Origin of the sequence: Bacteroides sp. ET489 (assembly GCF_030518095.1) — a bacterium.
GTDB lineage: Bacteria > Bacteroidota > Bacteroidia > Bacteroidales > Bacteroidaceae > Bacteroides > Bacteroides ndongoniae.
On sequence record NZ_JAULLJ010000005.1, the window covers coordinates 1 to 57671 of the forward strand.

Genomic DNA, 57671 nt, shown 5'->3' on the forward strand with positions numbered 1-57671 from the left:
GCTGTTTTTTATGTATAAAGAAGGAGAATTTGGCTTTTTCAGAGCGCAGAACGAATAGCTTCGGCCACAGCCCGGAACTCTTCGTCTGTCAGTTTCAATTTAGGATTGGAAAAAAGCATATCTTTCTCGCTTTGCATAGGAATCAGATGAATGTGCGCATGAGGTACTTCCAGTCCCAGCACAACCATTCCCACCTTCTTGCAAGGGAAAGCCTTACCGATAGCAAGTGCCACTTTCTTGGCAAAAACCTGCATACCAGCCAGATCTTCATCGTTCAAGTCGAAAATGTAGTCCACTTCCTGTTTAGGAACTACCAGCGTATGACCTTTCACCAGCGGATTGATATCGAGAAAAGCAAAATACTTGTCATCTTCCGCTACTTTGTAACAGGGTATCTCACCTGCAATGATTCTACTGAATATTGTTGCCATAACTATAAAGATAAAATAAGGCAAGCCCCATACAGAGACCTGCCTTCCGTTTAAAATGAGATGTTTACTACTTCCAGATTGATGATACCTTGGGGTACTTTGATTTCGGCAACATCGCCCACTTTCTTGCCAAGCAATCCTTGGGCAATCGGTGTATTGACCGAGATCTTTCCTTCCTTCAGGTTGGCTTCGCTTTCCGAAACGATGGTATAAGTCATCTTCATACCATTCTTCACATTCTTCAGTTCTACCTTATTCAATATCTGCACCGTATCGGTTTTCAGTTTGGACTCATCAATGATTTTTGCATCGGCAATCACCATTTTCAGTTTGTTGATTTTGCTTTCGAGCAAACCCTGTGCCTCTTTTGCAGCATCATATTCGGCATTTTCCGACAAGTCACCCTTATCACGGGCTTCCGCAATAGCGGCTACAATCTTAGGACGCTCCACCGATTCCAGTTGTTTCAATTCGGCTAACAATTTGTTGTAGCCTTCTTCTGACATGTAAGCCATACTTTTTTCCTCCTTATTATTTTAATTTATTAATGTTCTTATAAACAAAAAAGAATTCCAACATGGTCATCATGCTGGAACCCTCTTTCCGTATTGTTGGGCAAAGATAATCTTTTAAATCATGCGTGTCAAGTAAAAAGGAGTGCTTTGTAACATATTTAAATGAAATATTCTAATTTATAACAAGTTACAGCAATGCTTTTACTGCCGCTTCCAAGTCTTTTATTGTTTCGCCACGCGCGCTCAACTCATTATTTTTGTTGATCAGGAACAGTGTCGGCACCGTTTTTACATTGTACGAAGCTGCTACTGAAGAGTAAATGCCATTGGCATCGCGTACGCAAATCCACGGCAAATTATCGGCTGTCGTCTTCCAGTAATGTTCGTCGGCATCCAAAGAAACCTGATAGATTTCCAACCCCTGGTCAGCATACTTCTTATACAAGTCAAGCAGCAGATAGTTGTGCGTAGCCGATACGGCAGTCTGATAAATCGTAAAATCCAGAATCACAGCCTTTCCTTTCAGATCGGTCAGTTTGCGCATGTCGCCCTTCATGTCGCGCAGGCTGATATCAATTACACCCGTTTCTTGAATCACCTCCTGAGGAATATCCAAAGCCTTCGGTTGTGATGCATGGGTATTCTTCATACCCTTTATAACGATGTTATACAGATTCTTCGAACGGTCGGCATGAGGATAGAAGTTGTTCAGACTTGTGGCTACAGCAGCAAAACACTTCACATCGTCCTTGTTGTTCAACGGGTCGAAAATCAGGTAATTGTTCAACTTCTGAAATAAAGCAAAATAAGCCGCTGCCGTATTGGGAGCTGCAAAGATATAATTGATCTTCACATCATCCTTATAGTTCTTCAGCAACATGCCCAGACTGTCTTCAAACACATCGACTCCAATCTGATGAGAGCGCATAGCCTGTGCCAAAGCATCTACATCACTCTGCAATTTTGCCTGCTTCAACGTCAGTTCCTTTATTTTCTGGCTGTTGGCCGATCCTTTCACTTCGTAAGTAGTGGCAAAATCGGTAAAAGGTGCATCAATCTGAACCGTCTCGGTCGAATCGATTGAGAAGTTGATCACCTTGTCTTCTACCCGCAGACGATAGAATTCGGGAGACTCGGGACGGGGTTGCTTGAAAGAATAAGTTCCGCTTTCGCCCAACTTTACCGAATCCAGCGGTGTGATACCCTCCAAGGCCGATGCTTCCAGATACAGCATTTTGCCTGCCGCATCAGCAATCTTTCCTTCCACCTCAAATTTCGGTTCCGAATTACATGCCCCCAAACCAGCCGCCACGAGTACGGCTAAAAAGATTTTCTTCATATGCTTCATTCTAATTTTTATTTTTTAAATCCTTGTTTCTGCTGCCGGATAACAGGCGCCGCAACACCAGAACGGTCGTAGAAACCGTGCAAATATACTTCTTTTCGAGTTTAGTCAAAGCATTTTCAACACTTCTTCCGCTTCGAAAAGCAAAAAAACGGCAAAACCCAAACTTTTTATCTCATTCACACCATATTAGAAGAATAAAATATGTATCTTTGCGCGAATTTTGAAAGAAAATTAGATATAAAACATTTTTTATGATTAACCCAATTGTTAAGACGATCGAGATGCCCGATGGAAGAACCATCACTCTCGAAACGGGAAAGCTGGCAAAACAGGCAGACGGTTCTGTAATGCTCCGCATGGGAAACACCATGCTGCTGGCTACTGTTTGTGCCGCAAAAGACGCAGTTCCCGGAACAGATTTTATGCCTTTACAGGTAGAGTACAAAGAGAAATACTCCGCTTTCGGACGTTTCCCCGGAGGTTTCACAAAGCGTGAAGGACGTGCTTCCGACTACGAAATTCTGACTTGCCGCCTTGTAGACCGTGCTCTCCGCCCCTTATTCCCCGACAATTTCCACGCAGAGGTATATGTCAATATCATCCTCTTTTCGGCAGACGGTGTAGACATGCCGGATTCTCTGGCCGGATTAGCCGCTTCAGCCGCTCTTGCCGTTTCAGATATCCCCTTCAACGGTCCTATTTCTGAAGTACGTGTTGCACGTATCGACGGACAGTTCGTTATCAACCCGACTTTCGAACAACTTGAAAAGGCCGATATGGACCTCATGGTAGGTGCCACTTACGAAAACATCATGATGGTGGAAGGCGAAATGAAAGAAGTTTCCGAGCAAGAACTGCTCGCCGCCCTCAAGGCAGCCCACGAAGCTATCAAGATTCAGTGTAAGGCACAGATGGAACTGGCCGAAGAAGTAGGTTCGACTGTAAAACGCGAATATTGCCACGAAGTGAACGACGAAGAACTTCGTCAGGCCGTTCACGACGCTTGCTACGCCAAGGCATACGCCATCGCCAGCGAAGGCAACCGTGACAAGCACGCACGTCAGGACGCTTTCGATGCCATCCGCGAAGAATTCAAAGCACAGTTCACTGAAGAGGAACTCGAAGAAAAAGCTCCGCTCATCGACCGCTACTATCACGATGTCGAGAAAGAGGCTATGCGCCGCTGCATCCTCGACGAAGGCAAGCGTCTGGACGGACGTAAGACAACCGAGATACGCCCCATCTGGTGCGAGGTTGGCTACCTGCCTGGCCCTCACGGATCAGCTATCTTCACCCGTGGTGAAACACAGTCATTGTCTACCGTCACACTGGGTACCAAGCTGGACGAAAAGATTGTAGACGATGTTCTCAACCAAGATAAAGAACGCTTCCTGTTGCACTACAACTTCCCCCCGTTCTCTACCGGTGAAGCTAAAGCACAGCGCGGTGTAGGTCGCCGCGAAATCGGTCACGGTCACTTGGCATGGCGTGCGCTGAAAGGACAAATTCCTGAAGACTATCCGTACGTAGTGCGCGTTGTTTCCGATATCCTCGAATCCAACGGTTCTTCTTCCATGGCTACCGTATGTGCCGGTACATTGGCACTGATGGATGCTGGTGTGAAGATCAAGAAACCTGTTTCAGGTATCGCCATGGGTCTTATCAAGAATCCGGGTGAAGAGAAATATGCCGTTCTGTCCGACATCTTGGGCGACGAAGACCACTTGGGCGATATGGACTTCAAGGTAACCGGAACCAAAGACGGTATCACCGCCACTCAGATGGATATCAAGGTAGACGGTCTGTCGTACGATATTCTGGAAAAAGCCTTGTTGCAGGCTAAAGAAGGTCGCGAATACATTCTGGGCAAACTGACCGAGTGCATCGCCGAACCGCGTGCCGACCTGAAACCGCACGCTCCGCGCATCGAAACAATGACCATTCCGAAAGAATTTATCGGTGCTGTCATTGGCCCGGGCGGAAAGATCATTCAGGGTATGCAGGAAGAAACCGGTGCTACCATCACCATCGAAGAAGTGGACAACGTGGGCCGTATCGAGATTGCCGGCAACAACAAGCAGAGCATCGACGATGCTATCCGCCTGATCAAGGCCATTGTAGCTATCCCCGAAGTAGGCGAAGTATACAAAGGCAAGGTTCGCTCCATCATGCCTTACGGTGCGTTCGTTGAGTTCCTGCCGGGCAAGGACGGTCTGCTCCACATCTCCGAAATCGATTGGAAGCGTCTGGAAACCGTAGAAGAAGCCGGAATCAAGGAAGGCGACGACATCGACGTGAAACTGCTCGAAATCGATCCGAAGACAGGTAAGTTCAAACTGTCTCACAAGGTACTGATTCCGAAGCCCGAAGGCTATACGGAACGTCCCGAAAGACCGAGAAGAGAAAAGAAGTCCAACAACAAAGACTAACGGACGTAATCAATTCTATATATAGCGTAAGAGGGTGCATTGCTACGGCGACGCACCCTCTTCTTTTTTTCAATATGCCCAGTTAGAAACAGGTTAATTAGTTGGCGGCTTATTCGTTAAGATGTTTACAAAATACGTATATTTGCCAGAAAATACACAGAAACCATGATCAAGTTACTCCTGGTAGAAGACGATCCGAACCTGCGCTACGTGGTGCAGTGCGGACTGGAAGACATCATCGGCGGCTATGAAGTACAGACGGCTGCCAACGGCGAAGAAGGACTGAAAGTATGGGAAACGTTCAGACCCGACATCATCATCAGCGACATCGACATGCCCGTGATGGACGGCTTCGAGATGGTACGGCGCATCCGCGAAACCGATGCCGACACGCCTATCCTCTTCGCCTCGGCCCTCACCTCGCCCAAGGACGTGAAGCATGGCTACGAACTGGGCGTGAACAACTACGTGAAAAAGCCCTTCATTGCCGACGAACTGGACGCGCACATGAAGGCTGTGCTGAAGATGACGCAGGGCACACATACCCGCACAGAGACCGGTTTCTGCAAATTCGGATCCTATACCCTGGACACCGAACACGGCACCTTGCGCAACGACCGTACCGGTCAGCGTCAGACACTGACCGCCACCGAAACCAAACTACTACAGATTCTGGCCCAGAACAAGAACGAGACCGTCCGCCGCGAAGCCATCCTAAGCCGCTGCTGGAACACGGAAGACGACTACTTCGCCTCGCGCAGCCTCGACGTCTTCGTCTCCAAGCTCCGCAAGCTTTTCGAAGCCGATGACGATATCGAAATCAAAACTGTCCGTGGTGTGGGGCTGATGCTGGTGACGAAATAAAGAATTACGAAATCATACCTTCATAAATCTCATATTCACTAAAAATATGCTGTTCAATATAAGGAATTATACCGAAATGATACAAAAAGCAATTGCTTGTTTCTGGGACACCCGTAACAGGCAATTGAACAGCCAACTTGATCGAAATAATCGCGACACAGGGAATAGAGGAGCTGTTACTGGAGGAAAACAAATGGACGGATTCGTTGAACTGCTCGCCAAAGTAGCCACAGACATGGGTATCCCGCAAAACTGCATCTATACCAAGCGCAATCAATTACCCGGTTACTTCCGACCGACAAAAGACTGGGATTTCTTGATTGTATCGCCTACTAACAAATTGATTGCAGCTATCGAGTTCAAGTCCCAAGTCGGATCATTCGGAAACAATTTCAATAATCGGACAGAAGAAGCGCTGGGGTCGGCAGTAGATCTATGGACTGCGTTTCGTGAAAATGTTTTTCCCAATCAAAACGCGCCTTGGGTTGGATACCTAATGGCTGTAGAACGTTGCAAGAAATCAACTTCCATTATCAGAGTAACCGAACCGCATTTCAAGGTACTGGAAGAATTCAAGGAAACATCGTATATCGACAGATATGCTATTTTGTGCCGCAAACTGATTCTTGAGCGACATTATACCGCCACGGCCCTACTTTGGACATCAGACTCTTCTACATACGGCGATGTAGCATCAGACATTTCAATAAACAATTTCCTGACTGCCTTCGCCGGGCACCTGCAAGGCGTAGCAAACGAATTTATTGCATAAGATGAGCAAGACCAGACCTACCGGAAAGATACGCGATAATGTATTCACTTCGCCGGACGTCGTGAAATACATGTTGGATTTGTCGGGATATACTCCCGACCGCGATTTGTCATCGGTGAACGTTATAGAGCCTTCCTGCGGAGAAGGCGAGTTCGTCATCGAAATAATCGCACGCCTGATCCGGTCGGCCCATGTATTCGGATTCAATCCTTCCGAAGCAATAAACCGCTGTCTGATATGCTATGACATCGATCAGAAAAACATAGATATCAGCATAAACAGAATACATTCGCATTTTCCCGAAATAAACATAAATGATAATATATTCAGAAACGAAGATTTCCTCATAGCCGATGTAGCGAATACTGACCTGATAATCGGGAACCCGCCCTATGTACGTCACGAACAAATAGCCGTACCTCAAAAAGAATTGTACCGGAAATTATTTCCGACATTCAGATATAGAGCAGACTTATATGTGGCTTTCTTCGAAAAATCACTGCGGAGTTTGCGTCTTGGCGGCAAACACTGTTTTATCTGCTCGAACCGATGGATGAAAAACCAGTATGGACACAATCTGCGTAACCTGATTTCTTCATCTTTCCGCTTGCTGGCAATCGTCAACTTGGAAAAAGTGAATCCTTTTCAGGAGGAAGTTATCGCATATCCTGCCATCAGCCTTATCGAGAACAGCCCCACAAAAGAATCGTTCCAATATATAGAGGTGAACGACTTGAACAATATGCCGCTGCCCGAAGCTACAGCCCTCCACTACCGAATGCCCCGCAATGGCAACTGGAACGAAACCTTCCACACAGCATCCGGCATAAACAAGCTTACCTCCATCGAAGATATGGGATTCAAAATCGGCATAGGAGTAGCCACCGGTGCCGATAAGATATTCATCGGAAAAGACTTGCCTGAATTGATAGAAGAAGAGTTGTTACTCCCCATCCTCACATCCAAAGATATCAGAAACAATCGGCTGTGCTGGAGTGGCAATTATATATTCAATCCGTTCGATGAAAACGGCAAAATAATCGACCTTTATCTGTTTCCTAAAGCCAAAGCCTATTTGGAAGCTCATCAAAAAACGCTGCAAAGCAGGTATGTATCACAAAAAAAGCCATCACACTGGTATCGCACAATCGACCGGATATACAAAGAACTCGTATCGCAACCCAAAATATTGTTACCGGACATTTCGGCAAACAGCCTAATATTGATAGACAACGGACATTACTATCCGCACCACAACCTGTACTACATCACAGGAGGTGATGTCGACAGTCTCAAAATGCTAAGTGCAGTCCTGATGTCCGATTTCATTACATCCCAGTTATCCCAACTGGCCAACCACATGAACGGAGGATATCCGCGCTGGCAGAGCCAATACATCAGAAAACTAAGGGTACCTGACATTCATGCTATAGCACCTTCCGATTCGAAAGCGTTGATATCATCATACGATGCACGAAATTTATCAGAAATAAACACCGTAGTAAACAACATTATCGCATAAAGTAACCAGGAAACATCAAGATCGTTAATGTTAGCACCACCACTCATAGAGAATTAATCATACAAGCTGTTTCTAATTCAAATCTTGCAACGGCAGAGATATAACAAATTCGGTAAATTCGCCTTCAATGCTGTTTACGAATATATTCCCACCGTGTGCCTCCACTACTTGTTGCACGAAGTTCAGCCCCAGACCGAAACCGGAAGCCCCCTGTTTCCGTTTCCGACGTCCGGCGGCACCACGTTCGTATTTGTTGAATATCACTTTCTGATCTTTATCCGAAATGCCTATTCCGTTGTCGTGCACCCTGAGGAAGGTGTGCCTGCCGTTGCACGACGAACTGAGGGTGATCTCTACATTCTCTTTCGAATACTTGACGGCATTGTCTATCAGATTATCCAACACTTCTTCCAAGTATTCCGCATCGGCATATACCTCTGTTGCCTGCAAGTCTTTAATAAAACATATCGGTTTATCCGCTTTGGCAGTAAACTTATCGACTAATTTGTCTATCATAGGAAGCAACTCGATTTTTTCTTTTTGCATGTCCAGTTTATGCTGCTCCAGTTTCGATACTGTCAGAACTTTATTTGTCAGCGTCAACAAATGGTCAACCTCGCCCTCTGCTATCCGAAAGTATTTCTCTCTTTTTTCGGGTTTGTCGTCCAAACGACCGGTATGCAAGAAGTTCAGCGTAGTAAATATGGTACTGAGCGGATTCTTCATGTCGTGGATAAGAGCATAAGAGAAGTCTTCACGGATTTGGGAGATCCTGTTTAATTTCAATATGATCCTAATTTGATAAAAAAGACATCCTATTACAAAAAACATCAAAATTGCAGTTGCAACAATTAGAAGCCCCATACGCTTAAAAACAGATGCTACAGGGTTTGCCAATACAGCTTGTAAAACAACAGATCTATCTAACCGTATAGGAATCCGTTTCGTCTTAATATCCCCCCAGGAAGATTTTGTAGTCCCAATGAACTCTAATATAGAATCATTATCTATTATTTTATCAATACGAATAATCTCTGGCATTTCATTTTCAAGTAATAAATTATTAAAGATAGTTTGTAATCTATATAATGAAACATCCGAACCATATTTTAATGCAGCTTCTTGTAAAAACTCTGTTTGTACTTTAACTTCTCCTTCTAAAGTGGACTCTTGGCTCACAACAATATCTTCTGTTGGATTAAGACTATCTATTCGAATAAAGACTTCTCTATCAATAGCTTCCTTTAAAAGCATATTACTTTCTCGGGCAATATTTTGTTTTATAGCTTGAAAAGACGAATATAACCACGTGAACTGTATAATCAAGATAGACATCAGTCCTAATATTGTAAATATTTTAATATATTTTTTCATAATATCTTTATGCAAAAAGCTAATACAATGTCAACAAATAATCTACGAAGATAAACAAATTTGCACTCATTCGCGCCATTTCGAAAAAAAATATCACTAATCAGGGACAAAAAGAAAAACTTGGCTAATTTTGTATCAGATTCAATAACATAATATTAACGTAATAATAACATTATCAACTATTCGAAAACTTTATTTTCGCAATAAACAATGAAAACAAATCTATAATTGATACCAACCATGAAACATCAAGAAAACATTTTCCGTCCGCTGGCCCTTGCCTTGATAGCATCGGCATTCTTTATCCCTTACGGCTTCATTGGCAGAGCCTTCTTAATTGCCGGTGCGGCTTTCCTACTTGTTTTCTTCAAGAAGAAACTGGTAGCGGAGCTGAACCAGAAAAGTTTCCTCAGCAATCTGCTCGTTTTTGCAGGTATCGTACTGCTTGTCACGGCCGTCTCGTACCTTATTTCGGTGATAAAGTCTTCCTGACTCAGGAGGCAATATGCCCCATGCAGAACAGTTATCTGCATTCCACTGTCCAACCGCCTTTAAACAACTCCTTCAAATAAAGGCGGTACAGACAAGGAGAAATTGCTCAAATATATTGTGATTCGATAATTCGGATTAGATTTATTTGATATTCTCAACCTTTCTCTTTCTTCCCCCCAACTCTCGCCTTCCTACCATGGATTATCGTTCCGCCTTATCCTCCCCTTTCCATAACTCTGGCATTATTTATCAAACATCACATTTTCATTCTCTGTTTTTTCTACCGAATAGTATCAATTTACGACTGCATAATCCATCAAAAAAAACATTTAGTGCAAACCAACACATCAGGTAATTTTTTTTTAAAAAATAATTTCAATATTTTTGTGGTAATAATATAATTAGTTAATTTATAATATTATGTCACAAAACAAAACTGTAGTCCCCGGGATGGAATCCGGAGGAAACTTTGGAAATGAACAGCCCACAGATTTTTATTCAAGGGGCAATAATGGAGGATATTCTACAAAAGGCACTATAGTTCCTGGAATGGAAAGTGTTAATAAACCTAAGGCACACGCTTCCACGTCTTTTGAAGAAAGCATGCACACGCATACTAAGCCTGGCAAACCAGTTTTCGGTTTTCTATATTCTATTTCACGCCAAGGCATAGGTGAATATTGGCCTCTATATTTAGGACAAAACACTATCGGCAGTTCTCCCAAATGTGACATATGTTTGCAAGAAGGTACTGTATCAGGGGAGCATGCCGTGTTAGTCGTTCGTAAAATGAAAAATCCAGAAAAGACGATAGCCTCAATCAGCGATACCCGTTCTACAAATGGAACAATGATAAATGGAGAAAGTCTTGGATTTTCAGCAATGGAATGTTTCAACGGAGATATAATAACAATTGGAGAAAACTACGAATTGGTCATTTTACTGATTGACGTAAAAGCTTTGGGTTTGAAAGTAGCCCCCAACTTCATACCGATCAATAATCCTGGAGAATTCCCAAACAATGAGCCGGATCCCTATTCACCGGGAGGGAACACGCAACCGGGGTATGATGATACAGATTTTCCGCCAAAATTTACAGGAACGACCGGGAACTACAATCCTTATAATTCGGACGGAACTGTAGGAATGGACGGAAGCGGTTCGATTAAGCCCGGTGGTACGGTAGGAATGTAAATACTAAACGGAAACTTTAGTAAATATAACAAGGATGGCAATTATAAGATTACAAAGCGAATACGAAAAACAAAACCACCTTTACTATGAGTTTGACTCTGCAGACAAGCCATTAGGTGAAGGAGGCATGGGAAAGGTATATAAAGGAAAATGTGTAGATGAACGAACCGGCACGTTCAAATTGGTCGCAATCAAATTCATGTTCAGCGATTTGCCGGATCATGTGATTGAAAGAGCACGGCGCGAAGCATCTATCCAACTACGCAATGACAACCTGATAGAAATGCTGGGGTTCATTGAAACGTCAGAAAGGAATGTAATAGGCGAAGTTGTAAAAAGATACCATGTAGTCAGTGAACTATTAGAGGGGGTAATGCTGGACGATCTATTACAAGGGAAAGTTACGGACCAAAACGGAGTTGTCATTCCTTTTGCGGAGAAGTTGTATCGGGATTATCAAAACAATCCTTACCAATTTGCAATAACCATTATAAGAAGTATCTTGTCGGGAGTCATGGCCTTACACGATGCGGGATATATTCATCGCGATATAGACCCTACTAATATCATGATAACCAAAAAAGGACATATCAAACTGATTGATTTTGGTATAGCCAAATACATCAACTCATTGAATACGCACGACAAGGCACTGACCACTGCAGGCGTATTCATGGGAAAACCTTGGTATGCTGCGCCTGAATTAGTATTGGGAGATGTCAAACATCAAAACGTCACTACCGATATTTATGCCATTGGCATCCTCTTCTATCAGCTTTATATGGGAACACGTCCTTTCGAGGGTGCCAACCACGAAGTACTTGACATGCAACTGCACAAACGGATGCCATTGAACACGATACCGAGTAAGAATATACGAGCAATTATAGCAAAGGCCACCAACAAAAAACAAGAGCTCCGTTTCCAAAGCGCAGCTGAATTCAGGGTAGAAATAGACAAACTACCTCCAACTTCGCCTAAAATTATTGGCATAAGTAAATATAATCAAACAAGAAAATGGCTATCAATTGGAGTAGGCTCACTCATTATCATTGCTGCCATAATATGGATAGTAAAAGGGACAAGAGAGGAAGGTACAACAACAGATTTCTCTACCCCAGCAATTGCAACCACTCCCCAAACAGAATATAGCAAAGCTGTCGAAAAATTGAAATCTGCGGAAACGGCTCACGAAGGATTGAAGGAGTTGAATACGCTTATGGAAGAAGGGAATTATGACGCAACCTATTTATTAAGCCGATTAAAATTCGACGGAAAAACAAGAAAAGAATACGACAACGTTCCCGATTCCATTTGGACTTTACAACTAGCTTCGAAAATCAAGGCCAATAGCCAAGAAGCTCATTTGTTACTCCAAAAATCGGTAGAAATCAATCCCAACGACTGCAATTCGCTTTATGCCTTAGGGTTAGATTTCTTAGTAGGCGACAGAATATCCTTAGACCCCAATACACGAGATCTACAAAAATCAAAAAAATACTTAGACCGTGCATTGGAAATCGCGACCAAAGATCAAAATGAGCAGATAATACAGTCTGTAAAGAAGATATACAAAGATTATGCAAAGGAATTCAAGAATTTAGAATAACAGTTTAATAATGCAGACACCAAAACAAAATGTAGTACAACGTCCAGGTGATCCATACATTTATCTATTTGTTATGGGCGAATGGTATTGTTATAATCCATCTGATGAACCGTTGGGAAGTGGAGCAATGGGAACTGTCTATTTAGGATTTCGTTGTAAAAATGGAGAAAAAATAGCGGTTAAACGCGTAAAAGATTGCTTTGCAAACAATAAAATGATTCGTGACCGTGCCAAGCAAGAGGCATCATTAGCATTTCGCCATCAGAATTTGGTAGAAATGATAGGCTATTGCGAATACGGGCCGAATAGTGGACCGGTATTTATCCTTAGCAAATTCGTTGCCGGAATGCAAATAGACACCTATGTAAAACAATATCTAACAGACGCTACGGACAAAGTTGATAAAATTTGCCATGTCATATACCCTATCTTGGACGCATTAGACTACGTACATTCACGTGGAGTTGTTCATCGTGACATCAAGCCTTCAAACATTATGATAGAAAACGAATCAAATATCCGTCTGATGGATTTGGGAATTGCGAGAATGAATGGAGGCAATCAATTTTCAGCCTTTGGATTCATTGGTACGCCCCAATATTCGGCACCTGAACAAATCACCCGCGACAAAAACAGCAGCACAATGATTAACGCAGCAACAGATATTTATGAATTGGGAGTAACATTTTATGAATTGCTGACAGGAGTCAACCCATTCGATGCGCCAACTGAAGCTGAAACCCTTTCCAAGCAAATGAAAGAGGCATTGCCTTACAATGACAAAATCCCCAAGAGACTGATGCAGGTCATCTGGAAAGCGACCGAAAAGGACCAATCCAAACGCTATCAAAATGCTACTGAATTCAAAACAGCCATCAAACAAGCGATGATGCCTCCCGCATCCACTACGACACAATTGCAAGATTGGCTCGAACGCAACCAAAATATCTGTATTGGAGGTATTGCCGGCTTGGCTGTTATCATCATATTATTATTAATATTCATTCTATAAACAATGGAATTAGTACAATTGAAAACCGAATCTCCACTTATCACTGGATTTGCCGAGTCAAGGATAGGAGGAAGAGCTGAAAACCAGGATTCGTTTTCTTGGGCAGACACCCCAAGAGGATTCCTTGTGACAGTATGCGACGGCATGGGAGGGGGTCCCGGAGGAAAAACCGCATCCAGTATTGCCGTAAAGGAGATCATAGCAGGAGTGCAAGAAGCCGACCAGCAAGAAAAAGTCTCCAACATCTTAATTAAAGCTATCCGACGAGCAAATATGGCCATTATCGCAGCAGGCAACGAACAACCCATGCTGCAAGGGATGGGATCTACTTGTACCGTTCTGTTGATAAACTCACAATCGGCCACCATTGCGCATGTAGGTGACAGCCGTGTTTATCAGCTAAGAGGACACAAGAAAATATTCCGCACATTCGACCACTCGATGGTTTTTGATTTAGTAAAGCAGAAAGTCATCACAGAAGAACAAGCACGGCTGTCTGCTCAATCCAACGTCATAACGCGCGCATTAGGAATCAAACTGGATGTGGAGGTAGAAGTAGTAGAAAGGCCTTACGAAGTTGGCGACCGTTTCCTGCTATGTACCGACGGGATACATGGAGCCATGGAGGAAAAGCAGATTATCAAACTGGCAACCAACCGCAAATTAGTGTTGGCCAATGTAGTCGATAACATGGCAACGGAAATAGACAACATTGGACACTCTAGTGGTGGAGGACATGATAATCTGACATTAGCAATCGTAGAAACAAAGTTAAACTCTATACAGAAAGAAAAAATGAGTAAAAGAATCAAGCAAATATTAGCACTGATTGGCATGGTATGTGTCATAAGTCTCATAGCAAATATATACTTGTCTGTCAGCATGTCAGGCTATAACGAAAAAGAACTTGTTAGAAGCAACAAAGCATTAGAGAATCGGGTTGATTCTATTACAAAAGTAGCTAATAAGTTAACAAAAGATACAACAAAGTTCAGAAACGTCCTTCGGGAAATCGAATTGCAACTAAAAGACGAGAACGCTTCCAATCTCAAGGAAAATATCGAAGTGATATTGAAAAAGAAATTAAAAGACTAAAGTAGCAGGAGGAGATTATCATGAAAGCATTATCTATAGGAAGAGACCAGAACTGCGACATTGTGATTAACGACAGTACGGATGTAATAAGCAGAAGACATGCAGTGCTCACCATTTCCTCTTCAGGGAAAATCACTATCATGGATCAAAGCCGGAACGGCACCTATGTGAACGGCATCCGAATTTCGCCTAACGTACCAGTTCCTGTCAGCAAGAAGGACATCATCTCTTTCGCCCATATAGCTAAACTTGACTGGAATGCCGTACCTGCCACAACCAATCAGCCTATGCGATACATCCTAATAGGGATTATTACGGTAGTGGTTGCGGTATGCGCATGGCTGGGTTATACCTATTACACCCCGGATTCTACCCCCACCAATAAAGGAAGTCAACCTACCATAGAAGTCCAAAAGGATTCCACAGATATGAAGAAAGAAGAAACTGCTAAAAAAGACTCAACTGATAAAGCCAAAGAAAAAGAACAGGGAAAGAAAAAAACTGAATTAATCAATCCTGACAAACCCAACAAAAAAAAGGGAGAAAAGGATAAAAAAAAGAATGAAGACAAGAATGAAAACAAATCGAAATCAGATTCCACAAAGAATGACAGACCGATTGGATAATTAAAAAACGATACGATTATGAGATTATTAAAGATAGGAAGAGACGCAGCTTGCGATATAACTTTGCATAGCGACAAAGTAAGTTCCCTCCATGCAGAAATCACCATTCTAAACAACGGTGACATCTTGCTGGAAGACAAAAACAGCCGAAACGGTACATTCCTCATGAACAAACCGATTAAACCCGGTGTGGCTATTTCTGTCCGTCGGGGAGACGCTATCCGATTTGGCGACGTGGAGTTGATGTGGAACCAGATACCTATGCCCGAGAATAACAGCAACTTTAAAGCGATGTACGGCATCGGTACCAATTTCCGGAACGAAATTCAGATTTCCGGTAACACAGTCAGCCGCTACCATGCGACATTAAAGATAGGCAAGGATGGAAAGCCCTACCTCCAAGACCATAGCAAGAACGGAACAACGGTAAATGGAAACAAAATAACCCCCGGGCAGAATATCCGCATCAAACGTAAGGATGTAGTAGTATGCGGTGGCGTTCCAGTAGATATAAAGTCTTATATTCCACCATCCCCGTTTAAATCCATTGCCGGCTTTCTGGCCGTGGCGGTAATTCTTGTCGGCATAGTATTTGGAGTTATGCAGTTTATCAAGCCCAATCTCAAACCTAAAGATTACATCCCGGCTGTTGCCTATGTACATGGTTACTATCATTACAATGTAAAGATTGTAAATGATCCTTTCATTCAGATAATGAAAGAATATAAAGTATCTGATTATCCGGAAATATTTAGCGTAGGAACAGATTCAGAAGGGAATTATGGCATAATCGGAAATGATTATTCACCAATGGGATATTCAGGTACCGCTTTCTTTATTTCGGAAGATGGCAAAATGATAACCAACAGACATGTGGCATGCCCGTGGGAATACATTTCCCAAGATGAAAAGACGCAAATTGAACTGCAAATTAAACTTCTTAGAGATATGTGGTTACCCATCAATTCATTAAGAACAGATAGCGAAATTGATCGTTTTAACAGATCTTCTTTCTTACTGAAGCCATGGCTAATTGATTTGTACCAGAAAGGAGTTTCGTTAAAAGTGTTGAGTTCATTGATATCGACATACAAAGAATCACCAATCGAAATTACCGGAGCACATGACTACATTGCTGTAGGATATTCCAACCATTTTTACAATTCAATGGATGAATTTGATCGGTGCACAGTAATTAATGAAACTGAGGATGAGAAAATAGATTTAGCTGTCATGCAGCTCAACAGCAAACAGACACCAGCTACGATCAAAAATATCATTGACATATCAAAAGCCATAACAGACAGCAAAAAGGTCGAACCGTTGGAAGAAGTTTATTATTATATTGGCTATCCCGCCGGTACAGGACTAAATCTCAACAACAAAGATGGCGGATTGAAACCTCTGCTGAATGAGGTAAAAGCCAGCAAAACACCAGGAAAGTATGAAGTTGATTTACAAGGCGAAGTCATTGGCGGAGCTAGCGGTTCACCTATATTGGATAAAAAAGGCCGTTTGGTAGGAGTTATAAACAAATCTATTAACAATACAACAATGTCAAAAGGCGTATTAGCCAAATATGTGAAAGAACTATTGGAAAAGACAGATAAGTTAGAACAATAATGAGAAAGACCTTATTTATATGTTGGGCATTTTCCTGGATGTGCTGTTTGACACAAGCTCAAACAGCACTCTGGTCCACTACTCCTCAATACGAATCGCTGGAGGAGTATGGTAATCTGTATAAAATCAGAAAGCAGGGCAAAGTCGGTCTGGCCGATATCACAGGAAAAGAACTGATACCTGCCGAGTATGACTCGATAACGCCCTTCTACGGATATTTTGCATTGGCATTACAATACGAAAAAGAAAAATATGTAGTAAAGGGTATTATCAGCCAAAAAACGTATGAAAAAATCGATGTTACAGGCCAATATTATATCACCGAAAAATATCCATTCTTTTTAGAAAACAAACTGGTCATCTTTGATGCCAACAATAAATATGGCTATCTGCAAACAGACGGAACTTTGTTCAAAGAATGCCAGTACTACAGAACCTATCCTTTCTATGAAGGATTGGCATGTGTTTATAAAAAGAAAGGAGAAATTGCATATTTACGCGAAAACGGGACGGAACTGTCTACGCAATTGGAGACAGAAGGATATATCCTGGTCAGTGGGACTTCATTCAACGAAAAAGGGGAAGCTTTCGTACAAGGCAAGTCTGTAGGGGTGAAACGGTGTATCATAAATACATCCGGCAGAATCCTTCGAGAAGCCAAACAGGCTGGAAACGGAAAACTAAAGAACTATGAGTTCCGCACTTCCACAAGTGCTAATGAAACAATGCAATCGACACCCGTTTCCAACGATGCCATTCAAGTATTTTCAGACAAGAATGGGAAAGGTTATAGAACCCAAGATGGAGTAATGGTCTTACCGGCTCAATTTTCAGAAGCAGCCCCGTTCAGAGAGGGATATGCCAAAGTAAAACTAAACGGGAAATACGGAGTACTGAAACTCGTCAACAATTCTATCATAGCCAATATAGATAAATCGGTTGTCAATATAAAGGACGGAAAAAGCGAAAAGGTCAGCTACACCCTTTCAATTCCAAACGAATACGCAAGTAAAGAATTTGCATTATCAGTATATAAAGGGCAGGGAACCGGAGATAAAATGGATATTTCCACAGCTGTTTCAGAAAACGGCCGAAGAGGTTACACATTCATCCCGTCACCTAAAAACAAAGAAGAGAAGGAGGATTCATATCTATTTGAATTACGCGCTGATGGGCTACTTCTGTGTGAAGACGTACGAAACGTAAAGTTCAACTATATCGTTTCTGCACCCCTTGTTTTGACTGAACCACAGACAACAGAAGATATTGTAATAGACGAATTCGGTTATGCACGGGCGAACAGCAATAACGAAATCACTATATATGCGGTTCTTACAAACAGATCGTTCGAAACTTTGAATACAACTGTTACCTTCGAAGGAAACGGCATAGAAATAGTAACTAAACAAGTATCTGTTCCTCCTGAGAGTAGTATCAGAGTCTCCACTGCTATTCGCAATATTACAGAGCGTAAATCAGTTGAGATATTTGTCAAAACATCCGATGGAATAAGTAAGAATAAACAAATCAAAGTCAAACCATTTATTTAATTTTAACAAGCATAAGTATGAGAAAGATTTTCTTATTTTTATTCATGGCCGTATTTACGCTTACCGTATCGGCACAGGAAGAGGAGGAATTTGCCACAACAATAGTAGATTCCCCATATCGCATCTATTTAGGACCTAAGGCAGGAGTAAACTTTGCTTCTATGACAGGACTGTCAGACGAGTTTGGATTAAATCCGAAAAGCGGAATAGGATTTCAAGGCGGATTGGCTGCCGGTATTCATTTTGGACGCCGTACGCCCAAGGCAGAAGGCGGTACAGGACGATTCGGTATACAACTGGAAGCAATGTACTCTCAACGAACCATTAAAACTGATTATGAAAATCTGAAATTGTCCTATTTTGAAGTGCCTATTTTGGCTCAGTATTTTGTCATGCCGGAACTGAGCATCGAACTTGGCCCTACCATCTGCGGCACATTGAACAGTTCTCCTGAGAAGATTCAAAGTGGAAACATTGTAATACAAACAGAGGAAATAAAAGGTTATGACGTAATGCTCACTGCCGGAATAGGATATAAGAGTAAAAATGGATTTACAGCAAGTGCACGGTATAATTTAGGCATGAGCGAACTTGCCGGGAATTTTAATGGAAAAGTCAGCACGGTTACCGTATCAGTAGGCTGGCTGTTCAATCTTATAAAATAACGATAATAGCAAATTGTATGAAAAAAAATCTATTTGGGGCATTTGCCCTCATCATGGCGTTTATTACTTCATGTACGAATGACGATATTACTATCAGTCACACAACTAATTTCAAAATCAATCCATCCACAGTTATCGCTCCATTCACGTGGGAATGGCAAGCTGGAGATTTGGAATCGTTCGATACAGACTATCAGTTAAGAATTCGCTTGCTAATTTATGGAACTGATGGCATTCTTGTAAAAGAAGATACACAATATTTCACTAACTATTCTGTCATTATGAATTCTGGTATCGCATTGCCTCAAGGTTCATATACCGCTATTGCCATTACCGACATTATAGGAAAAGCATCAGGCACTGTTTCTGAATATTGGACATTAAGCGACCACCAGAGATTGGCCGACACTTATATTAATGATGCCGGATATATTGGAGGAAAGAACAAAATTCTTGGCATCTCCAAACAAGATTTTTCTGTCGACGGAACATCACAGCCAGACATTACAATAAACGTACAGCCTACCGGTGCCATTTATTTTATCTGGTATCAAAATATACATACATTTCCGGATGTAGTTACTATAGGCTTGGAAACCTCAAAAATAGCTGAACAATGTGTATTCAACATGGATGGCAGCTATTCAATCACGGCTCAAAACAACAACGGAAGTTTTGACTGGTGGATTGATTTTATTGATGTAACAGACTATCCCTCCTCAAGTGGCGTATATGGATATTACTATATTCTGCCTGTTTCCAACCAAAATCTAAGATTTACCTGTTTAACAGAAAATGAGCAGATCGACCTTTCGAGTATTATGACCATTACTCCACAAGCAGGAGATGAATGGGCTTTCATTCTTAACCTGAAAGATGAAGAAAGTGGCAAAATCACTGCTGAATACGGAAAGGTAAACGGCAGTGATACCAGAAGTTTAAGCATACCCCATATAAATACCTTAGAAGAAGTTTATACTCCAGCTAAAGGAAATAAGTTGTATCTGAAAGATATCAAATAATCCTTTCTAATAATAAGGTATGATAAAAAGACTTTTCTTTGGACTATGCCTGATATTTTTATGCAGTTGTTCATCCGACAATGATAATCCATTGTCGGATGAACTTGTGGACAATCCAGTGATTGGAGTTTACGATGAAGAAAACAGGTGGATTTACGGCCAAATGAATCACTATTACTTATGGAGAGAACAACTACCAGATTCTTTGGCATGTGATTATACCACAGACCCTGTAACATTCTACAAAACTCTGTTATCTCCCGAAGATCGTTTTTCATATTGCAAGCGAAACACAGATTACACCGGAAATATAGAAAAAACGGATTATGGTTTTGCTTACCAGGAGTATCAGACTGGAGACAATAAGCGATTTCTTCAAGTTTTGTATGTCACTTCCAAAGAACTTAAGCAGACACTTTCCAGAGGAGAATGGTTACGTGAAATTCAAACGCAAGAAGAAGTTCTAACATTTGAAAAAGGAACGTGGATCGAAGGTAAGTTTCATCCTGAAGGATGCATTTCGATAAATACTAAAAAATGGGATAGCTATCAGAATACTGTCTATATAGATTCAATTTATACCATAAATAACCGTAAAGTGGGGTATTTATGTTATTTAGAATTCAATGCTGTTGCTGACTTAGAAAACAGCATGCGAAAATTCTACGAAAACTCTATTGAAGAATTAGTTTTAGACCTGCGCTATAACCCCGGAGGATATGTCCGCACTTGTTGTTACTTATGCAACTCTATCATACCAGAAAATGGTTATGGACAAATATTCCAACAATGCAGCTATAACGACCGTGTTACAGCAGAATATAAAGAGACAACTGGAAAAGGATTAACCATAGAATATTATGAAACACCCAATAATGGACAAAGTTCATATATAGGGAGCTCTATGTATGGGCTGAAACTTAAAAGGATTTATATTCTAACTTCCTCATACACAGCATCTGCCAGCGAAGCCACTATCATCTGTCTCAAGCCATATATGGATGTCGTATTGATTGGCGAACAAACTTATGGAAAAGGAGTAGGCTCATGGACTATCAGCGATAAGAAATATAAATATGAACTGCAACCTATTATATTCAGATACCATAATGCTATGATGGAAACAACTCCTGATAAAGGAATTCCTGTCGATAAGATAATCCCTGGCGGATATGAAACAACCAAAATGGAATTGGGTGACATAAACGAGCCATTGCTTTCTGCTGCGTTTAGCCACATCAGAACAGGAGATTTTTCAGACAACACTTTGAACAAAGAACAAATCCAGACAAAAAATGTAGGATTATCACCGATAGGTTTCCCCTCATTTTTTAAAAATAAATAATAGTAAAAATATATCATCATGAAATTAAAACATTTACTTCTTATTACTTTTTGCTTGCTGAGCTATAGCTCAATACACGCAACTATCGTGCAGACAATGGTGTTAAAAAACGGATCTGAGTTGGAAGGCTATATCTCCACGCAAAGACCCGGAAAGGATTTCACTTTCATTGCTCAAAAAGCAGTAGTCTATGTAACAGGTGTCAGTTCATGCAGAGATAATGAAATAAACATCAAAAAACTGTCACCTGAATGGGTAGAATGGGCACAAAAAAACGATGCGTTCGAAGGAGTAGGCGATAATCGCATTTTGGTTTTAAGTGATATCTACATGGACGGAAAAGTCATAAATCAGGTACGTGTGTTGGAAAAAGGAGCCAAAGTCAAATACCTTGCTTTGGGAAATAATTCATTCTCCCTCAACTGGGATACGATTGCCGTAGTAAAAGCAGAGAAACGTCCCAAAACAGCTTTGAGCGGCATCAATAGGGTATACAAACTGGACAATGGACAGGAAATTGAAGGGCAATACGTAGAAGAAGTACCAGGAAAAACGCTCAGCCTATACAGAGATAATGGAGTGGTTGAGGTATTCGAGACCAATAAAGTCGTAAAATATTCCATGAAAAAAATCAACCCGAACCAAGATTTGTTTGAACAAAGTAAGTTGATTGACGTTGTTCGGTTGAAAAACAATGAAACCTATCGGGGAATCATCATTGAGCAGAATTTCAACTCCAAAGACGCTATAGGGGACTATCTACTGATACAAACAGAGAATGGAGAAACAAAAAGCGTACAGTTGGCCGAAGTAACAGAATATGGAAAAGAAGTCAACCCTAAATATAAACCTCTCTTCGATATCCTTTTAAGACCAGGCGAATTAGTTATCAACCGACAGGCAACTCATGAAGTCAAAGTAAGTGAAGAGGGAAGTTATATCATTATCCAGCCCTGTGATTCTTGCATGAATTTGATTAAATCAAAAGAATCTGTCACCAAAATAAGCATAGAAACACGTTTTGAAAACGACACACAGGACGAAGCGATAGAAATAGTAAAAATCAAAGAAATACCAATTGACAAAAAAAAGAAAAATATTATATGGGGATTCACATATAAGGACATAGTAAAATCAAATATCCGACCGGTGAAAGTACAAACCAGTATAAACAGTACCTACAAATCCGATTACGAGTTTAGCGATAAAGGCATCTACGCAATATACAATGCTAAAAAAAAATCCGTCATACTATTTAAAATAATGTAACATATGATACCACGGGAAGTAACAGTCGGCAGGGCTTCCGACTGCGACATACTTTATAGCCCTAATCAAGTTTATGTCAGCAACAAACATGCCTTGATTTACAGCAATGGAGAGGGATTGTTCTATAAAGACATGAGCAGCAATGGCACCGTAATCAACGGTAACATGGTTCATCACCGGACGGTACCGATAAAAATAGGCGATTCAATCTTGATAGCAAACAAGTACCCCTTAACTTGGGACAAGATTCTGATGTATTTTCCACAAGTAAAACAACCTACCAAAATCTACCCGTCATCGCCAGGAAGTACAGGTACTATCATAAATCCTCAGACTAATGTTATCAAACAGGATGAAAAGAATACCATGAAAATTGAATTAGAAATCAACAAATTCAATTGGGGAGCTTTTTTCCTTTATCCGTTATGGGGATTTGCTAACGGCATGTGGTGGACTTTCCTTATCGCCATGTTCTGTTGGTGGACATTCTTAATACCTAACATAATCTTCGGCATTAAAGGTTCAAAATGGGCATGGGAAAACAAAAAATGGCGTGATATAAACCATTTCATAACAGTACAAGACAGTTGGAAGAAATGGGGAATAGGAGTATTTCTTGCTAACATTTTTTTGACCTTGATATATTTCATCATTCTATCTGCTTTATTCATGTAAAAAATGTATAGAACACAGCCAGATTCCTCTTTACTATGCCAAAGAGAAATCTGGCACTTCCAATCTTTATCTTTCTTCCTCTTAACACCAACTTTCTTCTTCCTGTCATGGGTTTCTCCGACTAATCACTCTCCCCGTGTCCCCGACATTGTTCATCAAACATCACAACAAACCACACCACATCCAAAGCTTGTGAAAGACGTTTCACGCTCCCCACACCCCATTCGGAACAAAGTTTCGAGAATCTTCCGTCACGCCTTCACCTGGAATATAAACTTCTAATCAAAAGCCTCTTACGGTGAAACATAACGTTTCACCACATCTTTCACGTCTGTTGAAAGCTGGAAAGAAGTTTCGCAGCAACTCACTGACACACAACCGATTGCGTTGAAACTTCACCTTGAGAAACCTGAAACACGCTGTTCTCGGAGCATTCGGCATGGAAATGGCAGGCGGCTTCACCAAAGAATGAAAAATATTTCCAAATCGGAAGAGAAAAAGAACGGTCAGGAGAGGAAACAAACGTCGGCAAGAATATCCTTTGAACGACACTTGCACGGCTCGCGAGCCGTACAAGTGTTGCTCGCGAGCCGTGCAAGTGATTGATAAATGGAATGCAAGTGTCTCTCAGCCGGTCCAATCGTCAGCGATATTCCTGCACCGGCAATTCTCCCCGCAACGCGCCCAGCGCATTCAAGGCCAGCGCCTCCATTTCGTCCTCGCCCGGATAGATGTGCACAGGTGCCAGGAAAGACACCCGCTCGCACAGGCGCGAGGTGATGTACTCCGAATGCGCCATGCCGCCCGTCAGCAGAATGGCATCGACTTTGCCGTAGAGCACTACTGCCGCACCGCCTATCTCCTTGGCTATCTGATAGATCATGGCGTTCAGTATCAACTCGGCATGACGGTCGCCTTCGGCAATGCGCTTCTCAATGGCCGGGATGTCCGTAGTGCCCAGGTGGGCGGCCAGTCCGGCTTTTCCCGAAATGCGCTTCTTCAGTTCCTCGGTGGTGTAACGTCCCGAGTGGCAGAGGTCTATCAGTTGGCCGGCAGGAAGCGTGCCTGCACGTTCGGGCGAGAAAGGTCCCGAGCCGTCGAGCGCGTTGGGCACGTCGATGGCACGCCCGTGACGGTGTACTCCGACGGAAATGCCGCCTCCCAGGTGGCAGACAATCAGATTGAGGTCTTCGTAACGAACGGGATGTTCGGGGTGGAGCGCCGTACACTCGGCAGCATAGCGCCTGGCAATGGCCCGCTGGTTCAGTGCATGCCATATCACCACACGAGGCATCTGGGGCGAACCGGTGATGCGGGCTATTTCTTCAAGCTCGTCCACCACGCCGGGGTCGGCAATGAACGCGCGGCAGCCGGGGAGCATCACGGCCAGTTCGTGCGCTATCAGGCAGCCCAGGTTGCAGGCATGGCTGCGCATGGCATGGGCAATGTCGTCGAGCATGGCATCGTTCACCTCGTACACGCCGCCGGGAATGGGCTTCAGCAATCCGCCCCGACCCACGATGGCATCGAACTCGAAGGGGATGCCGTCGGCCTTCAGCTCTTCGAGCACCAGATTCTTGCGGAACTCGAACTGATCGATGATGCGGGGAAATGCGGACAAATCGTCCACCGAATGCCGGATGCTGCGCACTAAACGGGGGACGTTATCTTCGTAAACGGCAATCTTCGTCGAAGTAGAGCCGGGGTTGATGACTAATATCTTCATGGAAATGGTGAATGATGAATGATAAATAGTGAATGGTTAAACGACTTGCTTCCTGCTTTATTCGTTCATGTCCTGCCCGTTGCTCGTCAGGCAGGCCATGGCGATGCTGTAATACTTCGACAGTCCGCTGTCGCTGCGCGAGGGCAGCACCACCGGACAGATGGGGCCTTGCAGCAATCCGGCCATGTCGGCGTGCGAGAACAGGGAGACGGCTTTGTAGAAAGCGTTGCCCGACTCGATGTTGGGGAAGATGAGTACGTCGGCCTCGCCGTTGATGGGCGAAACGATGCCTTTGATGTCGCCGCTGGTCTTCTCGCAAGCAGTCTTCACGTCCAGCGGACCGTCGATGATGACGTTGCCGAATTCGCCGGCTTCGGCCAGTTCGACGATGTTCACATAGTCCAGCGAATGGGGGAACTTGGCGCTCACCTTCTCCGTACAGTGTATCAGGGCGATGCGCGGCTGCTCGATGCCGAAATGGCGGCAGGTACGGATGGCATACCAGATCATCTCAATGCGCTGCTGCAACGTAGGCCGCGGGATGACGGCGGCATCGGAGAAGAACAGCAACTTGTCGTACGTAGGAATCTGCATCACGGCCAGGTGGGTCAGTATCTTGCCCTTGGGCAACAGGCCTTTTTCCTTATCCAGAATGGCATGCAGCAGGTTGTCGGTGTTGATGATACCTTTCATCAGAATGTCCGCCCCGCCTTCGCGCACAATGCGCACCGCCTCGCGGGCAGCCTCGTCGGGGTCTTCAACGTGCAGCGTGTGCACATGGTCGGGATAGTTCTTCAGAGTAGGATATTTCTCCAGAATGGCCGAATCGCCAATCATCAGAAATTCGGCTATGCCTTCTTCCAAAGCGCGGCTGATGGCATATTCCGTATTGGGGTCATTGGCACAAACAACGGCTATGCGTTTCCTTTTATTCAAAGTTCTCAAGTGGGCGGTCAACTGATCAAAATTCCGAATAGGTTCCATAACGTTAGATTTTTAGCAAATATCTGAAAAAATGTCGAAAATCAAAGCATACGACAGGGTAAAATTTCGTTCTGATAATATCATTTTGACAGAATAGCGACAAAACAAACATTTTTTATGAAAAACAGGCAAGCCAGCCCAAAGGTTTGCCGCCCGCAACACTCCAGTATGCCCGGTTTATTCTCACAAGTATGAGAAGGATGTTCTCATAGGCATGAGAATAGTTTTCTCACAGTTATGAGAATAGTCTTCTCATAGGCGTGAGAACACTTTTCTCTCAGCGTGAGAACTGTTTTCTCCGCTGGAGAAAAGATTCTTCTCGTTGCGGGAAAAGAAAACCGACTGATACACAGCCGCCACAAAAAAACTAACCCCACCTTGTTTGCCCTGTGGCGAAATTGTGTACTTTTGCGGAAAAGTAGACGAAAAAGATATGAACAGCCTTATTTTCCCACCCTATCTGCACGAGGGCGACCGCGTAATCATCCTCTCCCCCTCGGGCAAAATAGACAAGGCCTTCCTGAAAGGAGCCCGGAAACGGCTCGAATCCTGGGGGCTGGAAGTGGTCATGGCCCGACATGCAGGCGGCTCGAACGGCACCTATGCCGGCACCATACAGCAACGGCTCGACGACCTGCAGGAAGCGATGGACGACGAGACGGCCAAAGTCATCTTCTGCAGCCGCGGCGGATACGGAGCTGTGCACTTGGTGGACAAGCTCGACTTCGCCCGCTTCCGCCAGCACCCGAAGTGGCTCGTCGGTTTCAGCGACATCACCGCCCTGCACAACGTGTTTCAGGCCAACGGATTCGCCTCGCTTCATGCTCCCATGGCACGCCATCTGACCGTGGAGCCCGAAGACGACTTCTGCACACAAGCCCTGCGCGATATCCTCTTCGGACGAAATGCCGCCCTCCGGACCGAGGACAACGACGGCACCGCTTTCGACTACGTATGTCCTGCCCATAAGCTGAACCATACGGGTACCTGCCAAGGCACGCTGCGCGGCGGCAATCTGGCCGTCTTCTACGGACTGCGCGGCACGCCCTACGACATTCCGCCCGAAGGCACCGTCCTCTTTATAGAAGATGTGGGCGAACGGCCGCACGCCGTGGAGCGGATGATGTACAACCTGAAACTAGGAGGCGTGCTCGAACGGCTTTCGGGCCTCATCATCGGACAGTTCACCGAATACGAGGAAAACAAGTCGCTCGGCAAAGACCTGTACGGCGCACTGGCCGACGTGGTGAAGGAGTACGACTATCCCATCTGCTTCAACTTCCCCGTAGGCCACGTCACCATGAACCTGCCGCTGATAAACGGCGCCGGTGTCAGGCTGGAAGTGGGCCGGAAAGAAGTCAGGCTGAACTTTTAACCCTTAACTATTAACTCAAGTTTCGCACTTGCGAAACTTTCAGGAGTTAAAGAAGTTAAAAGGAGTTATCGCCCGTCTTGGACGGGCTTAGGAGTTAAAAGCCAATAGAGAAGCAAACAGCTCACAATGTATCGGCTTAACTCCTTAACTTCTTAACTCCTTAACTACAACCGATTAATAAACTTGAGAAACTTAAATTGTTCATTTTTAATTGCCAATTACCAATTTATCAACAATGAAACGTCACTACACCTTACTTTCATGCTGCCTGTTGCTGGTGTTCGCAACCGTAGCATGCAGCAGCAATAAGAAATCGGCCGCCGACCAGACAGAAGACGTCGCTAAAGAAAAGGTCAACGTGCCGACCTTCAATGCCGACAGTGCTTACCAGTACGTGAAGACACAGGCCGACTTCGGTCCCCGCGTGCCCAACACCACTGCCCACAAAGCCTGCGGCGAATACCTGGCTTCCAAGCTGGAGCAGTTCGGAGCCAAAGTCTACAACCAATACGCCGACCTCGTGGCCTACGACGGCACCCTGCTGAAGTCGCGCAACATCATCGGTGCCTACAACCCCGACAGCCGCCGGCGCGTACTGCTCTGTGCCCACTGGGACAGTCGCCCCTATGCCGACGAAGACGATGACGCCAAGAAGCATCAGACGCCCATCATAGGAGCCAACGACGGAGCCAGCGGTGTAGGCGTACTGCTGGAAGTTGCGCGCCAGCTGCAACGGCAAGCACCTACCATCGGTATCGACATCATCTTCTTCGATGCCGAAGACTACGGCATTCCTACCTTCTACAAAGGTCAGTACAAAGCCGACACTTGGTGTCTGGGCTCGCAATACTGGGGACGCATGCCTCACGTAGAGAACTACAACGCCCGCTACGGCATCCTGCTGGACATGGTAGGCGGCAAGAACGCTACCTTCTATCAGGAACTCTTCTCCAAGCGCACAGCCAGCAAGCAGGTAAAGAAGATCTGGGACGCTGCCCACCGTCTGGGCTTCGAAAGCTTCTTCCCCAAGCAGGACGGCACCGAAGTGACCGACGACCACATGTACGTCTACAACCTACGTAAGATTCCCTGCGTGGACATCATCAACTACGACCCCAACTGCGACACCGGCTTCGGCGACTTCTGGCACACCACCGACGACAATATGGACGTGATAGACAAAGGTACGCTCAACGCCGTTGGCCAGACAGTGCTGGAGGTGATTTATAACGAGAAGTAAACTTAAGGGACGAGGGGACAAGTTGACAAGGGACAAGTTGACGAGTGAACAAAGGGAGTGGTTAACGAGGGAACAAGGAGACAAGGGAACAAGCCCACCCCTCGTAGTCTGAAGCCTCGTCCCCTCGTCAACAAAACTCTCCCTTCCTCGTAGCCTCGTTAACTCGTCAACTTGTCAACTAAACTAAAAACTAAAGAACTTAAAAACTAAAAACCTCACAATATGACCATCAACGAAATGCAAGACGAAGTAATCGCCGAATTCAGCGATTTCGACGATTGGATGGACCGCTACCAGTTGCTCATCGACTTGGGCAACGAACAGCCCCCACTTGACGAAAAGTACAAGACCGACCAAAACCTGATTGAAGGTTGCCAAAGCCGCGTATGGCTGCAAGCCGACGAACAGGACGGCAAAATCATCTTTCAGGCCGAAAGCGACGCCCTGATCGTGAAAGGCATCATTGCCCTGCTCATCAAAGTGCTTTCCGGCCACACCCCCGACGAGATACTGGAAGCCGACCTCTACTTCATTCCTCAGATCGGCCTGCAAGAACATCTTTCCCCCACCCGCAGCAACGGCCTGCTGGCTATGGTAAAGCAGATGCGGATGTATGCGCTGGCGTTTAAGGCGAAGGAAGGATAAAGCCTTGCGGATTTCAAATGAAGTACATGTCTTTTTAGGCACGGATTACACGGCAAAACACGGAGGGAGAAAAAGAATAAAAACAATCCGCGAATTTCCGTGTAATCCGTGCCTAAAGAAATAATATACCCTTAGTCACCCCCCTTCCGCCCACCGGCGCGCCTCCTCTACTACTTCCGCAGGATAACCGTACAGCTCGATGATGCGGATGGCATTACGTTCGGTCGCCGAACGATGACGGAAGTAAAGCATCTTTTCTACATCGGCTGTTTCCATCATCTATTCCTCCTCTCTGTATTCCAGAATATCTCCCGGTTGGCAGTCGAGCACCTTGCAGATGGCTTCGAGGGTAGAGAAACGGATGGCTTTTGCCTTACCAGTCTTCAGGATGGAAAGGTTGGCAGGAGTGATGTCTATCTTCTCGGCCAGCTCGCCCAAAGAAATCTTCCGGCGGGCCATCATTATATCCAAATTCACTACTATCGGCATAGGCAAAGTTTAAATGGTTAAGTCCTGTTCCTCTTTCAGTTTCACAGCACGGCGGACAATCTTACCGACAAACTGCAACAGGAAACCGAACAGCAGGATGGTTACCCAGTCCAACGAATAGTTCCAGCTGTCGCTCAAACTATCACTCTCGCGTACAATCCCATTGCGTATCAGCATCAGCAGAATGATGAAATAACCGCTTGTCTCCAACAAATTGGCCGTCTTATGGCTCAACAGGTTCCGGCAATCCAGCCGCAAGATGTTTACACAAAGCACTACCAAGGCCAGCAGGTTGCAGACATACGCCCAACCCAGCAAACGTTCATCGCCGCCTGCCTGTATCAGGCCGATTACCGGAACAGTATAATAGGCTATCACTGACAGCAATACGATACATACAATCCAAGGCAAACTGCCCATATCCTTGTAGCGCTGATACAACTTCTTAAATATTTTCATATCTATAATCCTCCCTTTATCATATCAACCATGTAGTGCAATGCTTCACCCAACGGTAATACAGATACGACCAACCATAAATCCAAACTATTCCTCCGTAAATACGGATAAACTTAGCGTCTTTATCTACCCACAGGTTCATCACCAGAAAAAACACAAACGCTGCTACCATCAACGTCAACACAAGAAAACCGATGTAGCAGACACCTGCTACCCATTTGCGGTCGGTATGAAAAATAGTACTCATAGTTCTTCAATTTAAATTTAGTTGACGAGTTGAAAAGACTTCAGACCACGAGGCCTTGTGGTCTTGTCAACTTGTCTCCTTGTCAACTCATCCTCCGTCTCCTCGTCAACTCATCCCTCGTCTCCTCATCAACTCATCAGATTGTCAAGTCCTGCTCCTCCTGCATCCGTATGCCAATTTTGAACAGGCAGGCAATGAACAGGAAGAAGACACCCAGTAACAGATAAACCATCGGAATGGTGTTTCCACCCACAGCATCAGACAAAAAAGCATTGAAGACCATTTGCAAGATACCATTACACTCCAGCACTACCCCAATAGCCATAATAAAATCTGAATTTAGCTTGGTAAAGACCTGCCCTTTCTTCACGTTACGCAGCATCAGATAAATAAGTACACTGCATACGGCCATTGCTATCAGCGTCACATTCTCGGGTAGCAGCTTCACAATCAAGTTGTCGGTATCGTCCTTCCCCAAATCGTAGCATAAATTCAGATTACGAAAAAAGACGAAAAGCAGACAGCTGACACATACTATCATCAGACAAAACATCACAAACTCCAGTTCTTCCTTCGAATTTTTCTTTATTCCGAAAATCCCTTTCATATCTTTATTCCTCCTTTATATAGTCAAATCCTGCTCCTCCTTCATCTTCAGCCCGATGGCAAAGACTTCGGCCACAATGAGGGAAATCAGTCCCAACAACAGATTAGTCACCTTGACCGAATCGGAAAGTATCAGCTCGTAAGACTCTAACGAGAATGCCTCGCGCAGGTTGCAAAGCGCCATGTATTCGGGCAACAGGACGCAGACAAAACCTACGATGAGCAGAATGCCCAAACGACGCAGGCGACGGACGTTGCGCCAGTTGAAGATATCCGAACGGTTGACCGACACCACAATGCGGATGAACAGCACCAATGCCCAGACGTTGGCCACCAGCACTAAGAAGCCCATCACCGTAGATACGACCTTCTGCCAGACGGGTGTCTCCACCGGCACGCTGATCATCAGGTTCGAGTAGGCCATCGGGACGTATTGCCCCGTCTTTTCGTTGCGCACAGAGTCGGTGAAGAACTCTCCCTTCCATTCACTCAGGAGTTTGGGAAGCAAAGAGACGGTTCTCATGTTATTCACCTCTTCCAGTTTGACACTGCTTTTACCTTCCTCCATTTCGCGCGCAGCATCCAATCCCATCTGGACGCCTTTTGTCATACCCAGCCCCATGTAATAGAGCGACACGCCTACCGACCAGCTCATCACCAACAGGACGATGGCACAAAGGATATTCAGTCTTCTTTTCATAGCTTGTTATCTGTTGTTGTTTTCGTTGCAAAAAGTTGAAAGGCACTCAGTTTCTTCACCGAAAGGAGGAACAGGACAAGCGCCACAACCGTCACAGCCACCACCAACGGTGTACCTAACAGTTCGGTCATGCTGCCGGCCTCGGGATAGTTCAGACTGAGGAAAACCGAGAGGCTGTTGTTCAGAATATGAATCAGGATGCAGGCCACCAGACTCCGCGTACGCCAGTAAAGCCAAGCCAGCAGAATGCCTATCAGCGCTGCACTGACCACTTGAACAGGATTGATATGGACAATGCCGAAAAGCAAACCCGAAATCAGAATCGCCTTGGTCGGAGCATACTTCTGCAACAGGGCTTTCGTAATGGCTCCACGGTAGAGCAATTCTTCCAGTATTGGCCCTAACACAGCAATGCAAAGAATGCCCAACCAGCCGGACTGCAGCGCGTCGAACGTCTGTTTCATCAAGTCGGGCAGAAAACCCAGTTGCGACACCAGCGCATCGGTCAGGAAAAGACCGGCCACACCGGCCAGCAGACTCCACGTCAGGCATGACGGGGTAGTAAGCGAATACATCAGCCCGTCATCGTCCAAGTGGCCTTTTCTCCACAAATAAAGCATCATGTAAACGATTCCCAACAACAGGGTCGGAGCCACAGTCAGCTTCTGCGCCACTTCCGCATCCATGCTGCCGGTTGTGATATAGACATAAAGCATACAGAACGGGCCTGCGGTCAGTGCGCCCAATATCTGCATCAGAAAATAAATCAATGCCAATTTTATCGCTGTCTTCATTGTCGTTCTTCCTTTTTAAGTGATGTCTGTAAAAACACAATTATTACTTTAATCCGTTACGAAGCACTTACTTTACAACCAACAGCTGTACGCAACCTTTACTCTGTCCCACTTTTACCCCCGCATGGCCTTTGCCTTGCTGCCATGCATTGATGGCAATTACATTGACCAGTCCTGCTACCGCTATAATCGCCGTCATAACCAAAGCCTTCATATTACTACCTGTTTAAATGAATACTGTTTTTTGTTTTCAATTCCGTTTTTCGATAATCATTTATCGTTTTTCGATATGCAAATGAAATACTATTTTAGGAGAAAACAAAAGAAAAACAGAAAAAAATTATCGAAAAACAATAAATTTAATCTGTTTTGCAATAATACAAAGCTGAAAAGAGAGAAAACAAGCAGGAATATACCGGTTCAATCACAGCCCCATCTCTCAGGTAGAGACGCAAAATTTTGCGTCTCCCCAACACGCTACAGCTACAAACACAGCAATAGAAAGGCTGCGTAAAGGATGGTGTGTCGAAACTTAGTATAGTATCTAACTCCCCTCCTTTTGAAAGGAGGGGTGCCCAACGGGCGGGGTGGTAGGTTTTACGACACGCTGTATATTAACACTTTATGTTTTCACCTACCACCTCCCCCTTCGGGTACTCACCCCCTCTTAACTCCCCCGTTATCTGGGGAGAACAACCTTCCAGAAAGAGGAGAGTTTCTGATACCTTTGTTTCACATAGGAATGAACTCCTGATAACCAACCATCAACGTTTAGCAAACACCAGGTTGTGAAGCTCGCAGAGGGAGCGGTCGGCCGTGGGCGACGAAAAGACGAAGAACAAAGCCTGCTTGCCCTTGAACTCCTTGACTTTGGAGACACTGATACGCATCTCGGTAATCTGCTGCGGGGCATCTTTGCTGAGACGCAGCGTACCAACCTTCACTCCGCCACGGCTCGTCCAGGGACTGCCCACCATGACATCGATGGTCCCCTCCATACCCAGTGGCTTAAGGCAGAGCAGCAGTTCCGCATCCTTGTCGGGATCGAGAAGGTCGAAGTTGAAGTACTTGTAGCCTACGATAGAGCCTGCCGTATTGTTCACTACCGGATTGCTGTTGACACGCAGGTTGTAGGGATCGTCGAAGTTCGTGGCATCGCCATAAGTGGGCTGCACGTACGAACCTGAGAAATAGAAGTTGGGCCATTCGTGATAAGCCGGACGCGGCCCCGTGTAGTAACAGGCAATACCGGCCGAATAGCGTTTGTAAGGATTCAGCCCGTCCGTCTCGAAACCTTCGGACGTATATTCCCCTTCCGTGATCTCCACCTTGCCACCCGCTCCTTCGGTCACCTTCACCTCAATGGGGGCCACCATGGCCTGGCGGGCATACTCGTTGGTACCACACTGACGATGGTAGAACACGTACCAGCGGCCATTGATTTCGACGATACTGCCATGCGTGTTTCCGCCCGGCGTAGCTGTCAGAATGGGCTTGCCATCGGCATCCACATCGCGACCGCGACCGTCGATCAGCGTGCCGCCGTAAGTGAAAGGCCCCAGCGGATTGTCGCTATAGGCATAGGCCAGCGTATAATTGGTGCCGGGGAAACCGAACTCGCCTTCGGCCGTCCAACGGCTGTAAATGAATACATATTTATCCTTGATCTTACGGATGGACGATGCCTCGAAGAAGCGGAACACGCCGTCCTGCTTGCGGCTCGATACCATGTCTTTCACGGGTTGAGTACCGGGCTTCACGGTAGCCATTGTGGCAGGATCCAGCTCTGCACCCCACGACTCTTCGAAACCCCAGTAGCCGTACACACGACCGTCGTCATCGACCATTACCGCAGGGTCGAAAGCCAGCACGCCAGTTGCCGCTTTGGGCGACTCTTTACTCCAGTTGCATACCCGGAAAGGGCCGTCGGGACGATCTGCCTTGGCCACCATGCCGTTGCGTCCGCCTGCCTGATTGTTCGGATAGAGATAATACGTCTTTTTCCCGTTTTTGTCTTTCACTTCCACCACGTCGGGAGCATAGAGCACGTCGCCCACACCACCGGCATTCAGCCATTCACCACGAGCGTCGGTCTTCGACTCGAAGATAATGCCGTCGTAGCGCCAGTTGTTCAGATCGTCCACCGGAGCCGACCACACCACCTGCTCGCGTCCGCAGTACTCCGTCTTCATGGAGTCGTGCGAACCATAAACATAAACACGATACTTGCCCGGATGATCGGGATCTTCGAATACATAAGGTTCACCATCGGGAATGTATTCCCACAAAGGAAGGTAAGGATTGGCTGCCAGCACCACATCGGTCTGAAACCAGGACAAGGCTCCTAACAGAGCCAGTACAATCGTACGGATTGAGTAGTTTTTCTTGTTCATGTGTATTATAATTAAGTTATTCAAGTCCCCACATTCGTCTACCGCAAATATAGGAGATTTCTTTGAATAACGTTTCACATCCGGAACCTTTTTGGTAATGTTTCACCGCAAACTGCTGTCCTGTTGCGTATTACAGTGAAAGGTGAAACATGGAACATAGTAATTAACGGCTGTGTGAAGGGTGAAACGAGCCTTCCGAAGCTCTCTTCCGAAAGACTTTTTTCAGACGCTTGCTCCCCTCGTGAGCGACACTTGCAATCCATTTGTTCGACACTTGCACGGCTCGCGAGCCGTGCAAGTGTTGCTCGCGAGCCGTGCAAGTGTCCTGGAAAGCCCTTTTCTGAGGGTGTAAAATGCAGGTAATATAAGTGATTTCCGCTTCACGCTTTACGCGAAAAGCAACTGCCGTGCCACAGCTTCATCCTTATGAAGCTGAGCCACGAGCTCGTCTACCGAAGCAAACTTCAGTTCGTCGCGAATGCGGCGTGCAAAGGAAAGGCGGAGCGGATGGTTGTAAATATCGGCTTGAAAATCGAAGATGTAGACCTCGATACTGCGGTCGGGACCGTTGTCCAGCGTAGGGCGATAGCCTATGCTCAGCATACCGCCATACTGACAGCCGTCAACCGTCACCCGAACGGCATACACCCCGTCAGCAGGAACCAGTTTGTCAGCCTCGTCCACCCGAAGGTTGGCAGTAGGGAAACCCAGCGTATGCCCCACCCGATAGCCGCTTACCACCGTACCTTGCAGAAAATAATCGTACCCCAAACCACGCGCTGCCCCTGACACGTTGCCAACGCTGAGCAGACGGCGGATGCAGGAAGAACTGACTTCGCTGCCATCCTCGTCGCAGTAGTAGGCCGAAGCCGGAAGTACCTCCATGCCCAGTTCGGCACCGTAGCGCACATAGTCGTCGAAACCTTCGCTGCGGTTGTGCCCAAACCGGTGGTCATAGCCTATCACCAAAGCCTGAATCTGATACCGCTCTTTCAGCAGGGCCATGAAGTCGTGCGCCGAACAGCAAGCCAGTTCGGGGGTGAAATCGAGCATCAGACAATAATCAACACCTGTAGCAGCCAGCAGTTCTTCCTTTTCGCGACAGGTAGTCAGCAACTGCGGACAGTATTCGGGCTGCATCACCTTGCGCGGATGCACTGGAAACGTCACCACAGCCGACGCACAACGACGCTCAGCGGCCATAGCACACACCTGTTCGATCAGGAACCGGTGTCCCCGATGCACCCCGTCGAAGAAGCCGATGGTAGCTACTTTCGGGCAATTATCTGAAAAGTGGTCTCCAATCTTCATGAGGTTTCGGAGTATAAGTAGACAGTCCCAGCGATGCGGCCGACTGGCAATTCTCTGCCGAGTCGTCGATAAACAGGGTTTCTCCGGCACGCATACCGGCATCGGCCAGCACACGGCGGAAAATCTCGGCATCGGGTTTTGCCAGACGCATTTCGTAGGACAGGTAGATGCGTTCGAAGTAATCGTCTACTCCGTAGTCCTTGTAGCGGAACGCGTTGGCGCACGACCACAGCCAGTGAATCTCGTTGGTGTTGCTCAGCAAGCATACCCGATAATGACGGCGCAGCTCCAGCAACATGTCGAGTTTATAAGAAGGAATGCTGACGAGGAAGCTGTTCCAGGCATCATCTATCTCGGCATCGGTCAGCGGGCGGCTAGACTTCGCACGGATTTCGTCGCGAAACGCAGCACTGCTGATCAGCCCTTTCTCGTACTGCTGAAAGAAGTCCTGCTGATAGTACAGGCCCAGCATCTCTTCGACCCGCTCCAATCCCAACTGTGCGAAGCGTTCGACACAACGTCCGCGGTCAAGATCAATCAGCACACCGCCGAAGTCGAAAATCAGGTTCTTTATTTCTTTCTGTATCATTGTTTTTTCTGCATTAAACGGCGAACCAGACGTACAATCTCGCCCACCCACAATACCAGCGATGACGAAGCAATGATTGCCAGCCATGTCATTCCGTCGAGCGGTTCGGTACGGAATACCGGCCCACCAAACTGTACAATCAGGAACTGTCCTACCAGAATGGCCAGTACGATGAACTCCATGCCGTAGGACTTGGAGATACCCTTAAAGGCCGAATCGGTTGTACCGAACACACGGGCGTTGAAGAGGTTCCAGAATTGGAGCATCACAAAGAAGGTGAAGAAAATGGTCAGTTCACGCACCGTCATGCCCTGCCGTTCGAAATAGAGCAGCATACCCATCAGCAGGCAGGCAAAAGCCAGTCCCACACCGAAGATCATCCGCTGCATTCCCGGAGTGATGATAAAGTCGGTCGGTTTGCGGGGTTTCTCCTTCATTACGCTTTCACTGGGCGGAATGGAAGCCAATGCCAAAGCGGCAAAGGTGTCCATGATGAGGTTCACCCACAACATCTGCGTCACGGTGAGCGGCAGGTCGGTACCCACCAGCGAACCCAGCAACACGATGAACAATGCAACGAAGTTGATGGTCAGCTGGAAGACAATGAAACGTTGTATATTTTTATAGAGCGAACGACCCCACATAACGGCAGTGCCGATACTGTTGAACGAATCGTCGAGCAAGGTGATATCGCTAGCTTCCTTGGCCACGGATGTACCCGTACCCATCGAAAGGCCTACCTGTGCATGGTTCAGGGCGGGAGCATCGTTCGTACCGTCGCCCGTCACAGCCACCACAGCCCCCTTTTGCTGAAGCAGTTGCACGAGGCGTTGCTTATCCGTAGGCCGTGCACGCGACATGATTTTCAGATCCATCACACGTTCCAGCGCTTCTTCGTCGGTCAGAGCGGCAAAGTCGGCTCCGGTGATGCGGTTACGTTCGGTATCTTCCGGTTTCCAGAGTCCTATCTGACGGGCAATTTCGGTAGCGGTGCCCGGCGTGTCACCTGTTACAATCTTCACACCGATACCAGCAGACTGACACTTCTGCACAGCGGCAGGCACATCGGGGCGGATGGGATCGCTGATAGCTACCACACCCACGAACGAAAGATCGCCGTCGGCAGCCAGAGTAGCGCAGTCGCGCGTATCGTCATCGGCCACTACCTTATAAGCAAATCCCAACGTACGCATGGCCATATTCTGATAGCCCAGCAACTGAGCCTCAACAGTCGGACGATAGGCTACGGCATCAGTGCGTCCGCTGTCCAGCACTACGTCCTTGCACTTGCCTAATACGATTTCGGGCGCTCCTTTCATATACAGTACTTTCTTACCCAACAGAGGCGACTGCACCAGCGTAGCCATAAATTTACGTTCGGTCGAGAAAGTCAGCTGATCGACCACCTGAGCCGCTTCGCGCAACTGCAGATAGTCTTTTCCCTGCGCATTGAGCCAAAGCAACAAAGCCACTTCGGTAGGATTGCCCACCCCTTTTACCTTCTCGCCGGGTGCAGCTTCTTCGAGGAAGGCCGTCGAGTTGGCACTGATACCTTCCTTCACCACACGGCTCAATTCGTCGTCGGCCAGGTCGCTGCGGTTCTTCAACCCATAGAAACTGGCCTCATACACCTGCATCTGGTTTTGCGTCAGCGTACCGGTCTTGTCGGTACAGATGACGGTGATGGCACCCATCGTCTCGCAGGCATGCATCTTACGCACCAGATTGTTGGTAGAAAGCATACGGCGCATGTTCAGTGCCAGGCTCAGCGTGACACTCATCGGAAGTCCTTCGGGCACAGCCACCACAATCAGCGTAACGGCCATCATGAAGTATTTCAGCGTGGCCTGCAGGGCGGGCAGCCAGTCGGCAAAGGTGTGGAACGAAGAGAAGTCGTAGAAGAGGATGACATCCTTCACAAAGAAGATGGCAAAAGCCAATCCAGCAGCCGTAAAACCGATCTTTCCGATCAGGTTGGCCAGCTTGGTGAGCTGTATATTAAGAGGTGTAGGTTCGGTGCTCTGTTCGGTGCTCTGACGGGCCACTTTACCGATCTCGGTTGCATCGCCTACTGCCTCGACACGCATCATGCCGTGGCCGTCGACCACCGTCGTACCTCGCAACACGCGGTTGGAAGCATACGTAGCTTCTTCATCGAAATCGGCTTCGACAGTTGTTTTCGAAACAACCGGCTCACCGGTCAGGTTGGATTCGTTGACTTGCAGAGAAACGGACTCCAGCAGATCGCCGTCGGCAGGTATTTCTTCACCGGTTTCCAACAGTACGACGTCGCCTACCACTACATCCTTGCGGGGCACTTCCTGTACGTGTCCGTTGCGTATCACCTTGACCAGCGTTTCTTCGTTGACGGCATTCAGCAGGTCGAACTTCTTGTTGGCATCGTATTCGAAGAAGAAACCGATACCGGTAGCCAGCAGAATGGCAGCTATGATACCGATGGTTTCGGCATACTCGTTCTCGACAATCGAGATAACCAGTGAAAACAAGGCGGCGACAAGCAGCACTTTTACGACAGGATCCTGAAATTTCTCCAAATAGAGTTTGAAAAGAGAAGGGCGTTTGGGAGGGGTCAGCAGATTCCCCCCGTGTTCGGCACGACTTCTGCGCACCTCTTCATCGGTCAACCCGACGTGATTGACATTTTCTTTCATTGCGCTCATGCAGATTGTTCATGTTTTAAATTAACTGAGCACAAAAATACAACAATAATTCAGACTGTTAATGCTATTAAATCTTTTTTAGGAAAGAGATATGCAACTGTCAGTGAACAATCAGACAGTTTTCTGTGTTTATAAACTGAGATTAATAAATTAAATTATTTACCACTTAAAAACGAATAGAAATATGGATAAATACATCTGCACCGTATGCGAATACATTTATGACCCTGAACTGGGTGATCCGGAAAACGGCATTGCGCCAGGTACCGCATTCGAAGACCTCCCCGACGACTGGGTATGCCCGCTGTGTGGCGTCGGTAAAGAAGATTTTGAGGTAACTCACTAAACCAGATTGAAATAACCGCAAAAGTCAAGGAAGAAGGCTTCGTCGTTACGAAGCCTTCTTTTCTTTGATATCACAACTGGCCTCTACCACATTCACCACATAGTCGCCCAGCTTCTCGCATTCGGCTATGATATCCATGTAGTGTACACCCATCTGGTAGCTATACTCCTTGTTGTTGACATCTACTATATTCTGATTCTTCAACTGGTTGCGATAGTTGTTGATTTCGTTCTCCAGGTTGTATGACTGGTTCACGTCGCTGCTCTGGTGATCGGTATGCTCGATAATCACAATCATCCGCTCCAGAGCCTCGTTCGTCAGATTCATCATCGTGTGAATGTGTTCGTACTGGCTTTCGGTAAAGTCCTGATTCGACTGCCGCTTGCGGTTGATGGTACGAGCCAGATTGTAACAACTGTCGCCGATACTCTCGATCTCGGTCACCTCGCGCAACATGGCCCGTATCTGCAGCTTACTTTCCGAGCTCAACCGCCCCTCAGAAACCGAATTCAGATAGTTGGCGATTTCCAGCTCCATGCTGTCGCTGATGTTTTCGTATTTTTCAATCCGACTGAACAGTTTCATAAAGTCGTCATCCTTCTCGGTATGAAGCAAATCGCGCACCATGCCAAACATGCGGTGAGTACGCTCGGCAAACAGGTGTATCTCCTTGCTGGCCTGCAGGATGGAGAGTTCTGCCGTGGACAGCATACCGCCCGAAATGAAACGCAAGCGATATTCCTCGTCCTGCTCCTTTAAAGGAATGATGGCACATACCGTACGCTCGATGAACTTGACAAACCAAATCAGCACCAGCACATTACAGATGTTGAAAGCCGTATGGAATGCCGAAAGTTTGAACGAAACAGCTACCGCAGGACTGTTGGTACCCATCACATTGTCCACAAACCAGGATACGGCGTTGGTGAAAGGCACAAACAGACATAACACCCATATCACACCAAACACGTTGAACACCAAATGGGCCAATGCTGCCCTTCGTGCCTGCGTATTTCCCGTCAATGCCGCCAGATTGGCCGTTATCGTGGTTCCAATATTCTCGCCCAACACAAGAGCCGCACCCAACTCAAAGCTGATCCAGCCGTTGGCACACATAATCAGTGTAATGGCCATCGTTGCCGCCGATGCCTGCACAATCATGGTCAGAACAGTACCGATAAGCACAAACAACAGAATGGACACAAATCCCATATCCGTATAGTTCTGCACAAATGCCAACATCTGGGGATTATCTTTCAGGTCGGGAGCATTGCTCTGAAGATAGGAAAGTCCCATAAACAGGAACGAAAAGCCGAAAATAAACTCACCAACCGACTTTCGGGAACTTTTTTGGGAAAACAGTAGAGGAATACCAAAAGCTAACAAAGGAAGGGCAAACGCTGCTATATCCACCTTAAAGCCCAAGGCCGATATGATCCAGGCCGTGACCGTGGTACCGATATTGGCTCCCATAATGACGCCGATGGACTGCGACAAGGTCAACAAACCGGCATTAACAAAACTAACCACCATTACGGTTGTAGCAGAAGAAGACTGGATAAGTGCTGTGATCAGCATACCCGTAAGAACACCTGTCACTCGGTTTGTCGTCATGGCGGTCAGAATCTTACGCAACCTGTCGCCCGCAAACTTTTGAAGCCCCTCGCTCATGATTTTCATTCCATACAGGAATAAAGCCAATGAACCCAGCAGCTTTAAAAAATCATAAAAAGAATATTCCATCTATAATTAATTAAGAGGTTTCATTGCTTCATGCATTATTAAGTCCTATATTTAGCGTATATTTACCATTAAAAAGGACTTTATGAAACACATGTTACAAATATGTTGCAAAAATAATAATATTTATAAAGAATTTCCTATCGGGAGCTCACTTTTGGATATTTATTACGGATTTAATCTTAATTTTCCCTACCAGGTCGTCAGCGCCAAAGTCAACAACCGCTCCGAAGGCCTGAACTTCAGGGTGTACAACAACAAGGATGTGGAGTTTCTGGACGTCCGCGACCCATCAGGAATGCGCACCTATGTCCGCTCCCTGTGTTTCATTTTGTACAAAGCTGTCAGCGAGCTGTTTCCCGAAGGCAAACTGTATGTCGAGCATCCGGTTTCGAAAGGCTACTTCTGCAACCTTCGTATCGGACGACCCGTCCAACTGGAAGACGTACAGGCCATCAAGAAACGCATGCAGGAAATCATCGCCGAAGACATTCCCTTCCACCGCACCGAATGCCATACGTCCGAAGCCGTCCGCGTCTTCAGCGAACGGGGAATGGACGATAAAGTAAAACTGCTGGAAACGTCGGGCTCGCTCTATACCTATTATTATACATTGGGCGACACCGTTGACTATTACTACGGCAACCTGCTGCCAAGCACAGGATTCATCAAGCTGTTCGACATCATCAAATACTATGACGGCCTGTTGCTGCGCATCCCCAACAAAGAAAATCCGAATGTTCTGGAAGAAGTGGTGAAACAGGAAAAGATGCTCGACGTATTCAAAGAACACCTACGCTGGAACCACATCATGGGACTGAGCAACGTAGGCGACTTCAACCTGGCTTGTGAAAACGGACATGCCACCGACCTCATCAACGTGGCTGAAGCTCTGCAGGAGAAAAAAATCGCACAGATCGCCGATGACATTTACCACCGGGGCGAGAATGGGAACCGTGTCAAACTGGTACTGATCTCCGGACCGTCCTCATCCGGCAAAACGACCTTCAGCAAAAGGCTCTCCGTACAGCTGATGACCAACGGACTGCGTCCTTACCCCATCTCGCTGGACGATTACTTCGTGGATCGCGAAGACACTCCGCGCGATGCGAACGGGAACTATGACTACGAATCGCTGTATGCACTCGACCTCAAGCTTTTCAACGAGCAGTTGCAGGCCTTGCTGAGAGGAGAAGAAGTGGAACTTCCGCGCTTCAACTTCACATTTGGGAAAAAGGAATTCAAAGGTGACAAGCTACGCATTGACGAGCACACCATCCTGATTCTGGAAGGCATTCATGCTCTGAATCCGGAACTGACACCACAAATTCCAGCCGAAAGCAAATACAAAATTTATGTCTCGGCGCTGACCACCATTTCACTGGACGACCACAACTGGATTCCGACAACCGACAACCGTCTGCTGCGCCGCATCATCCGCGACTTCAACTACAGAGGCTATTCGGCACAGGAGACCATCTCACGCTGGCCGAGCGTACGCGCCGGTGAGGACAAATGGATTTTCCCTTATCAGGAAAATGCTGACGTCATGTTCAATTCGGCCCTGCTGTTCGAGTTTGCCGTGCTTCGTTCACATGCCGAACCGATATTGAACAGCGTACCACGCAACTGTCCGGAATATGCCGAAGCATACCGCCTGCTGAAGTTCATCAAATACTTCATACCCGTACAGGACAAGGAAATTCCACCTACTTCCCTGTTGCGTGAATTCCTGGGAGGAAGCAGCTTTAAGTACTGACACTGCAAAGCAAATACAATCGGAAAAAGGACTCAAAAACATTATAACACAATGAAAAAACAGATAATAGCAGCCTGCCTGCTCATGATGCAGACAGCAAGTTGGGGCAAAGTCGTACTGCCCGAAATACTGAGCGACAACATGGTACTGCAACAGCAAACCGAAGTTAAGTTGTGGGGAAAGGCAAAAGCCAATGCACAAGTAAGCATCCGCCCATCGTGGGACAACCGCACTTACACGGCTACGTCCGATAAAGACGGAAAATGGATTGCCAAAGTACAGACGCCCCAAGCAAGTTACAATGCTTACAGCATTACATTCTCGGACGGCGAGACAACGCAACTCAACAACATCCTGATAGGTGAGGTGTGGTTCTGCTCAGGGCAATCGAATATGGAGATGCCTCTGGCCGGATTCTGGAATTGTCCGGTAGCAGGTGCCAACGAGACTATTGCCACCTCTGCCCAGTGGAAAGGCATACGGGTAGCTACCATCGAAAAGAACGGTCAGGTTGAACCTGTGGACAACTGCAAAGGAAGCTGGAAAGTCAGCTGTCCGGAAAATGCTCCGGCATTCAGTGCCACCGGCTTCCACTTTGCCATGATGATGAATCAGGTTCTCGATATTCCCATCGGTATCATAAACAGCAGCTGGGGAGGTTCTACTGTCGAAGGATGGCTTCCGCGCGACATCGTAACACAATATCCGGATATCAATCTGGAACGTGACATCCGCAAGGAAGAAGGACATGACTGGTGGCACTACATGAGCCCGACACTGATGTACAACGGCATGATCAAGCCCTTGCAAAACTATACCATCAAAGGATTTCTGTGGTATCAGGGTGAATCGAACGTAGGTAAGCACAAGACATACGCCGAGCGCCTGAAAACGATGGTCGAACTCTGGCGAAAAGAATGGGGACTGGGAGAACTGCCATTCTACTATGTAGAGATAGCCCCATACGGTTCCAGCGAAAACTACTATAGCGCATTGCTACGCGAAGCACAGTTCAATGCCCAAAAGATAATACCCAACAGCGGAATGATCTCGACCAACGACCTTGTAGAGAACTACGAACAATACAACATTCATCCGAAAGACAAAAGCAATGTCGGGAAACGGCTTGCTTACATGGCACTGAGCAAAACCTATCAGATAAAGGGAATTGAGGCTGTAGGCCCTGTGTACAAATCAATGGAGATAAAAGACGGAGCAGCCCTGCTTTCGTTCGACAATGCCGGCGGAGGCTTCAACCGTATGACCGACATACAAGGATTTGAAATAGCCGGCGAAGACAAAGTTTTCTATCCGGCAAAGGCAGAACTCAACGGAGGACAAATCAAAGTCAGCTCCGACAAAGTGCCTACCCCTGCCGCTGTACGCTACGGCTTCCGTGACTTCAAACCGGGTAACGTTGCCAACATTCGGGAACTCCCGCTTTATCCGTTCAGGACAGACAACTGGGAATAACCGTCGATACAGCAAGACATACAAGCCATACATAATACAAAATACAACTTGTTTCTCAAAAAACTAAAATTATCATAATGAAAAGAACAGTAATCATGCTCCTCCTGACAGCCTGGTGCTTCTTGGGAGGGGCATACGCTCAAAACAACGCCGACGACCTGCTAAAACAGGCGCAACAGAATCTGGCACAGAAGGAATACATCAAGTCGCGTTATCTTTTCCTGCAAGCCTACAATGCCTATGCTTCACAGGGAGCATACAGTAAAGTTGTGGAATGTGGAGTCAAAGTCAGCTCACTTTATCATCGGGAAAACTATTATAAAGAAGCTTTCGACATGCTGAGAAATACCGAAGCTGTGGTTTACACCGGAGAACAGAAAGAGAAAAAAGCATTCCCCGAACTTCGTTTTCCCATTATCAAGGAAAGATTGCAGATGTACATCAAACTGAAGAACCCTTCACGGGCCAAAGAACAGCTTGACCGGCTGGAAGAGACAGCCAAAGCAGCCCGGAATGATTCACTCAGCAACGATTTGCTATATACACAGGCTACCTATTATTACACTTTCGGCATGAATGCCCAAGGCGATGAAGCCATCAGCCGGCTGATAGGAAAATACAAAGTCCAAAAGAATTATGCCAAAGTAAACGACTGCTACAAGACCCTGATCGACATTGCCCGCAAAGCCAACAACTCGGCACTGGTGGCACGCACATACGACCAATACATCGTATGGAACGACTCTGTAAAAGCCTTGAACGCTCAAGACGAGCTGAACGCCCTGAAACGCAAATACGATGAAAGCCTGAACACCATTCAGGAAAAAGATGACTCGTTAAGTGCCAAACAGTATATTATCATCGGACTATGCGTATTGGCTGCGATACTGGCAGCAGTGTTGGTATTCGGAGCAATCGTCCTGTTGCGCTTCATCATGCTGACGCGTAAGCAGAAGAAAGCCATCAGCATTGCCAACGAGCACAATGAGCTGAAAACAAAGTTCATACAAAACATTTCTGCCCAAATGGAGCCGACATTGGATACACTGGATGCCAAACTGCCCGGAGTGAAAGCACTGCATGCATTCAACGCCCACATACAGGAACTGTCGGAACTGGAAAACAGCCTGGACGAACCTTACGAGATGGAGGAAAAGAACATATCAACCTTCTGTGAAAGCGTAATGGAGAAGATCAAAGACAAAACAAAATCCGATGTAACCCTGGCTGTCAATGCTCCCAAGCTGACCGTAAAAATCAATCCGGAACAGTTGGAGCATATCCTGCTACATCTGCTACAGAACGCTGCCGAATACACGCCGGCCGGCGGTAAAATATGGCTGGATCTCAAGAAACGTGGCGCACACACTCACCAGTTTATCGTAAGCGATACGGGATGTGGCATTGCCGAAGAAAAACGGGCTAATATCTTCAAACCGTTTGCCGAGGTAAAAGACTTGACTAAAGGCGACGGACTGGGATTGCCCATCTGTGCACTGATAGCAACCCGAATGAACGGTTCGCTGACACTGGACGAAAGTTATACAAAGGGGGCACGATTCATTTTGGAACTACATGCCTGACAAACTGAAAAAACGACTGCGGGTAACAGAAGACGATACGGCTTATGCCATTCTGCTTCATGTTACCCGCAGTTCTTTTTTTAATAGCTCTTGATTAACGTAATCAGCGCAATGCTTCTACTTCATCAGGAGTCAACGGAATCTTCTTACCCAAACGGCGTGCGCCCGTCTCGGTAATAAGGTAATCTTCTTCGTTGCGGATACCTCCGAAATGACGGTATTCCTCTACCTTATCGTAATTAATGAAATCGGCAAACTTCTTCTCTGCTTTCCACAGGTCTATCAGTTCGGGAATGAAATAAATGCCCGGCTCTACCGTATGTACGAAGCCCGGTTCCAACGGAATGGCCAAGCGCTGGCTCTTGCGGCCAAACTGGGTACTCTTGGGCTGTCCGTTATAGCCTACCCACTGTTCACCAAGGTTTTCCATATCATGTACATCAAGGCCCATCATGTGTCCCAATCCGTGAGGATAGAACAAAGCATGTGCTCCCTCGCGTACGGCATCTTCGGCATTGCCTTTCATCAGTTCCAGGTCTTTCAGACCCTCGACCATAACACGGGCAGAAAGGTCGTACACTTCCATATAAGGGATGCCCGGACGAAGTGCCTTAACCGACTCCAGATGCATGGCATTCTGTATCTCGTAAACAGCACGTTGGCGTGGTGTGAAGGTCTTGTCGACAGGAATGGTAGACGACATATCACCGCAATAGCCTGAAGGAAGTTCAGCACCTGCATCAATCAGGAACAAGTCTCCTGGTTTTACCTTATTGCCATAATAATGGTTGTGCAGGGTCTGTCCGTTGATGGTAGCAATGGTAGCAAACGAAAGGTCGCAATTGTTGCGCTGGGCTACGTGATTCATTTCAGCTACGACCTCGTATTCGTACATGTCCGGACGAAGCACCTTCATGGCCGTAATATGCATATCGGCTGTCACGTTGCAGGCTTTTTCTATTTCGGCAATTTCTTCGGCCGACTTATAATTACGCTGTGACACTACGGCCCGGATAAAAGGAACGGACCCTTCCTGACAGGCAGGTGCTATTCCCAGCCAGTCCATCAGTTTCAGCTTATGCTCGGCACGGTAAGGCGGCAGATAATGAACCGTACGTCCCTGCGCTACGGCCTTCTGCAAATAACCGGCTATCTCGGCATACGGACGAGTTTCGGTAATTCCAACTGCTGCAGCTTTCTCGTGCAGTGTCGGTTGTGTACCCATCCAGACAATGTGGTCAATGGTCAGTTCGTCTCCAAATATAATTTCCTTGTCTTCATCTACATCGATAATGGCAGAAAGACCTGCAAACGACAAGCCAAAGTAATAGAGAAAGGTGGAATCCTGACGGTAACGGAAAGTATTGTCCTCGTAATTCAGGCCTTGCTCGTCGTTACCCAAAAACAATAACACCCCCGAACCCATATTTTTTTTCAGCTGGGCTCTGCGCTGTACATAAGTTTCTTTAGCAAACATGGTGTTTCTATTTTTTATAAGTTGATTTGCAACAAATATAGTGAAACTCGCCCGATTTCGGATGGATTTAGGAAGAATAATGTAAACTATTGGGCTTTCAGGGAGATACGCAGCATTATTCCGCATTTGTAAATGTGTGCTTTGAAGCCGTTTTTTGAATAGTTAAGCGAAAAAATTGCTACCTATCCGTTGCCCATTCCAGTTGTATGGAGTTGTTTGAAAATCCTTTCTGCTCCGACCGTAAAGAACGCAGTTTCATCATTTTGGCTTAGCGAAGGTACTTATTTTTTTTGAGATATGAAAAATATAGGTTCCGGAAGTCAATGGTGATAGCTTTGTCGATGTCTGACGATATTTTACATGCCGATGATTAACTCTGTCTCTGTTAATTTTGCAAACAATGGAACAGATTATGAATCAGACAGATGTAAAGGTTTCGTTCTACCTTAAAAAGAGCGAGGCGGATGCCAGGGGAAACTGTCCCGTGATGGCACGGCTTATTGTCGGCAAGCACTCTGAAACAGCATTCAGTGTCAAGTTTCGTGTGCCACAGTCATTGTGGTCATCCGGACGGGCGTGTGGAAAAAGTGTTGCGGCAAGAGACATAAACAACAGACTGGATGAAATACGTGCTGCCGCGCTCGGCATCTATGCGGAACAATCTGCAATCCGTGAGGATGTAACAGCAGAGGATGTAAAGCATCAACTTTTGGGGATGGCTTCGGAACAAGAAACCCTATTAAGCTATTTCAGACTTTTCATTAGAAATTTCGAGAAACGCGTTGGGATCAATCGTACGGAAAAGACATTGAGGGCTTACCGCAATTCCTACAATCATCTGGTACGTTTTTTACAGATGCAATATAAGCTGTCAGATATCCCTTTTGCCGCATTGGACCGTTCCTTCATTGAAAAATATGACTTGTATCTACGTACGGAATGTTGTCTGGCTTCAGGCACAATAGTCAATCTTACCGTCCAACTGAAAACAATTGTCGGAGAAGCTATTGCTGACGGTATAATAACAGTATTCCCGTTTGTCGGATATGAACCGGTACATCCGAAACCGGAACAGAAATATCTCACCTCCGAAGAATTGAATAGGATTATGACAACACCTCTCCATGATCAGATTCTTTATCATGTGAGAGATATGTTCCTGTTTTCCTGTTATACGGGTATTCCCTATAGCGACATGTGTCTGCTGACAAATGAAAACCTTTCTCTCGCGGAAGATGGTACCTGGTGGATCAGGAGTTCTCGCAAGAAAACCGGTGTAGATTTTGAAATACCGCTTATGGAACTGCCGTTCCATATTATTGAAAAATACCGCGATATGGCTCCTGAAGGAAAGCTTCTCCCCATGTATTCCAACAGTTCATTGAATCGTTATCTGAAACGCATCGCCGAAATTTGCGGTATAGGACGTAAGCTGGTCTTCCATGCAGCCCGTCATACCTATGCGACAGAAATTACACTTTCCCATGGCGTACCGCTTGAAACGGTCAGCAAGATGTTGGGGCACAGTCGTATTGAGACCACACAGCATTACGCAAAGGTGACAGACAATAAGATAGATACAGATACGAAAGCATTGGATAAAATAATTGCTGAGCGGTTTTCTGTAGTTATTTGACAATGGCAAAAAATAGGATTATGAAAAGAAATACTGACAATATGGAAATCAAACGTCGCAGTACATTTGCGATACTGTTTTATATAAACCGCACCAAAGTCCGTAAGGATGGAACGTGCCAGTTGCTGTGCAAGATAAGCATAGATGCCAAATGGGAACAGATAGGAACGAAAGTATCCGTCAATCCGGCCATCTGGAATCCTGAAAAAGGACGGGCTGACGGCCGCAGTGAGAATGCCATTACCGTCAACCGGGCTATTGATGATCTGACCAAAGAAATCAAGGAGCATTACAGGCGGATTAAGAACAGTCTGGGATTTATTACGGCAGAGCAGGTAAAGAATGCCGTGATGGGAGTCGGTCAGAAACCGCTAACTCTGCTGGCTCTTTTCAGAGAGCATAACGAGGAGTTTAAGAAACGTATCGGTGTGGATCGTATAAAGGAGAGTTATGATTCCTACTTACGTTCATATAAGCACCTTTCGGCTTTCGTGCAGGAAAAACGCGGCGTAGAGGATGTACTGCTACGTAGTCTTGACCGTGTGTTCTACGATGACTTTGAACTTTTTCTCAGGACGGACAGGAATTTAAGCCCGAAGAGCGTGCATGAACATCTTTACAGGCTGAAGAAGATGACCATGCGGGCTGTCAGCCAGGGAACAATCCGCCGTGATCCGTATTGTCGCCTTCATCCTGAACTGCCCAAACGGAAAAGTCGTCATCTAAAGCTGGAAGATCTGAAGACACTGCTTACAACACCTGTCGAGAAGCCACAGCTTCAGTTTGTAAGGGATATGTTCATCTTCTCCACTTTTACCGGACTTGCCTATACGGATTTGAAAAAATTGAGGGTAAATGATATTACCCAATCTGAAGACGGTTCATGGTGGATCCATATCCATCGCCAGAAAACAGGAACACTGTCTTCTGTCCGATTGCTGGATATTCCGTTGAAGATAATAGAGAAATATCGGGAACAGAGAAAGGATGACAAGGTCTTCAATCTGTATAGTCGTACGTATTTCATTATGCTCGCCCACCAGTTGGGTGAAGTTTACGGATTTGAACTTACATTTCATAAGGCACGACACAATTTCGGAACCCATATAACCCTTTCATTGGGTGTTCCAATCGAGACAGTCGGCAAAATGATGGGGCATATGCGTATTGAGACCACGCAGCTTTACGCCAAAGTGACTGACAGGAAAGTGGACGAGGACATGAAACGGCTGAAAGCAGCCGGAATGGATCGGATTCCTGGTCTGTATGAAGAAGATGTTATTGTCAGGAAACGAAGAAGGAGATTCGGATACCAATTGTCCGACAACAAAGAAACGACCTTGTAAAGAGGCCGTTTCTTTTACTTTTTGCTTCATACCCATCGCTGTTCTTCCCTGCATCTTTTATAAGCGTCATCAAGAACTTTTTGTATGTCTGACTCTTTGTATAGGGCTTTTCCCTGCACAAGATAGTAAGGTATCACACCGAGGGTCCGGTATTCCTGCAAGGTACGCCGGCTTACTTTCAACAGCTTTGAAAGTTCCTCGTCCGTGAGGAAATAATCACCGTGAAATGCGGGCCTTGGAGCCGTCCGTATTGCGTCTATCATGCGCTCCATGTTTTCCAGCCCTTTGAAAATAGTATCAATCCGCTGGTCTTTTCTGTTTATAAGATCGTAACTCATGGCTTTCTTTTTTGTGGGTGATAACTTGATTCCAACAGGCTTTGTACATCTTCCGGTTTGTAGAAGAACTTGTTCTTGATCCGGGTGAAAGGCAACAGTCCTTTCTCGCGATATACCTGAAGTGTTTTCTTGGATATTCGGAGAACCCCGCATACCTCCTGATTGTCCATCCATTTTTTCAGTCCCGCGTCTTTGGTCTGACTACATAGACCGATGACTTTTTTCTCAATCAGGCTGAGGCGGACAACCAATTCGTCAAAGGTCTGTTTTTCCATACATATAATTTCCATACCGTCATTTTATTAGGATTGAAGACCGAGTTCCTTTTTTATTTTCGCAGGCAGTACCTTTCCCTTTTTGTTCAGGAAGTCCTGGACTTCCGAAGCTTTGTAATAGGTACGTCCGTCAATCATGTAGTATGTGACGAGCTTCTTCTGGCGGTAGCGTGCAAGGGTACGCTTGGTAACACCAAGGAGTTCGCACATATCCTGGTTGTCAAGCAGCTTGTCACCTTCAAGGGCGGCCGTCTGCCTGTTCATGCGGTTCAGTCTGTCATCTATCCTGTCAAACCGTTCCATTATCTGATGGAGCATCATCTGGAATGTCTCCCTGTCTATCTGTATCATAATGAATTCTGTTTTTAGTGTAATAATTCCATTTTTTACACCGTGTTGCGCAACAGGTTTCATTATGATATAGGCCAAAACATGGACCAATGCAGCAATACACACCCACATAAAAATATATCCCACTGGATTACAGTGAGATAAAAAATAGAAATTCAAAAAGACATGTTTGGGTAACGTTGCAGAAACATTGCAGTTGCGAGAAGCTATTGCAATGTTTTGCGATATATCAGGCGGCAAATACCGTTACGGAAACTTTTTGAGGAGTGCAGATTCCAGGAGCAGGAATCAAGAAAATCAGATATTCGTATTCCATGGCCGGAAATTACAGGCAGCATGTAGATGACAATTTCGTCGGGAAGGTGATATACAGACAGTCTGCGTAATATTTCCGTATCTTCACGTTCGGATATTATTGCCTGGAATATGGAATCAGAGGAAGTGGTATCCTTGAAACAGATAAGATCGACCATCGGGTAGTCAGGAGCTATGGAAAATGTGCCGTGCTGTTTCCAGAGAAGGAATCCATTCCTGTCTTCTCTTATCCATTCCATCAGCCTGTCATCATCCGGGAAGTAACCGTCAATGGTCATTGCGAATACGATCTGAACTTTTGCCATACCTCTATCTGTTATAAATAAAAGCGTGAAACTCACGCTGTTTCGGACGGAGGCTCTGACAAAGCCCAATACAGAAACTTGCATGAGCTCACGCTATTTTTAGGCATAGCATAAGCTGCACGCAAAAGTCTCTGTATTTTCGAATTTGTCAGATTCCCGTCCGAGACGTCTTGCGACTTATGTATAATAGGCGACAGCCGCTTTGCGGCGTCGTCATATTTTATTTCAAAATACAGACATGGCCAATAGACCAGTCTGTTACAAAATTAGTCATTTTGCCGGAATTACAGGCAATTCACTGCAAAAAATATTCATTTCAGCCCATATTTGTTCATCTTACGGTACAATGTAGCAAGATTGATGCCGAGCAGTTCTGCCGTTTTTTTCCGGTGGCCGCCTGTGGCTTTGAGAGCCTTGATGATGGACAGTTTTTCTTCTGTCATGCCATCATAATAGACAGAATTTGCAGATACGGTATTCGTATTGATGCTGATATCCATGCACTCCGGTTCGATGACCGGTTTTTCTGTCAGCAGCACGGCCCTTTTTATCTTGTTCTGCAACTCCCTGATGTTCCCCGGCCATTCGTAGGAAAGGATAAGCTGCTGGGCTTCTATGGAAAATCCTTCAGTATCCCTTCTCAGTTTGGTGGAAGATTCTTTCCTGAAAAATTCCGCGAGTGGCAGAATGTCTTCGGGACACTGGCGTAATGGAGGTTGCGTTATCTCAAATTCTCCCAGTCTGTGATAAAGGTCTTCACGGAAGCGTCTTTCCGCTATGGCTTTGGGAATATCCTCGTTCGTGGCCGCAACTATTCTTACATCCGCATGTCTTTCCTTGCTGTCCCCTACAGGTATGTACGTGTTTTCCTGCAAGACTCTTAAAAGGACAGACTGTACGGAATAAGGCAGCGTCCCTATTTCATCCAGGAACAGTGTCCCTCCTTTTGCAAGGTCGAAATATCCCTGTCTGGCTGTATCAGCTCCGGTGAATGCCCCTTTTGCATGGCCGAACAGAAGTGAAGCCGCGAGTTCCCCGGGAATGGCTCCGCAGTTTACCGCGACAAACGGAGCTTCATGCCTGTCGCTGTAGTTATGTATCATCCTCGCAACCGATTCCTTACCGGTGCCGTTTTCCCCCAATATCAGTACCGACATATCGGATGGAGCGACCAGTTTTGCCTGTTTTTCACATTTTACGGCTTGTGCGCTTGTCCTTTTGAACAGATGCTTTTCACCGTTCCAGACAGCGGACATGTGCTTGAGGAATGTATCCACAAGTTCAAGGAGTTGTTCCCTGTGAACCGGTTTGACCAGATAGTCCTTTGCTCCGAGTTTGATCGCACGCACCGCGTCAGGATAGGAAGCGTATTCGGTCATCACCACAAATGGAATATGAATGTGTTCCCGGTTTATCCATTCAAGCAGTTCTATGCCATTTCCTTGAGGCAGTCTTACATCTGAAAGAATCAGGGCAATATTTTCGGCTTTCAGTACTCTTTTTGCCGCAGGTTCATCCATGGCGGTTGTGACAGCATAGCCGCAACGTTCAAGCCAGTCCCTTTGCAGTTGGGACAAGGCTACGTTATCTTCAACTATCAGTATTTTCCTTTTCATTTTCCTGTCTGATTAAACTGTATATCTCATTTTCTGCTGCCGAGACAAGTCTGTCAAGGCTGGCTGTTATTTTCAAGGTCCATTCTTTCATGACCTGATCTCCGGAGCTGTCATCGTGGACAAGGTTTCTGTATTCTTGCAATTCTTCTGCAATTCCGAGCATTTCCCACATGGGAAACATCCGGTGTATTATCTCCTTTATCCGCATTCTATCCTTATTTCTTATTGCTTCCACAAGTTCTTCCTTGTTCGCTTCGGATTCTTTTACAAGCATTGTCAATACCTTGCGTTTGTTTCCGGAATCCGATATGAGCGACCTGAAATCTATTGATTGTGATTCAGGCTTGTTCATCTTTTCCATAATAGAGGACAGGAACAGAAGCAGTTCCGGGCTTGAAAAAGGCTTATGGATACATCCGGTGAAACCAGCCTTGATGAAATTCTCCTTCTCTTCATCTCCTCTTGCAGTCATGGCAGCTATCGGAATGCTTCGTGAACTGCCAATATTGGAGTTGCGCAGCAGATTGAGCAGACTGAAGCCGTTGGTTCCCGGCATTTGTATATCTGTAAGTATCAGATCATAATCCTCTTTTCTCAAAAGACAGACCACTTCTTTTACATTTTGGCAGGCATGACAACTGACTCCATTCCTTTCCAGGATGTCGCGTGTTATTTCCATCTGGACAGGATCGTCTTCCACGACTATGATACGGTGTGGAAGTCTTTTTGCCGGATTTGGAAGCGTTGTGCATTTTTCCTCAATTGTTTCTGATGTTTCTTTCAGCGGAATGCTCACCTTGAATGTACTGCCTTCTCCGATTTTGCTTTCCACGGAGATATTTCCTTTCAGTAAGGTTACGAGTCCTTTTGTAATGGAGAGGCCAAGTCCGAAACCTTCAGGACAAATCTCTACTGCTGCCCTTTCAAATGGAGAAAATATGCGTTTTAAGGTTTCTTCGCTCATGCCGATACCTGTATCCCTGACTGTTATTGTCAGAATATCGTTTCTGAATATGGCAAAGAATCCAATAGAACCGGATTCTGTAAATTTTATGGCATTGGACAGCAGGTTGCCGATTATCTGCTCTATGCGGTCCGCATCGCCGGTAACGGTAATGTCGGTTCCGATAAAGTCTCCGGATAGCATTATTCCCTTGTCATTGGCGATGCGTCCATATTCTTTTTCGATGTCTGAAAGGAAGGTATTCAAGCGGAATGGAATTTCATTTAGAGTTTCCTTGGCCTCATTCAGGCGTGACAGGTCCAGAAGGCTGTTTACCAGCCGCATGATATGTCCAGTAGAGCTCAGGATGTTGTTCAGATAGGAATTTCGCCGTTTTCTGTCTTTGGTATCCATTGCCAGCTCTGCACTTCCCCGGATGGCATTTAGGGGGCCCCGAATGTCATGAGAGAGCGTGATGATAATCTTTTTGCGTATCTCCAGCATTTTACGGTTATGCAGGTCTGAGTCCTCAAGTTCTTTTCTCTTGCGGTGTTTTCTGTGTATATCCCTTGTTATGAATATGGATAGGAACAAGGCACATAATAAGGCTGCTGATGATATGATACATATTGTGTCGAATGCTTCTTCCCTAAGTTCAGAAACCCTTTGATGCCGTTCTGCAGTACGCTCCAGGGCGTCTTTTTCTAATTCATTGATCAGTCTGGAGATGTTCCGGTTGAGAATATGGTTCTTATGCTCAAGAGAGTCCGCGAGTGATTCAAAAAGCCGATTTTGCCTTTCCAGTACCTCGTACATTTCATCCCCGAACTTTCGGATGTTATGGGCGTTATCGGTTTGTCCGGTTTTTTGCTGTACTGATGTTTCTGTTTCCTTCTGTTTCCTTTTCCGGGGAAAAAGGCGGCTCAGAAAATTTTTCTTTTCAGGTTTCGGCGGTTCCGTATGTAATATTGTAGCGGAAGAAGTCATTTTTCTTTCCAGTACCGGAAGCTGACTTGAGAGGATACTATCCATCTGTGTGAGTACGGAAGGGATATTCTTCAAAGAACGGATATGGTCATGCTTTTGATTGAGCAGGAACTCGACTGTATCAATGCGTGCCTGCTGAAGGGAGTCGGTATATACTTTTCTCAGTTCATCAAGCATGAAGAAGACCCTGTTCTCTTTTTCATTGTACTCTTTTTGGTCCGATATGTCACGCAGATATGCCGATTCGTTGTCCAGAAAGAGTGAAACAAGCGCTTTGAATGTCCTGCTGGTCAGTTCCCGTTGTGCAAGCATTGCGTTCTCTTCCGCTTCTGCTTCCGCAAAAACCTTTTTTTCATGCCATAAAGCAGCGATGATTCCTATAACCAGCAGTGTCAGGATAGTGTAACCGGCAAATATTTTTATTAGCAGGGAACCCGAAGGTTTTATTGGATTTTCTTTTTTCGTTTCCATAACCTTGTATCGTGATTTTTACAAAGTTACGGAGGTGACGATGAAGTGATGTTCTGATTACTAACGGATTTTTTCTGATTTTTATCGGACTGTGTCGGCAAGCAGTTCTTTTCTTAACTGCAAGGGAGTTTTGTTAAAATTCCGTTTGCAATAGTCGGAGAAGGTTGACTCTGACTTGAAGCCGTTGTTTTCCGCTACCCGATATAACGGTATCGCCGGATTTTTCAGCATTCCTGCTATTCTCTTTTTCTTCCTTTCACGCAGCCATTGTGATACGTTCATGCCGAATTCACGCTTGAACCGTTCCCGGAATACGGTATTCGACATGTGGCATTTTTTCGCGAGCTCCTCTCCGGTCATATTTGCTGTAACCCGCAAAAGGACTGTTTCTCTGAAACCTGCTCCCTTGAAATCCGGGATATATTTTTCTGCAAGACGGAAATCGGATTCGGTCATGAAAGAATCGTTTGTTTTCATGTGCCGTTTGAATTCGCTGATGACATTTCCGGCCATAAGGTTATACAGGAAGTTCAGGTGCGGATATTCTTCTTCCGGGCTTATTGCATGAAGAATTTTAGCACAAACCAACAGGCCGTGGGCATTACGGTTTTTGTATTGGTACATGTAGGTATCGATTACGTAGCCGAGCACTCTGTTGTTCCGACAGAAACTTGCCAGTATGTATAGCGCGGTTTCAGTCTTGTTTTCAAATGAAGGGGCCGATTGTAGTTTTCTCAGTTTTTCTGTCAGCCATATCATGGCCTGTATGTTCTCGGACAAAGGTTTCAGGATGGTCCAAGTCCGTGGAATACGGATATCTGTCTGCCGGACAGCTTCGGCAACTTTGAGTACCCATTCCTCCCATTGTGTCCGGAATGAGTCGTGTTTAAGAGATTCTATAAGTATGTATTCCATGATTCGTAAGTTTCTGTGCAAAAATAAAATTTCCTGTATGACAGAGCAAATAATGGTTACCGAAACTTTTTGATTCTGTGCACTTTTCGTTAAATTTGCAAACGGCAGATGCCGTTGTTTTCTT

Annotated in this window: 53 protein-coding genes; 26 read left to right on the forward strand and 27 right to left on the reverse strand. The window is 45.7% G+C overall.

Annotated elements, in window-relative coordinates; all coding sequences use genetic code 11:
* Positions 1-38: 38 nt before the first annotated feature.
* From Q3C19_RS03875 to Q3C19_RS03885, 3 genes are all read right to left on the reverse strand, one after another.
* Positions 39-431, reverse strand: a complete 393-nt coding sequence (locus tag Q3C19_RS03875) for an HIT family protein (RefSeq protein WP_302727356.1) — start codon at positions 429-431, stop codon at positions 39-41.
* 50 nt (positions 432-481) lie between these two features.
* Complete coding sequence (gene greA, locus Q3C19_RS03880) at positions 482-946, reverse strand: transcription elongation factor GreA (protein ID WP_071148009.1); 465 nt, start codon at positions 944-946, stop codon at positions 482-484.
* Between the two features lie 187 nt (positions 947-1133).
* Complete coding sequence (locus tag Q3C19_RS03885; protein WP_287641758.1) at positions 1134-2285, reverse strand: thioredoxin-like domain-containing protein; 1152 nt, start codon at positions 2283-2285, stop codon at positions 1134-1136.
* Between the two features lie 260 nt (positions 2286-2545).
* Here Q3C19_RS03885 and pnp point away from each other — a divergent pair, with 260 nt between their 5' ends.
* The 4 genes from pnp (at position 2546) to Q3C19_RS03905 (ending at position 7881) form a co-directional block, all read left to right on the forward strand.
* On the forward strand, positions 2546-4723 hold the full coding sequence (gene pnp / locus Q3C19_RS03890; protein ID WP_022161589.1) for a polyribonucleotide nucleotidyltransferase: 2178 nt from the start codon (positions 2546-2548) through the stop codon (positions 4721-4723).
* A 165-nt stretch (positions 4724-4888) separates the two neighbouring features.
* The gene (locus Q3C19_RS03895) at positions 4889-5587 is read left to right on the forward strand and encodes a response regulator transcription factor (RefSeq protein ID WP_022161590.1); all 699 of its coding nucleotides are present in this window, start codon (positions 4889-4891) and stop codon (positions 5585-5587) included.
* Positions 5588-5663: 76 nt separating this feature from the next.
* Entirely contained in the window at positions 5664-6359 is a 696-nt protein-coding gene (locus Q3C19_RS03900) for a PaeR7I family type II restriction endonuclease (RefSeq protein WP_302727362.1), read from the forward strand.
* A gap of 1 nt (position 6360) precedes the next feature.
* Entirely contained in the window at positions 6361-7881 is a 1521-nt protein-coding gene (locus Q3C19_RS03905) for an Eco57I restriction-modification methylase domain-containing protein (protein ID WP_302727364.1), read from the forward strand.
* 72 nt (positions 7882-7953) lie between these two features.
* Here Q3C19_RS03905 and Q3C19_RS03910 read toward each other — a convergent pair whose 3' ends face one another.
* On the reverse strand, positions 7954-9255 hold the full coding sequence (locus Q3C19_RS03910; RefSeq protein ID WP_302727366.1) for a sensor histidine kinase KdpD: 1302 nt from the start codon (positions 9253-9255) through the stop codon (positions 7954-7956).
* 240 nt (positions 9256-9495) lie between these two features.
* On the opposite strand from Q3C19_RS03910, the gene Q3C19_RS03915 reads away from it, so the two are divergent.
* The 13 genes from Q3C19_RS03915 to Q3C19_RS03975 all read left to right on the forward strand — a co-directional run bounded on the left by Q3C19_RS03915 (position 9496) and on the right by Q3C19_RS03975 (position 23432).
* Complete coding sequence (locus Q3C19_RS03915; RefSeq protein ID WP_302727368.1) at positions 9496-9747, forward strand: hypothetical protein; 252 nt, start codon at positions 9496-9498, stop codon at positions 9745-9747.
* A gap of 420 nt (positions 9748-10167) precedes the next feature.
* Positions 10168-10941 carry an FHA domain-containing protein gene (locus Q3C19_RS03920; RefSeq protein ID WP_302727370.1) on the forward strand — a complete coding sequence of 258 codons (774 nt, stop codon included), beginning with the start codon at positions 10168-10170 and terminating at the stop codon, positions 10939-10941.
* Between the two features lie 34 nt (positions 10942-10975).
* Positions 10976-12550, forward strand: coding sequence for a serine/threonine-protein kinase (locus tag Q3C19_RS03925; protein ID WP_302727372.1), 1575 nt, complete (start codon positions 10976-10978; stop codon positions 12548-12550).
* Positions 12551-12560: 10 nt separating this feature from the next.
* Positions 12561-13562 (forward strand): serine/threonine-protein kinase, encoded by a 1002-nt coding sequence (locus tag Q3C19_RS03930; RefSeq protein WP_302727374.1) that lies wholly within the window; start codon positions 12561-12563, stop codon positions 13560-13562.
* Positions 13563-13565: 3 nt separating this feature from the next.
* Positions 13566-14657 carry a PP2C family serine/threonine-protein phosphatase gene (locus Q3C19_RS03935; protein ID WP_302727376.1) on the forward strand — a complete coding sequence of 364 codons (1092 nt, stop codon included), beginning with the start codon at positions 13566-13568 and terminating at the stop codon, positions 14655-14657.
* Between the two features lie 20 nt (positions 14658-14677).
* Positions 14678-15283 (forward strand): FHA domain-containing protein, encoded by a 606-nt coding sequence (locus Q3C19_RS03940; protein WP_302727378.1) that lies wholly within the window; start codon positions 14678-14680, stop codon positions 15281-15283.
* 18 nt (positions 15284-15301) lie between these two features.
* Positions 15302-16906, forward strand: a complete 1605-nt coding sequence (locus Q3C19_RS03945) for an FHA domain-containing protein (protein ID WP_302727380.1) — start codon at positions 15302-15304, stop codon at positions 16904-16906.
* Positions 16906-18456: a WG repeat-containing protein gene (locus Q3C19_RS03950; protein WP_302727382.1), complete on the forward strand. Its 1551-nt coding sequence runs from the start codon at positions 16906-16908 to the stop codon at positions 18454-18456. The genes Q3C19_RS03945 and Q3C19_RS03950 overlap by 1 nt, the downstream gene beginning before the upstream one ends.
* A 17-nt stretch (positions 18457-18473) precedes the next feature.
* Positions 18474-19121, forward strand: a complete 648-nt coding sequence (locus tag Q3C19_RS03955) for a porin family protein (protein WP_302727384.1) — start codon at positions 18474-18476, stop codon at positions 19119-19121.
* Between the two features lie 17 nt (positions 19122-19138).
* On the forward strand, positions 19139-20143 hold the full coding sequence (locus tag Q3C19_RS03960; RefSeq protein WP_302727386.1) for a hypothetical protein: 1005 nt from the start codon (positions 19139-19141) through the stop codon (positions 20141-20143).
* A gap of 19 nt (positions 20144-20162) precedes the next feature.
* The gene (locus tag Q3C19_RS03965) at positions 20163-21488 is read left to right on the forward strand and encodes a S41 family peptidase (RefSeq protein WP_302727388.1); all 1326 of its coding nucleotides are present in this window, start codon (positions 20163-20165) and stop codon (positions 21486-21488) included.
* Positions 21489-21506: 18 nt separating this feature from the next.
* Complete coding sequence (locus Q3C19_RS03970) at positions 21507-22757, forward strand: hypothetical protein (RefSeq protein ID WP_302727390.1); 1251 nt, start codon at positions 21507-21509, stop codon at positions 22755-22757.
* A gap of 3 nt (positions 22758-22760) precedes the next feature.
* Positions 22761-23432: an FHA domain-containing protein gene (locus Q3C19_RS03975; protein ID WP_302727392.1), complete on the forward strand. Its 672-nt coding sequence runs from the start codon at positions 22761-22763 to the stop codon at positions 23430-23432.
* A gap of 643 nt (positions 23433-24075) precedes the next feature.
* On the opposite strand, the gene buk is transcribed toward Q3C19_RS03975, so the two are convergent.
* Together buk and Q3C19_RS03985 are read right to left on the reverse strand one after the other, a co-directional pair.
* The gene (gene buk, locus Q3C19_RS03980; RefSeq protein ID WP_287641753.1) at positions 24076-25158 is read right to left on the reverse strand and encodes a butyrate kinase; all 1083 of its coding nucleotides are present in this window, start codon (positions 25156-25158) and stop codon (positions 24076-24078) included.
* A gap of 57 nt (positions 25159-25215) precedes the next feature.
* Positions 25216-26142 (reverse strand): phosphate acyltransferase, encoded by a 927-nt coding sequence (locus tag Q3C19_RS03985; RefSeq protein WP_302727394.1) that lies wholly within the window; start codon positions 26140-26142, stop codon positions 25216-25218.
* Positions 26143-26575: 433 nt separating this feature from the next.
* Here Q3C19_RS03985 and Q3C19_RS03990 point away from each other — a divergent pair, with 433 nt between their 5' ends.
* From Q3C19_RS03990 to Q3C19_RS04000, 3 genes are all read left to right on the forward strand, one after another.
* The gene (locus Q3C19_RS03990; protein ID WP_277121950.1) at positions 26576-27517 is read left to right on the forward strand and encodes an LD-carboxypeptidase; all 942 of its coding nucleotides are present in this window, start codon (positions 26576-26578) and stop codon (positions 27515-27517) included.
* Positions 27518-27752: 235 nt separating this feature from the next.
* Positions 27753-28757 carry a M28 family peptidase gene (locus Q3C19_RS03995; RefSeq protein WP_071148020.1) on the forward strand — a complete coding sequence of 335 codons (1005 nt, stop codon included), beginning with the start codon at positions 27753-27755 and terminating at the stop codon, positions 28755-28757.
* A 222-nt stretch (positions 28758-28979) separates the two neighbouring features.
* Positions 28980-29402, forward strand: a complete 423-nt coding sequence (locus Q3C19_RS04000) for a SufE family protein (protein WP_302727398.1) — start codon at positions 28980-28982, stop codon at positions 29400-29402.
* Between the two features lie 135 nt (positions 29403-29537).
* Here the strand turns inward: Q3C19_RS04000 and Q3C19_RS04005 are convergent, their stop codons facing one another.
* The 12 genes from Q3C19_RS04005 to Q3C19_RS04060 all read right to left on the reverse strand — a co-directional run bounded on the left by Q3C19_RS04005 (position 29538) and on the right by Q3C19_RS04060 (position 39671).
* Positions 29538-29681 carry a hypothetical protein gene (locus Q3C19_RS04005; protein WP_302727400.1) on the reverse strand — a complete coding sequence of 48 codons (144 nt, stop codon included), beginning with the start codon at positions 29679-29681 and terminating at the stop codon, positions 29538-29540.
* On the reverse strand, positions 29682-29891 hold the full coding sequence (locus Q3C19_RS04010; RefSeq protein WP_022162894.1) for a helix-turn-helix transcriptional regulator: 210 nt from the start codon (positions 29889-29891) through the stop codon (positions 29682-29684).
* Positions 29892-29900: 9 nt separating this feature from the next.
* A complete protein-coding gene (locus Q3C19_RS04015; protein WP_302727403.1) occupies positions 29901-30350 on the reverse strand; it encodes a hypothetical protein in 450 nt (149 codons plus the stop codon).
* A gap of 19 nt (positions 30351-30369) precedes the next feature.
* A complete protein-coding gene (locus Q3C19_RS04020; RefSeq protein WP_302727405.1) occupies positions 30370-30597 on the reverse strand; it encodes a hypothetical protein in 228 nt (75 codons plus the stop codon).
* A gap of 136 nt (positions 30598-30733) precedes the next feature.
* Positions 30734-31204 carry a DUF2975 domain-containing protein gene (locus Q3C19_RS04025; protein ID WP_302727407.1) on the reverse strand — a complete coding sequence of 157 codons (471 nt, stop codon included), beginning with the start codon at positions 31202-31204 and terminating at the stop codon, positions 30734-30736.
* Positions 31205-31219: 15 nt separating this feature from the next.
* Positions 31220-31903 (reverse strand): DUF2975 domain-containing protein, encoded by a 684-nt coding sequence (locus tag Q3C19_RS04030; RefSeq protein ID WP_302727409.1) that lies wholly within the window; start codon positions 31901-31903, stop codon positions 31220-31222.
* Positions 31900-32697: a CPBP family intramembrane glutamic endopeptidase gene (locus Q3C19_RS04035; RefSeq protein WP_277121936.1), complete on the reverse strand. Its 798-nt coding sequence runs from the start codon at positions 32695-32697 to the stop codon at positions 31900-31902. The genes Q3C19_RS04030 and Q3C19_RS04035 overlap by 4 nt, the downstream gene beginning before the upstream one ends.
* 67 nt (positions 32698-32764) lie before the next feature.
* On the reverse strand, positions 32765-32911 hold the full coding sequence (locus Q3C19_RS04040; protein WP_302727412.1) for a hypothetical protein: 147 nt from the start codon (positions 32909-32911) through the stop codon (positions 32765-32767).
* A gap of 550 nt (positions 32912-33461) precedes the next feature.
* The gene (locus tag Q3C19_RS04045; RefSeq protein WP_302727414.1) at positions 33462-35090 is read right to left on the reverse strand and encodes a family 43 glycosylhydrolase; all 1629 of its coding nucleotides are present in this window, start codon (positions 35088-35090) and stop codon (positions 33462-33464) included.
* 387 nt (positions 35091-35477) lie between these two features.
* Positions 35478-36401, reverse strand: coding sequence for a bifunctional riboflavin kinase/FAD synthetase (locus Q3C19_RS04050; protein WP_302727416.1), 924 nt, complete (start codon positions 36399-36401; stop codon positions 35478-35480).
* A complete protein-coding gene (locus Q3C19_RS04055; RefSeq protein ID WP_277121927.1) occupies positions 36373-36990 on the reverse strand; it encodes an HAD family phosphatase in 618 nt (205 codons plus the stop codon). The genes Q3C19_RS04050 and Q3C19_RS04055 overlap by 29 nt, the downstream gene beginning before the upstream one ends.
* On the reverse strand, positions 36987-39671 hold the full coding sequence (locus Q3C19_RS04060) for a calcium-translocating P-type ATPase, PMCA-type (protein ID WP_302727418.1): 2685 nt from the start codon (positions 39669-39671) through the stop codon (positions 36987-36989). The genes Q3C19_RS04055 and Q3C19_RS04060 overlap by 4 nt, the downstream gene beginning before the upstream one ends.
* A 184-nt stretch (positions 39672-39855) precedes the next feature.
* On the opposite strand from Q3C19_RS04060, the gene rd reads away from it, so the two are divergent.
* Positions 39856-40017 carry a rubredoxin gene (gene rd, locus Q3C19_RS04065; protein WP_071148031.1) on the forward strand — a complete coding sequence of 54 codons (162 nt, stop codon included), beginning with the start codon at positions 39856-39858 and terminating at the stop codon, positions 40015-40017.
* Between the two features lie 45 nt (positions 40018-40062).
* Here the strand turns inward: rd and Q3C19_RS04070 are convergent, their stop codons facing one another.
* Positions 40063-41760: a Na/Pi cotransporter family protein gene (locus Q3C19_RS04070; protein ID WP_071148032.1), complete on the reverse strand. Its 1698-nt coding sequence runs from the start codon at positions 41758-41760 to the stop codon at positions 40063-40065.
* Positions 41761-41842: 82 nt separating this feature from the next.
* Here Q3C19_RS04070 and Q3C19_RS04075 point away from each other — a divergent pair, with 82 nt between their 5' ends.
* The 3 genes from Q3C19_RS04075 to Q3C19_RS04085 all read left to right on the forward strand — a co-directional run bounded on the left by Q3C19_RS04075 (position 41843) and on the right by Q3C19_RS04085 (position 46572).
* Complete coding sequence (locus Q3C19_RS04075) at positions 41843-43516, forward strand: nucleoside kinase (protein ID WP_302727422.1); 1674 nt, start codon at positions 41843-41845, stop codon at positions 43514-43516.
* 51 nt (positions 43517-43567) lie between these two features.
* Entirely contained in the window at positions 43568-44989 is a 1422-nt protein-coding gene (locus Q3C19_RS04080) for a sialate O-acetylesterase (protein WP_302727424.1), read from the forward strand.
* Positions 44990-45066: 77 nt separating this feature from the next.
* Positions 45067-46572: a HAMP domain-containing sensor histidine kinase gene (locus tag Q3C19_RS04085; protein ID WP_302727426.1), complete on the forward strand. Its 1506-nt coding sequence runs from the start codon at positions 45067-45069 to the stop codon at positions 46570-46572.
* A gap of 103 nt (positions 46573-46675) precedes the next feature.
* Here Q3C19_RS04085 and Q3C19_RS04090 read toward each other — a convergent pair whose 3' ends face one another.
* Positions 46676-48049 (reverse strand): aminopeptidase P family protein, encoded by a 1374-nt coding sequence (locus Q3C19_RS04090; RefSeq protein ID WP_302727428.1) that lies wholly within the window; start codon positions 48047-48049, stop codon positions 46676-46678.
* Between the two features lie 412 nt (positions 48050-48461).
* Here Q3C19_RS04090 and Q3C19_RS04095 point away from each other — a divergent pair, with 412 nt between their 5' ends.
* Both Q3C19_RS04095 and Q3C19_RS04100 read left to right on the forward strand, forming a co-directional pair.
* Positions 48462-49685: a site-specific integrase gene (locus tag Q3C19_RS04095; RefSeq protein ID WP_032944613.1), complete on the forward strand. Its 1224-nt coding sequence runs from the start codon at positions 48462-48464 to the stop codon at positions 49683-49685.
* Positions 49686-49705: 20 nt separating this feature from the next.
* Entirely contained in the window at positions 49706-51031 is a 1326-nt protein-coding gene (locus Q3C19_RS04100) for a site-specific integrase (protein ID WP_022161962.1), read from the forward strand.
* A 26-nt stretch (positions 51032-51057) separates the two neighbouring features.
* Here Q3C19_RS04100 and Q3C19_RS04105 read toward each other — a convergent pair whose 3' ends face one another.
* From Q3C19_RS04105 to Q3C19_RS04135, 7 genes are all read right to left on the reverse strand, one after another.
* Positions 51058-51369 carry a helix-turn-helix domain-containing protein gene (locus Q3C19_RS04105; RefSeq protein ID WP_022161963.1) on the reverse strand — a complete coding sequence of 104 codons (312 nt, stop codon included), beginning with the start codon at positions 51367-51369 and terminating at the stop codon, positions 51058-51060.
* The gene (locus Q3C19_RS04110; RefSeq protein WP_022161964.1) at positions 51366-51659 is read right to left on the reverse strand and encodes a helix-turn-helix domain-containing protein; all 294 of its coding nucleotides are present in this window, start codon (positions 51657-51659) and stop codon (positions 51366-51368) included. Before Q3C19_RS04110 ends, Q3C19_RS04105 begins: the two co-directional genes overlap by 4 nt.
* A gap of 12 nt (positions 51660-51671) precedes the next feature.
* Positions 51672-51995, reverse strand: a complete 324-nt coding sequence (locus tag Q3C19_RS04115; RefSeq protein WP_022161965.1) for a helix-turn-helix domain-containing protein — start codon at positions 51993-51995, stop codon at positions 51672-51674.
* Between the two features lie 206 nt (positions 51996-52201).
* The gene (locus Q3C19_RS04120; protein WP_147332580.1) at positions 52202-52615 is read right to left on the reverse strand and encodes a hypothetical protein; all 414 of its coding nucleotides are present in this window, start codon (positions 52613-52615) and stop codon (positions 52202-52204) included.
* Between the two features lie 311 nt (positions 52616-52926).
* The gene (locus Q3C19_RS04125; RefSeq protein WP_289540158.1) at positions 52927-54231 is read right to left on the reverse strand and encodes a sigma-54 dependent transcriptional regulator; all 1305 of its coding nucleotides are present in this window, start codon (positions 54229-54231) and stop codon (positions 52927-52929) included.
* Positions 54206-56632 (reverse strand): ATP-binding protein, encoded by a 2427-nt coding sequence (locus Q3C19_RS04130; protein WP_302727439.1) that lies wholly within the window; start codon positions 56630-56632, stop codon positions 54206-54208. The genes Q3C19_RS04125 and Q3C19_RS04130 overlap by 26 nt, the downstream gene beginning before the upstream one ends.
* An 81-nt stretch (positions 56633-56713) precedes the next feature.
* Entirely contained in the window at positions 56714-57547 is an 834-nt protein-coding gene (locus Q3C19_RS04135; RefSeq protein WP_289540155.1) for a helix-turn-helix transcriptional regulator, read from the reverse strand.
* Positions 57548-57671 lie beyond the last annotated feature (124 nt).

Bases quoted from the DNA above. Each gene is read 5' to 3' on its own strand.
- Q3C19_RS03875 (WP_302727356.1), bottom strand. From the start codon at position 431: ATGGCAACAATATTCAGTAGAATCATTGCAGGTGAGATACCCTGTTAC.
- greA (WP_071148009.1), bottom strand. From the start codon at position 946: ATGGCTTACATGTCAGAAGAAGGCTACAACAAATTGTTAGCCGAATTG.
- Q3C19_RS03885 (WP_287641758.1), bottom strand. From the start codon at position 2,285: ATGAAGAAAATCTTTTTAGCCGTACTCGTGGCGGCTGGTTTGGGGGCA.
- pnp (WP_022161589.1), top strand. From the start codon at position 2,546: ATGATTAACCCAATTGTTAAGACGATCGAGATGCCCGATGGAAGAACC.
- Q3C19_RS03895 (WP_022161590.1), top strand. From the start codon at position 4,889: ATGATCAAGTTACTCCTGGTAGAAGACGATCCGAACCTGCGCTACGTG.
- Q3C19_RS03900 (WP_302727362.1), top strand. From the start codon at position 5,664: ATGATACAAAAAGCAATTGCTTGTTTCTGGGACACCCGTAACAGGCAA.
- Q3C19_RS03905 (WP_302727364.1), top strand. From the start codon at position 6,361: ATGAGCAAGACCAGACCTACCGGAAAGATACGCGATAATGTATTCACT.
- Q3C19_RS03910 (WP_302727366.1), bottom strand. From the start codon at position 9,255: ATGAAAAAATATATTAAAATATTTACAATATTAGGACTGATGTCTATC.
- Q3C19_RS03915 (WP_302727368.1), top strand. From the start codon at position 9,496: ATGAAACATCAAGAAAACATTTTCCGTCCGCTGGCCCTTGCCTTGATA.
- Q3C19_RS03920 (WP_302727370.1), top strand. From the start codon at position 10,168: ATGTCACAAAACAAAACTGTAGTCCCCGGGATGGAATCCGGAGGAAAC.
- Q3C19_RS03925 (WP_302727372.1), top strand. From the start codon at position 10,976: ATGGCAATTATAAGATTACAAAGCGAATACGAAAAACAAAACCACCTT.
- Q3C19_RS03930 (WP_302727374.1), top strand. From the start codon at position 12,561: ATGCAGACACCAAAACAAAATGTAGTACAACGTCCAGGTGATCCATAC.
- Q3C19_RS03935 (WP_302727376.1), top strand. From the start codon at position 13,566: ATGGAATTAGTACAATTGAAAACCGAATCTCCACTTATCACTGGATTT.
- Q3C19_RS03940 (WP_302727378.1), top strand. From the start codon at position 14,678: ATGAAAGCATTATCTATAGGAAGAGACCAGAACTGCGACATTGTGATT.
- Q3C19_RS03945 (WP_302727380.1), top strand. From the start codon at position 15,302: ATGAGATTATTAAAGATAGGAAGAGACGCAGCTTGCGATATAACTTTG.
- Q3C19_RS03950 (WP_302727382.1), top strand. From the start codon at position 16,906: ATGAGAAAGACCTTATTTATATGTTGGGCATTTTCCTGGATGTGCTGT.
- Q3C19_RS03955 (WP_302727384.1), top strand. From the start codon at position 18,474: ATGAGAAAGATTTTCTTATTTTTATTCATGGCCGTATTTACGCTTACC.
- Q3C19_RS03960 (WP_302727386.1), top strand. From the start codon at position 19,139: ATGAAAAAAAATCTATTTGGGGCATTTGCCCTCATCATGGCGTTTATT.
- Q3C19_RS03965 (WP_302727388.1), top strand. From the start codon at position 20,163: ATGATAAAAAGACTTTTCTTTGGACTATGCCTGATATTTTTATGCAGT.
- Q3C19_RS03970 (WP_302727390.1), top strand. From the start codon at position 21,507: ATGAAATTAAAACATTTACTTCTTATTACTTTTTGCTTGCTGAGCTAT.
- Q3C19_RS03975 (WP_302727392.1), top strand. From the start codon at position 22,761: ATGATACCACGGGAAGTAACAGTCGGCAGGGCTTCCGACTGCGACATA.
- buk (WP_287641753.1), bottom strand. From the start codon at position 25,158: ATGAAGATATTAGTCATCAACCCCGGCTCTACTTCGACGAAGATTGCC.
- Q3C19_RS03985 (WP_302727394.1), bottom strand. From the start codon at position 26,142: ATGGAACCTATTCGGAATTTTGATCAGTTGACCGCCCACTTGAGAACT.
- Q3C19_RS03990 (WP_277121950.1), top strand. From the start codon at position 26,576: ATGAACAGCCTTATTTTCCCACCCTATCTGCACGAGGGCGACCGCGTA.
- Q3C19_RS03995 (WP_071148020.1), top strand. From the start codon at position 27,753: ATGAAACGTCACTACACCTTACTTTCATGCTGCCTGTTGCTGGTGTTC.
- Q3C19_RS04000 (WP_302727398.1), top strand. From the start codon at position 28,980: ATGACCATCAACGAAATGCAAGACGAAGTAATCGCCGAATTCAGCGAT.
- Q3C19_RS04005 (WP_302727400.1), bottom strand. From the start codon at position 29,681: ATGATGGAAACAGCCGATGTAGAAAAGATGCTTTACTTCCGTCATCGT.
- Q3C19_RS04010 (WP_022162894.1), bottom strand. From the start codon at position 29,891: ATGCCGATAGTAGTGAATTTGGATATAATGATGGCCCGCCGGAAGATT.
- Q3C19_RS04015 (WP_302727403.1), bottom strand. From the start codon at position 30,350: ATGAAAATATTTAAGAAGTTGTATCAGCGCTACAAGGATATGGGCAGT.
- Q3C19_RS04020 (WP_302727405.1), bottom strand. From the start codon at position 30,597: ATGAGTACTATTTTTCATACCGACCGCAAATGGGTAGCAGGTGTCTGC.
- Q3C19_RS04025 (WP_302727407.1), bottom strand. From the start codon at position 31,204: ATGAAAGGGATTTTCGGAATAAAGAAAAATTCGAAGGAAGAACTGGAG.
- Q3C19_RS04030 (WP_302727409.1), bottom strand. From the start codon at position 31,903: ATGAAAAGAAGACTGAATATCCTTTGTGCCATCGTCCTGTTGGTGATG.
- Q3C19_RS04035 (WP_277121936.1), bottom strand. From the start codon at position 32,697: ATGAAGACAGCGATAAAATTGGCATTGATTTATTTTCTGATGCAGATA.
- Q3C19_RS04040 (WP_302727412.1), bottom strand. From the start codon at position 32,911: ATGAAGGCTTTGGTTATGACGGCGATTATAGCGGTAGCAGGACTGGTC.
- Q3C19_RS04045 (WP_302727414.1), bottom strand. From the start codon at position 35,090: ATGAACAAGAAAAACTACTCAATCCGTACGATTGTACTGGCTCTGTTA.
- Q3C19_RS04050 (WP_302727416.1), bottom strand. From the start codon at position 36,401: ATGAAGATTGGAGACCACTTTTCAGATAATTGCCCGAAAGTAGCTACC.
- Q3C19_RS04055 (WP_277121927.1), bottom strand. From the start codon at position 36,990: ATGATACAGAAAGAAATAAAGAACCTGATTTTCGACTTCGGCGGTGTG.
- Q3C19_RS04060 (WP_302727418.1), bottom strand. From the start codon at position 39,671: ATGAGCGCAATGAAAGAAAATGTCAATCACGTCGGGTTGACCGATGAA.
- rd (WP_071148031.1), top strand. From the start codon at position 39,856: ATGGATAAATACATCTGCACCGTATGCGAATACATTTATGACCCTGAA.
- Q3C19_RS04070 (WP_071148032.1), bottom strand. From the start codon at position 41,760: ATGGAATATTCTTTTTATGATTTTTTAAAGCTGCTGGGTTCATTGGCT.
- Q3C19_RS04075 (WP_302727422.1), top strand. From the start codon at position 41,843: ATGAAACACATGTTACAAATATGTTGCAAAAATAATAATATTTATAAA.
- Q3C19_RS04080 (WP_302727424.1), top strand. From the start codon at position 43,568: ATGAAAAAACAGATAATAGCAGCCTGCCTGCTCATGATGCAGACAGCA.
- Q3C19_RS04085 (WP_302727426.1), top strand. From the start codon at position 45,067: ATGAAAAGAACAGTAATCATGCTCCTCCTGACAGCCTGGTGCTTCTTG.
- Q3C19_RS04090 (WP_302727428.1), bottom strand. From the start codon at position 48,049: ATGTTTGCTAAAGAAACTTATGTACAGCGCAGAGCCCAGCTGAAAAAA.
- Q3C19_RS04095 (WP_032944613.1), top strand. From the start codon at position 48,462: ATGAATCAGACAGATGTAAAGGTTTCGTTCTACCTTAAAAAGAGCGAG.
- Q3C19_RS04100 (WP_022161962.1), top strand. From the start codon at position 49,706: ATGAAAAGAAATACTGACAATATGGAAATCAAACGTCGCAGTACATTT.
- Q3C19_RS04105 (WP_022161963.1), bottom strand. From the start codon at position 51,369: ATGAGTTACGATCTTATAAACAGAAAAGACCAGCGGATTGATACTATT.
- Q3C19_RS04110 (WP_022161964.1), bottom strand. From the start codon at position 51,659: ATGGAAATTATATGTATGGAAAAACAGACCTTTGACGAATTGGTTGTC.
- Q3C19_RS04115 (WP_022161965.1), bottom strand. From the start codon at position 51,995: ATGATACAGATAGACAGGGAGACATTCCAGATGATGCTCCATCAGATA.
- Q3C19_RS04120 (WP_147332580.1), bottom strand. From the start codon at position 52,615: ATGGCAAAAGTTCAGATCGTATTCGCAATGACCATTGACGGTTACTTC.
- Q3C19_RS04125 (WP_289540158.1), bottom strand. From the start codon at position 54,231: ATGAAAAGGAAAATACTGATAGTTGAAGATAACGTAGCCTTGTCCCAA.
- Q3C19_RS04130 (WP_302727439.1), bottom strand. From the start codon at position 56,632: ATGGAAACGAAAAAAGAAAATCCAATAAAACCTTCGGGTTCCCTGCTA.
- Q3C19_RS04135 (WP_289540155.1), bottom strand. From the start codon at position 57,547: ATGGAATACATACTTATAGAATCTCTTAAACACGACTCATTCCGGACA.